This window comes from Amylibacter sp. IMCC11727 (assembly GCF_029854195.1).
GTDB lineage: Bacteria > Pseudomonadota > Alphaproteobacteria > Rhodobacterales > Rhodobacteraceae > Amylibacter.
Map to the genome: position 1 here is coordinate 1,543,719 of NZ_CP122960.1, position 57,671 is coordinate 1,601,389.

55 protein-coding genes, 1 tRNA gene and 2 pseudogenes (2 of these 58 cut by a window edge) are annotated in these 57,671 nt (G+C 53.7%); 25 read left to right on the forward strand and 33 right to left on the reverse strand.

Annotated elements, in window-relative coordinates; all coding sequences use genetic code 11:
- The 4 genes from QBD29_RS07830 to QBD29_RS07845 all read left to right on the forward strand — a co-directional run.
- A protein-coding gene (locus QBD29_RS07830; RefSeq protein ID WP_280100745.1) for a glutamine synthetase family protein crosses the window boundary here: on the forward strand, positions 1-974 show its 3' portion. Its footprint begins 316 nt before the window's first position; the window shows 974 of its 1,290 coding nt (coding positions 317-1,290); its start codon lies beyond the left edge, outside the window; it ends in the stop codon at positions 972-974.
- 10 nt (positions 975-984) lie between these two features.
- Positions 985-1,302, forward strand: a complete 318-nt coding sequence (locus QBD29_RS07835) for a 2Fe-2S iron-sulfur cluster-binding protein (RefSeq protein WP_280100746.1) — start codon at positions 985-987, stop codon at positions 1,300-1,302.
- Complete coding sequence (locus tag QBD29_RS07840; RefSeq protein WP_280100747.1) at positions 1,299-1,949, forward strand: GntR family transcriptional regulator; 651 nt, start codon at positions 1,299-1,301, stop codon at positions 1,947-1,949. Before QBD29_RS07835 ends, QBD29_RS07840 begins: the two co-directional genes overlap by 4 nt.
- A gap of 274 nt (positions 1,950-2,223) precedes the next feature.
- Entirely contained in the window at positions 2,224-2,838 is a 615-nt protein-coding gene (locus QBD29_RS07845; RefSeq protein WP_280100748.1) for a response regulator transcription factor, read from the forward strand.
- Positions 2,839-2,856: 18 nt separating this feature from the next.
- Here QBD29_RS07845 and QBD29_RS07850 read toward each other — a convergent pair whose 3' ends face one another.
- The 3 genes and pseudogenes from QBD29_RS07850 to QBD29_RS07860 all read right to left on the reverse strand — a co-directional run.
- The gene (locus QBD29_RS07850; RefSeq protein WP_280100749.1) at positions 2,857-5,562 is read right to left on the reverse strand and encodes a type I secretion protein; all 2,706 of its coding nucleotides are present in this window, start codon (positions 5,560-5,562) and stop codon (positions 2,857-2,859) included.
- Between the two features lie 35 nt (positions 5,563-5,597).
- Positions 5,598-6,998: a nucleotide sugar dehydrogenase gene (locus QBD29_RS07855; RefSeq protein WP_280100750.1), complete on the reverse strand. Its 1,401-nt coding sequence runs from the start codon at positions 6,996-6,998 to the stop codon at positions 5,598-5,600.
- A 227-nt stretch (positions 6,999-7,225) separates the two neighbouring features.
- Positions 7,226-7,609, reverse strand: a pseudogene (locus QBD29_RS07860) (cupin domain-containing protein); the annotation flags it as partial.
- A 115-nt stretch (positions 7,610-7,724) separates the two neighbouring features.
- Between QBD29_RS07860 and istA the strand changes: the two are divergent.
- The 3 genes and pseudogenes from istA to QBD29_RS07875 form a co-directional block, all read left to right on the forward strand.
- Entirely contained in the window at positions 7,725-9,224 is a 1,500-nt protein-coding gene (istA, locus tag QBD29_RS07865; RefSeq protein ID WP_280100939.1) for an IS21 family transposase, read from the forward strand.
- Positions 9,221-9,979 carry an IS21-like element helper ATPase IstB gene (gene istB, locus QBD29_RS07870; protein ID WP_280099366.1) on the forward strand — a complete coding sequence of 253 codons (759 nt, stop codon included), beginning with the start codon at positions 9,221-9,223 and terminating at the stop codon, positions 9,977-9,979. Before istA ends, istB begins: the two co-directional genes overlap by 4 nt.
- Positions 9,980-10,491: 512 nt before the next feature.
- Positions 10,492-10,659 (forward strand): annotated as a pseudogene (locus tag QBD29_RS07875) (DUF2924 domain-containing protein); the annotation flags it as partial.
- Positions 10,660-11,173: 514 nt separating this feature from the next.
- Here the strand turns inward: QBD29_RS07875 and QBD29_RS07880 are convergent.
- Positions 11,174-11,248: transfer RNA gene (locus QBD29_RS07880), tRNA-Gln, on the reverse strand.
- Between the two features lie 97 nt (positions 11,249-11,345).
- Between QBD29_RS07880 and QBD29_RS07885 the strand changes: the two genes are divergently transcribed.
- A complete protein-coding gene (locus QBD29_RS07885) occupies positions 11,346-12,521 on the forward strand; it encodes an NAD(P)/FAD-dependent oxidoreductase (RefSeq protein ID WP_280100751.1) in 1,176 nt (391 codons plus the stop codon).
- Here QBD29_RS07885 and QBD29_RS07890 read toward each other — a convergent pair whose 3' ends face one another.
- The 5 genes from QBD29_RS07890 to QBD29_RS07910 all read right to left on the reverse strand — a co-directional run bounded on the left by QBD29_RS07890 (position 12,522) and on the right by QBD29_RS07910 (position 18,556).
- On the reverse strand, positions 12,522-13,829 hold the full coding sequence (locus QBD29_RS07890) for a mechanosensitive ion channel family protein (protein ID WP_280100752.1): 1,308 nt from the start codon (positions 13,827-13,829) through the stop codon (positions 12,522-12,524).
- Between the two features lie 122 nt (positions 13,830-13,951).
- Positions 13,952-15,448: a phosphomannomutase/phosphoglucomutase gene (locus QBD29_RS07895; protein WP_280100753.1), complete on the reverse strand. Its 1,497-nt coding sequence runs from the start codon at positions 15,446-15,448 to the stop codon at positions 13,952-13,954.
- A 22-nt stretch (positions 15,449-15,470) separates the two neighbouring features.
- Entirely contained in the window at positions 15,471-16,304 is an 834-nt protein-coding gene (gene kdsA, locus QBD29_RS07900) for a 3-deoxy-8-phosphooctulonate synthase (RefSeq protein WP_280100754.1), read from the reverse strand.
- Between the two features lies 1 nt (position 16,305).
- Entirely contained in the window at positions 16,306-17,913 is a 1,608-nt protein-coding gene (locus tag QBD29_RS07905; RefSeq protein WP_280100755.1) for a capsule biosynthesis protein, read from the reverse strand.
- Positions 17,903-18,556, reverse strand: a complete 654-nt coding sequence (locus tag QBD29_RS07910; RefSeq protein WP_280100756.1) for an ATP-binding cassette domain-containing protein — start codon at positions 18,554-18,556, stop codon at positions 17,903-17,905. The genes QBD29_RS07905 and QBD29_RS07910 overlap by 11 nt, the downstream gene beginning before the upstream one ends.
- Positions 18,557-18,851: 295 nt before the next feature.
- On the opposite strand from QBD29_RS07910, the gene QBD29_RS07915 reads away from it, so the two are divergent.
- Genes QBD29_RS07915 through QBD29_RS07965 form a run of 11 tightly spaced genes read left to right on the forward strand, consistent with a single transcriptional unit; the run spans position 18,852 to position 26,847 of the window.
- On the forward strand, positions 18,852-19,331 hold the full coding sequence (locus QBD29_RS07915; protein ID WP_280100757.1) for a Na+/H+ antiporter subunit E: 480 nt from the start codon (positions 18,852-18,854) through the stop codon (positions 19,329-19,331).
- Positions 19,331-19,615 (forward strand): monovalent cation/H+ antiporter complex subunit F, encoded by a 285-nt coding sequence (locus QBD29_RS07920; RefSeq protein ID WP_280100758.1) that lies wholly within the window; start codon positions 19,331-19,333, stop codon positions 19,613-19,615. Before QBD29_RS07915 ends, QBD29_RS07920 begins: the two co-directional genes overlap by 1 nt.
- Positions 19,612-19,980, forward strand: coding sequence for a monovalent cation/H(+) antiporter subunit G (mnhG, locus tag QBD29_RS07925; RefSeq protein WP_280100759.1), 369 nt, complete (start codon positions 19,612-19,614; stop codon positions 19,978-19,980). The genes QBD29_RS07920 and mnhG overlap by 4 nt, the downstream gene beginning before the upstream one ends.
- Positions 19,977-20,534, forward strand: a complete 558-nt coding sequence (locus QBD29_RS07930) for a DUF4040 domain-containing protein (RefSeq protein ID WP_280100760.1) — start codon at positions 19,977-19,979, stop codon at positions 20,532-20,534. Before mnhG ends, QBD29_RS07930 begins: the two co-directional genes overlap by 4 nt.
- Positions 20,534-20,974 carry a Na(+)/H(+) antiporter subunit B gene (locus QBD29_RS07935; RefSeq protein WP_280100761.1) on the forward strand — a complete coding sequence of 147 codons (441 nt, stop codon included), beginning with the start codon at positions 20,534-20,536 and terminating at the stop codon, positions 20,972-20,974. The genes QBD29_RS07930 and QBD29_RS07935 overlap by 1 nt, the downstream gene beginning before the upstream one ends.
- Before the next feature lie 6 nt (positions 20,975-20,980).
- Complete coding sequence (locus QBD29_RS07940; protein WP_280100762.1) at positions 20,981-21,433, forward strand: cation:proton antiporter subunit C; 453 nt, start codon at positions 20,981-20,983, stop codon at positions 21,431-21,433.
- Complete coding sequence (locus QBD29_RS07945) at positions 21,433-22,998, forward strand: monovalent cation/H+ antiporter subunit D family protein (protein WP_280100763.1); 1,566 nt, start codon at positions 21,433-21,435, stop codon at positions 22,996-22,998. The genes QBD29_RS07940 and QBD29_RS07945 overlap by 1 nt, the downstream gene beginning before the upstream one ends.
- An 11-nt stretch (positions 22,999-23,009) precedes the next feature.
- Entirely contained in the window at positions 23,010-24,479 is a 1,470-nt protein-coding gene (locus QBD29_RS07950; protein WP_280100764.1) for a proton-conducting transporter membrane subunit, read from the forward strand.
- Positions 24,476-24,784, forward strand: coding sequence for a hypothetical protein (locus tag QBD29_RS07955; protein WP_280100765.1), 309 nt, complete (start codon positions 24,476-24,478; stop codon positions 24,782-24,784). The genes QBD29_RS07950 and QBD29_RS07955 overlap by 4 nt, the downstream gene beginning before the upstream one ends.
- A 1-nt stretch (position 24,785) precedes the next feature.
- Entirely contained in the window at positions 24,786-25,160 is a 375-nt protein-coding gene (locus tag QBD29_RS07960) for a hypothetical protein (RefSeq protein ID WP_280100766.1), read from the forward strand.
- Positions 25,153-26,847 (forward strand): Na(+)/H(+) antiporter subunit D, encoded by a 1,695-nt coding sequence (locus QBD29_RS07965; protein WP_280100767.1) that lies wholly within the window; start codon positions 25,153-25,155, stop codon positions 26,845-26,847. Before QBD29_RS07960 ends, QBD29_RS07965 begins: the two co-directional genes overlap by 8 nt.
- Here the strand turns inward: QBD29_RS07965 and QBD29_RS07970 are convergent.
- A complete protein-coding gene (locus QBD29_RS07970) occupies positions 26,840-27,616 on the reverse strand; it encodes a hypothetical protein (protein ID WP_280100768.1) in 777 nt (258 codons plus the stop codon). The genes QBD29_RS07965 and QBD29_RS07970 overlap by 8 nt on opposite strands.
- 257 nt (positions 27,617-27,873) lie before the next feature.
- Between QBD29_RS07970 and QBD29_RS07975 the strand changes: the two genes are divergently transcribed.
- Positions 27,874-29,085, forward strand: a complete 1,212-nt coding sequence (locus QBD29_RS07975; RefSeq protein ID WP_280100769.1) for a PLP-dependent aminotransferase family protein — start codon at positions 27,874-27,876, stop codon at positions 29,083-29,085.
- 96 nt (positions 29,086-29,181) lie between these two features.
- On the opposite strand, the gene QBD29_RS07980 is transcribed toward QBD29_RS07975, so the two are convergent.
- Together QBD29_RS07980 and QBD29_RS07985 are read right to left on the reverse strand one after the other, a co-directional pair.
- Positions 29,182-30,207, reverse strand: a complete 1,026-nt coding sequence (locus QBD29_RS07980; RefSeq protein WP_280100770.1) for a permease — start codon at positions 30,205-30,207, stop codon at positions 29,182-29,184.
- Entirely contained in the window at positions 30,200-30,538 is a 339-nt protein-coding gene (locus QBD29_RS07985) for a metalloregulator ArsR/SmtB family transcription factor (RefSeq protein WP_280100771.1), read from the reverse strand. Before QBD29_RS07985 ends, QBD29_RS07980 begins: the two co-directional genes overlap by 8 nt.
- A gap of 105 nt (positions 30,539-30,643) precedes the next feature.
- On the opposite strand from QBD29_RS07985, the gene QBD29_RS07990 reads away from it, so the two are divergent.
- The gene (locus QBD29_RS07990) at positions 30,644-31,231 is read left to right on the forward strand and encodes a uracil-DNA glycosylase family protein (protein WP_280100772.1); all 588 of its coding nucleotides are present in this window, start codon (positions 30,644-30,646) and stop codon (positions 31,229-31,231) included.
- Positions 31,228-32,010 (forward strand): SseB family protein, encoded by a 783-nt coding sequence (locus QBD29_RS07995; RefSeq protein WP_280100773.1) that lies wholly within the window; start codon positions 31,228-31,230, stop codon positions 32,008-32,010. Before QBD29_RS07990 ends, QBD29_RS07995 begins: the two co-directional genes overlap by 4 nt.
- Before the next feature lie 55 nt (positions 32,011-32,065).
- Here QBD29_RS07995 and QBD29_RS08000 read toward each other — a convergent pair whose 3' ends face one another.
- The 7 genes from QBD29_RS08000 to QBD29_RS08030 form a co-directional block, all read right to left on the reverse strand.
- Positions 32,066-32,995: a glyoxylate/hydroxypyruvate reductase A gene (locus tag QBD29_RS08000; protein WP_280100774.1), complete on the reverse strand. Its 930-nt coding sequence runs from the start codon at positions 32,993-32,995 to the stop codon at positions 32,066-32,068.
- Positions 32,996-33,004: 9 nt separating this feature from the next.
- A complete protein-coding gene (gene rodA, locus QBD29_RS08005) occupies positions 33,005-34,144 on the reverse strand; it encodes a rod shape-determining protein RodA (protein ID WP_280100775.1) in 1,140 nt (379 codons plus the stop codon).
- Entirely contained in the window at positions 34,141-36,039 is a 1,899-nt protein-coding gene (mrdA, locus tag QBD29_RS08010; RefSeq protein ID WP_280100776.1) for a penicillin-binding protein 2, read from the reverse strand. Before mrdA ends, rodA begins: the two co-directional genes overlap by 4 nt.
- Entirely contained in the window at positions 36,036-36,575 is a 540-nt protein-coding gene (locus QBD29_RS08015) for a hypothetical protein (protein ID WP_280100777.1), read from the reverse strand. The genes mrdA and QBD29_RS08015 overlap by 4 nt, the downstream gene beginning before the upstream one ends.
- Positions 36,575-37,462 carry a rod shape-determining protein MreC gene (gene mreC, locus QBD29_RS08020; protein ID WP_280100778.1) on the reverse strand — a complete coding sequence of 296 codons (888 nt, stop codon included), beginning with the start codon at positions 37,460-37,462 and terminating at the stop codon, positions 36,575-36,577. Before mreC ends, QBD29_RS08015 begins: the two co-directional genes overlap by 1 nt.
- Positions 37,463-37,501: 39 nt before the next feature.
- Positions 37,502-38,542 carry a rod shape-determining protein gene (locus tag QBD29_RS08025; protein WP_280100779.1) on the reverse strand — a complete coding sequence of 347 codons (1,041 nt, stop codon included), beginning with the start codon at positions 38,540-38,542 and terminating at the stop codon, positions 37,502-37,504.
- Between the two features lie 319 nt (positions 38,543-38,861).
- Positions 38,862-40,433, reverse strand: a complete 1,572-nt coding sequence (locus QBD29_RS08030) for a 2-isopropylmalate synthase (RefSeq protein WP_280100780.1) — start codon at positions 40,431-40,433, stop codon at positions 38,862-38,864.
- A gap of 363 nt (positions 40,434-40,796) precedes the next feature.
- Between QBD29_RS08030 and QBD29_RS08035 the strand changes: the two genes are divergently transcribed.
- Positions 40,797-41,495, forward strand: coding sequence for an SDR family NAD(P)-dependent oxidoreductase (locus tag QBD29_RS08035; RefSeq protein ID WP_280100781.1), 699 nt, complete (start codon positions 40,797-40,799; stop codon positions 41,493-41,495).
- A 13-nt stretch (positions 41,496-41,508) separates the two neighbouring features.
- Here QBD29_RS08035 and QBD29_RS08040 read toward each other — a convergent pair whose 3' ends face one another.
- The 6 genes from QBD29_RS08040 to QBD29_RS08065 form a co-directional block, all read right to left on the reverse strand.
- Positions 41,509-42,069 carry a BLUF domain-containing protein gene (locus QBD29_RS08040; protein WP_280100782.1) on the reverse strand — a complete coding sequence of 187 codons (561 nt, stop codon included), beginning with the start codon at positions 42,067-42,069 and terminating at the stop codon, positions 41,509-41,511.
- A gap of 80 nt (positions 42,070-42,149) precedes the next feature.
- Positions 42,150-42,827 (reverse strand): M48 family metalloprotease, encoded by a 678-nt coding sequence (locus QBD29_RS08045; protein WP_280100783.1) that lies wholly within the window; start codon positions 42,825-42,827, stop codon positions 42,150-42,152.
- 65 nt (positions 42,828-42,892) lie between these two features.
- Positions 42,893-44,056: a cytochrome P450 gene (locus tag QBD29_RS08050; protein ID WP_280100784.1), complete on the reverse strand. Its 1,164-nt coding sequence runs from the start codon at positions 44,054-44,056 to the stop codon at positions 42,893-42,895.
- 53 nt (positions 44,057-44,109) lie between these two features.
- Positions 44,110-44,655 (reverse strand): tetratricopeptide repeat protein, encoded by a 546-nt coding sequence (locus QBD29_RS08055; RefSeq protein WP_280100785.1) that lies wholly within the window; start codon positions 44,653-44,655, stop codon positions 44,110-44,112.
- 39 nt (positions 44,656-44,694) lie between these two features.
- Positions 44,695-45,801: an alpha-hydroxy acid oxidase gene (locus QBD29_RS08060; RefSeq protein WP_280100786.1), complete on the reverse strand. Its 1,107-nt coding sequence runs from the start codon at positions 45,799-45,801 to the stop codon at positions 44,695-44,697.
- A 223-nt stretch (positions 45,802-46,024) separates the two neighbouring features.
- Complete coding sequence (locus QBD29_RS08065) at positions 46,025-47,413, reverse strand: NCS1 family nucleobase:cation symporter-1 (RefSeq protein ID WP_280100787.1); 1,389 nt, start codon at positions 47,411-47,413, stop codon at positions 46,025-46,027.
- Between the two features lie 627 nt (positions 47,414-48,040).
- On the opposite strand from QBD29_RS08065, the gene QBD29_RS08070 reads away from it, so the two are divergent.
- Positions 48,041-49,303, forward strand: coding sequence for an ImmA/IrrE family metallo-endopeptidase (locus QBD29_RS08070; protein ID WP_280100788.1), 1,263 nt, complete (start codon positions 48,041-48,043; stop codon positions 49,301-49,303).
- A 10-nt stretch (positions 49,304-49,313) separates the two neighbouring features.
- Here QBD29_RS08070 and QBD29_RS08075 read toward each other — a convergent pair whose 3' ends face one another.
- Genes QBD29_RS08075 through QBD29_RS08095 form a run of 5 tightly spaced genes read right to left on the reverse strand, consistent with a single transcriptional unit; the run spans position 49,314 to position 53,338 of the window.
- Positions 49,314-50,498 carry a VWA domain-containing protein gene (locus QBD29_RS08075; protein WP_280100789.1) on the reverse strand — a complete coding sequence of 395 codons (1,185 nt, stop codon included), beginning with the start codon at positions 50,496-50,498 and terminating at the stop codon, positions 49,314-49,316.
- A gap of 1 nt (position 50,499) precedes the next feature.
- A complete protein-coding gene (locus QBD29_RS08080; protein WP_280100790.1) occupies positions 50,500-50,670 on the reverse strand; it encodes a hypothetical protein in 171 nt (56 codons plus the stop codon).
- Positions 50,671-50,673: 3 nt separating this feature from the next.
- On the reverse strand, positions 50,674-52,056 hold the full coding sequence (locus QBD29_RS08085; protein ID WP_280100791.1) for a DUF2927 domain-containing protein: 1,383 nt from the start codon (positions 52,054-52,056) through the stop codon (positions 50,674-50,676).
- Positions 52,053-52,493, reverse strand: a complete 441-nt coding sequence (locus QBD29_RS08090) for a GNAT family N-acetyltransferase (RefSeq protein WP_280100792.1) — start codon at positions 52,491-52,493, stop codon at positions 52,053-52,055. Before QBD29_RS08090 ends, QBD29_RS08085 begins: the two co-directional genes overlap by 4 nt.
- 5 nt (positions 52,494-52,498) lie before the next feature.
- Complete coding sequence (locus tag QBD29_RS08095) at positions 52,499-53,338, reverse strand: MoxR family ATPase (RefSeq protein WP_280100793.1); 840 nt, start codon at positions 53,336-53,338, stop codon at positions 52,499-52,501.
- Between the two features lie 266 nt (positions 53,339-53,604).
- Here QBD29_RS08095 and dksA point away from each other — a divergent pair, with 266 nt between their 5' ends.
- On the forward strand, positions 53,605-54,027 hold the full coding sequence (gene dksA / locus QBD29_RS08100) for an RNA polymerase-binding protein DksA (protein ID WP_280100794.1): 423 nt from the start codon (positions 53,605-53,607) through the stop codon (positions 54,025-54,027).
- A gap of 292 nt (positions 54,028-54,319) precedes the next feature.
- Here the strand turns inward: dksA and QBD29_RS08105 are convergent, their stop codons facing one another.
- The 3 genes in view from QBD29_RS08105 to glmU are tightly spaced (at most 1 nt apart) and all read right to left on the reverse strand, a layout consistent with a single transcriptional unit that may run on beyond the window.
- Positions 54,320-54,997, reverse strand: coding sequence for a DNA alkylation repair protein (locus QBD29_RS08105; RefSeq protein WP_280100795.1), 678 nt, complete (start codon positions 54,995-54,997; stop codon positions 54,320-54,322).
- Positions 54,994-56,817 (reverse strand): glutamine--fructose-6-phosphate transaminase (isomerizing), encoded by a 1,824-nt coding sequence (gene glmS / locus QBD29_RS08110; RefSeq protein ID WP_280100796.1) that lies wholly within the window; start codon positions 56,815-56,817, stop codon positions 54,994-54,996. The genes QBD29_RS08105 and glmS overlap by 4 nt, the downstream gene beginning before the upstream one ends.
- A gap of 1 nt (position 56,818) precedes the next feature.
- Positions 56,819-57,671, reverse strand: the 3' portion of a protein-coding gene (gene glmU / locus QBD29_RS08115) for a bifunctional UDP-N-acetylglucosamine diphosphorylase/glucosamine-1-phosphate N-acetyltransferase GlmU (protein WP_280100797.1). 506 nt of this gene lie beyond the right edge of the window; 853 of the gene's 1,359 nt are visible here — the last part of the coding sequence; its start codon lies off the right edge, out of view; the stop codon is at positions 56,819-56,821.

Genomic DNA, 57,671 nt, shown 5'->3' on the forward strand with positions numbered 1-57,671 from the left:
CTGCATGGGTTCAAGATGGCCTGACGCCCATGATTGGGATCGAACTTGAGGCATTTGCGTTTCAAAAAGATGCGAACGGCAATTTGGTACCTTACGATGCACCGGGCGCTATGGTGTACGGCACTGGCCCTGGCACTGATCCGCTTGGTTTCAATGATGCGATCTGGGAAGCCGCCGAAAAGCTCGGGTTCCGCTTGGACATGATTACGGCGGAATACGATGCGCCGCAGTTTGAATACACGCTGACGTTCGACAACGCGCTAAAGGCCGTGGACGACATAGTACTGTTCCGCCAAATGGCCCGTGAAATCGCATTGGGCTTTGGCATCATCCTGACGTTTTTGCCCAAACCAATTGCCGAAGCTGGCGGATCGGGCATGCACATCAATTTCTCCTTCCAAGACGCGGACGGCAACAACGCCTTGCCTAAAGACGGCAAAAGCGGCCCCGATCATCTAAGTGACTTGGCCAAAGCCTGTATCGCGGGTCTGGTGCATCACCACAAAGGTCTTGCAGGATTGCTGGCCCCCACCGCGAATTCTTACAAGCGCCTGCAACCTGCCAGCCTGTCGGGGTATTGGCAAAACTGGGGTGGCGACCACCGAAACGTGACCACGCGCGTGTCTGAAGAAGGTGGCGCCAAAACTCGTCTTGAACACCGCATGGCTGATGCATCTGCTAACCCCTACACAGCTGTTGCTGCCGTTTTACAAGCCGCACGGCTTGGCCTCACAAATGGGTACGACTTACCCGCGCACGAAACGGGTGACGGGTTTGAAGTGACTGACGCCACAACAGGCGTTGCAACCGATTTGAACGCTGCGATGGAAGACCTTGAAGCAGACACAGCCCTGCGCGCTGCGGTCGGTGAAACACTCGTAGACAATCAGATCTTCATGCGTCGGGCAGAGGTCGAAAAGACAGCTGATCTTGACGATGTCGCGTTGCGTGATTTTTACATTCACTACATCTAAAGGCAGCCCCATGAACGTAACTTGGACCCTCCCCGATGGCAGCACAAAAACCGCAATAGTTGCCGAAGGCACGAACCTGATGGAAGCGGCTGTTGCCAATAACATCCCAAACGTCGTCGGCGAATGCGGTGGCTGTTTGTCTTGTGCAACCTGCCACATCATAGTGGACCCAGACTGGGCCGTAAAAGCCGGTGAAGTCGGCGATTTTGAAGATGCCATGCTGGACACAACCGAGGCAGAACGCGGCGAAAACAGCCGCTTGTCTTGCCAGATCACAATGTCGCCCGACCTTGATGGGATAAAGCTCATCGTGCCTGTTCCTGAATGAATAACCCGCAAAAATCAGTGACGGAAACAATCTTGCATCAGATCGACACTGGGGCTCTGAACCCTGGTGATCTAATCGATGAAGACGCGCTGATTGAAACGCTTGGAATCTCGCGCACGCCACTGCGTGAAGCCCTCATCAAGCTAGAAGCACACGGGCTGATTCAACGCCAGCCCCGCAAAGGGGCCTATGTTTTTAGACCAACGATTGAGGAATTTCTTGGCATTCTTGAAGTTCACGCAGGACTTGAAGGGCAAGCAGCTGGGCTTGCGGCACGGCGCCTTTCTGCCGCAAGTGGCAACGCGATAGAAGCCGCAGTGGCAGCGTGTAAGGCCCACTCTGATGCAAAAGCTGACGGTGATCCCAACGGGTATTATCAGCTGAATCTAACGTTTCATGCTGCGATCGTTGACGCTGCGGGCAATCCGTTTCTAACCGATCTAGTCAAGTCGAATGCCCGTAAACTGATGGCCTATTACCGCGCGCGCTATCAGTACAAGGGCACCATAGCGACATCGGCACAAGAACACGCCGACATTGCACAGCTGATTCTTGACCGCCAAAGCGCCGAAGCTGAAGCCGCGATGCAAACCCATGTTCAATTTGGCCACGTCACCGCAATGGATTTGCTGACAGCGCTTAGCTAGAGACGTGAAAATAACTGAAAACAGTCTTTGACGCTTAACCGAAATAAGATTGTATATAAGACACGGTGTCATTGTTTGTGCCGTCTCAACCAAACACTTTGGTAATCGGACCCTCGATGCGGGTGCGAAAATAGAGTCACGGCCTGCTTTTAACTAATTAAAATTGAAACTTCTCTGATTTAGATTTTTAACCCAAAAACAAGCGTTTGGAAATTTTAGTGCAGCACACCTATTTTATGATATCCTGTCCCAAAATAGATAAATGAGGTTAACAGTGCGGATATTATTGGCAGATGATCATGAGCTTGTGCGCGAAACCATCGCCGCGTTTCTGGAGAATGAGGACGGGTTCACGGTTGTTCAATCCAAAGATTTGACAGAGGTGGAACGGGCGATTGGATCCCATGATGCGTTTGATCTTATTTTGCTGGATTACGAGATGCCTGGGATGAACGGTCTCGATGGCATGCATAAAATTATTGAACGCGTGAAACCAAAGCCAGTGGCGCTGATTTCTGGTTCAGCTAACAAAGTGATAGCGCAACACGCACTGGATCAAGGAGCTGCTGGTTTCTTGCCCAAGACTATGGCGGCGGCATCATTGGTGAACGCAGTGAAATTCATGACCATGGGGGAAAAATACGCGCCAGTGGATTTCATGACCAAGGAAGATGAAGTTCAGCGCCACCCATTGCAGGACGTGTTGTCAGAACGGGAAATGCAGGTTCTGGATGGCCTTACCCGCGGACTATCGAATAAGGAAATTGCGCGTGAAGTGGACTTGCAAGAAGTTACGATCAAATTGCACGTGAAAACACTGTGCCGCAAATTGGAAGCCAAAAACCGTACCCACGCGGCGATGATAGCGAAAGAGGCAGGTCTTTTCTAACCTGCCTCCGCCCGAGATTTACAATTGGAGACCGTCACAGACCTGAGTGTAAAAATCTGTGCCCAAGTCATTGTGATCAATCAAAGTGACCGACAGTGTTCCGATATCAATTGTCACACTGTGATCGGCGTTCTGGATCACATGATCGGCGATCCACTCGGCTTCCGTTTGGTCCTGTTCGATCAAAGACAGCTTTCTGAAGTCCAACCGATCGTTTTCGGTGCCATCTCTGGTGAAGTCATGGATCACATCAGCTCGGCCATCCCTGTCTGCGCTGTTGAACACAAACCAATCTGAATCGGCGCCGCCGTAAACTGCGTCATGGCCGCTGCCCATCAGGATCTTGTCACGGCCAGAACCTGCATAAATCAAATCATCGCCTTTGGATGCGTTGATGTAGTCACTGCCAGACCCGCCATAGATATGATCATCTCCAGACCCACCATAGAGTTTGTCTTTGTCACTGCCTCCGAACAAGAAGTCGTCACCAGTACCACCCTTGAGGATGTCGCGTGCAGCTTCGCCTGACAATTCGTCCGAACCTGAACCACCGTCAAGCGTATCAACTCCACTGCCGCCTGTCAGATCATCATTGCCACTTCCGCCAAATAGCTGATTGGTACCAGATGATGCGTTCAGGGTATCATTGCCAGTGCTGCCATAGAGCAGATCATCGCCAGCATCGCCGATCAATTCATCATCGCCAAGACCGCCATACAACAGGTCATTGCCAAGCCCCCCGTTCAGAAGGTCACTTTCGGAGCCACCGCGAAGGTCGTCAGCATCTGCACCACCAAAAAGACTGTCAGTGCCTGATCCACCGATCAACGCGTCAGAGCCTTCGCCGCCATACAATACATCGCGTTCCGATCCGCCTGCCAGTACATCATCACCGTGGCCGCCGTTCAGAGTATCAAAACCCGAACCACCGTTCAGACTGTCCTGACCCACACCGCCAAACAACTCGTCATGACCAGCGGACCCATGCAACTCATCGTTGCCTTGGCCACCGTAAAGCACATCATCATCAGCTCGCATAAGGGTGCCAAGATGATCGAAGCGATTACCGTCTTCGTCGTACCAATCGTTCACTACCGGCGTGTTTTGATCGGAGTTGCCGCCAAACAATCTGTCGTCGCCGGTGCCGCCGACAATTCGGTCATTGTCGCTTTGACCCGCTACTACGTCATCGCCCAAGCCACCGTAAATTTCATCTGAGCCTCCGCCCGTTTCAACGGTATCGTTGTAGGTGTTTTCGCCATCGGGTGTCACAGTCAACGTGGGTTGTCTGATGAGGACGGATGCAACCGTGTCCACATCGGCAAAGGGATCAATGGCCCGCGGATCCGCAGTTCCGTCATTTGACGAAGACCGTGGGCTGCTGGCCACCAATTCGAGATAAGTCACCCCTGTCTGAGGATCCGTGATCACGCGGTATATCCCACCGGACGAAGGTGTGGCATCATTCATGTCATGATCACCGCTGTTTCCAGCCACATAAAGATTGCCATCCGCATCATAAATGGCGGCACCAAAAGTGATCGCTGGCATACCGTCGTGCATCACACCGTCAATGAGCGTGCCGATGACCTGTGTGGTGGTGAACACGGGCTCACCGCCAGACTCCACACCAGAAATGTCGATAGTGTAAAGCAGACCTGGTTCACCTTCGGCAGAAGGGCGCGTAACGCCGGAAAAGCACTGGGTTGCAGGATCAAATGCAACATCCCAAAGTTGGTCAGTAATCATGTTCGCTGGGAACTTGAACGTCTTTGTGGCCACAACGTCATTGGCATCAACGTTGTCGACATCAATCATCGTTATGCGATCCATACTGGAATGGAAGGCCCAAAGGTTTCCGTCTGAATCAAAATCCCCAGTCCATGACCGGTATGGGGTTTCGCCAATGCGGTAACTGGCGCCTGTGGCGTCCAGCATCACAAGATCGGATTGCGAAATTGGGTTGCCGAGGCTGTCGACGCCGTCACGCACAGCAATACCGTAAATCATATTGTCTTGTGTGTTATAGCCGACAGCATTGACCGTCACGGTCGCATCAACGCCCGCTTGGGAATATGTTTCTGTGGCTGGGTCAAACACTTGCAAAGTGCCGTTCATAACCTGATAGATGTTGGCTTGGCCTTCTGCAAACGCGCTAACCTCGACTGTGGTCCCGCCAATTTCCATTTGCGAGGCATAGTAAAAAATCGGACCATCTGTGTTGATTTCAGGACCCGAAGGCTCTGGCGCATCGATGGAACGGAAGGTCAATTCTCCGAGGCCATCAATCCCTGCAAATGTCAGAGTTTCGGCGCTGAATGTGGCGCTGTTGGTGTCGAAACTGCCAATCACTTCGCCGTTCCAAAGAACCTCAACAGCGCCGCTGACGGTACCTGATCCATAGTTCGTCGCTAGATCAAACGAAATGGAGTATACTTCTCCTGCTTGGGTTTGAACCGACTGGCTCATACTGGTGTGACCGTTCGCTTCTTCAGTGACCGTCCAAGCGCCAGTTTCACCGTACTGTGCGAAACTGGTTGCAATGTCAGAGCCTGACAGCAAGTTGTCACTTACGAAGTCACCGTGAACAACATCCTCGCCGTTTTGAGTAGTGATTTGATCATCACCTGACAAGCCGATGACCAGATTATTGTCGTTGGTGCCGTCGATTTGCTCGGACACGTGTGTGCCGAGCAAGACGGTTTGTGCCTCATATTGGGACATGTTTTTTCCTTTAGGTTGGGGGGGGTAGGAATCAGTTACCAACCGATTCCGTTGTATTGCGTGTTTGAAATTGGGGTTTCGAGGATGCGCACCACATCAATCACTGGGGTGTTCCCTGCGTTTTGCACCATTTTTCGGTAGGTGTCGTTGTTGTGTGTGACGATCAGGGCGTCTGCTTCGGCCACAACATCGGAAACATCGCTGCGCATCATGTTTGGCAGATCATTGGCAAGGGCCTGCAATCCAGGGCTGCCGTGGCGCACATAGGCCAACTGACCCTCCAGCGGTGTGTGTGGCGTGATGGCTGGATCGTGAATGGACACTGAAACGCCTTCTTCATTCAGCGCGGCAATCACTTCCAAGATCGGGCTTTCGCGAAGATCGTCTGTGCCTGGTTTGAACGCGAGGCCCAGAATACCTACCTTTTTTGCACCTGTTTTGCGGGTCATTTCGAGGGCCCGTTCAATGTGCTTTTGGTTGGACACACCCAGACTTTGGATCATTGGCAAATCCACTCCTTGTTCTTTGGCAATATGGGCCACTGCGCGGACTTCTTTGGGCAGGCAAGATCCGCCAAACGCAAAGCCAGGTTTCAGATAGTAAGGGGATAGGTTTAGTTTGGTGTCCTGAACGAACACATCCATGACATCGTGGCTGTCAACACCCAAGGGTTTGCAAAGGCGACCCACTTCGTTGGCGAAACAAACCTTAGTTGCGTGCCAGACGTTATCCACATATTTGACCATCTCGGCGGTTTCGATGCTGGTGACAATCGGGGCCTCGTCCACGGCTTCGTAAACACGAGTCAGGATATTGGCACTGCGTTCATCGTTGGCACCGATGACTGTTTTAGGCGGGGCATAAAAATCATCAACGGCGACGCCTTCGCGCAAAAATTCTGGGTTGAAGCACACACCAAAATCAGCACCGGCCTTAAGACCAGAGACTTCTTCAATAATAGGTGCCATGAACCCCATGGTTACGCCTGGCGGAATGGAACACCGCATGACGACCACATGGAAATCAGATTTGCGTTTCAGGCCGGCACCGATCGCGCGGGCGGCGGCGTCGATGTAGCTGTGATCGCACCCTCCGTCCGCGGCTGTTGGGGTGCCGACCGAAACAAATGTGATGTCTGTGTCGACCACGGCCTGTTCGAGGTTGTCTGTGGCAAAGACCAGACCGTTTTCAACACCATCACCCAGCAGTCGTTCCAGGTCTTTTTCGTGGATCGGTGCTTTGCCAGAGGCGATGCTATCCACTTTTGAAGGATCAATATCGACCCCAATGACACGATGTCCAAGAGCCGAAAGGCAAGCCGTTGATACAGCCCCCACATAGCCAAGACCAACCACACTGATGGAGGGTTTTTCTTCGATAACGCGCAGCATGGCGGTGTTGGTTGAGTGCATGTAGTTTGGGTTAATGTCGAGCATGTCTTTGTTCCTTCACTGGTGACTGAAGGTGTTCTAACTATTTGATTTCAAATTATCTTTCCCTCCACCGTATAGCGCGAGTAAAGTTGGTATGGTGCGACTATCCTTTGGCATAGCTTTTGTTTGGGGGGCGAATCGGCCGCGTTTGTCCGCAAAAAAGCGGCGCCCGAAGACGCCGCTGAAGGTGGTGTGAGAGTGCTTGTTATTTGCGGGGCGTGCCCCTTGGTTTATGCCGCTTTGTCACGTGCGTAGATGTCTTCATAACGCACGATGTCATCCTCTCCGAGATAGGCACCGGTTTGCACTTCGATCAGGTGCAATTCCACTTTGCCTGGGTTTTCCAGCCGGTGAATTGCACCAAGCGGGATGTAGACTGACTGGTTTTCGGACACCAGTTTCACACTGTCATCCACTGTCACATTTGCCGAGCCTGCAACCACAATCCAATGTTCGGAGCGATGTACATGAGATTGCAGTGAAAGGGCCGCGCCTGGTTTCACGACAATGCGTTTAACCTGAAAGCGTTCGCCCAATGACAGGGTTTCGAAGTATCCCCAAGGGCGATGATCCTTGGGGAAACACTCGGCCTGTTTTGCCTGCTTTGCCTTGAGCCGTGTAAAGGGCGGCGCAATATTGGACCACGGTAGCGCCGCCAAAGTGGCGGTGCGGGCGGCGAAAAAGTCGTCCACTTTTTGCCTGAACTGTCTGAGCAGGGAGGGCTGGAGGATTTACACCGTGGAAGTCTATTTGCAGGTGCGCCGCGCGCATTTTGATGAGGGGCGCAGTCAGCGCTCGATTGCTCGGGATTTTGGTTTGGCGCGTGGCACAGTGAGGAAGATGTGCGCCTATCCTGTGCCGCCGGGCTATCAGCGCGTTCAGGATATTCGGCGCCCCAAGCTTGACGGTTTCACCGACAAGATCGATCAGTGGCTTCTTGAAGATCTGGATCGCCCGAAGAAGCAGCGCCATACGGTGAAGCGGATCCATGAGCGTCTTCGCGAAGAAGAAGGGTTCACGGGCGGGTATACGACGGTGAAGGACTACGTTCGCGCGCACCGCCGTGTCTCGCGTGAGATGTTCATTCCGCTGTCGCACCCGCCGGGTCATGGTCAAGCTGATTTTGGCGAAGCGGTTGCGGTGATCGGCGGGGTCGAGCAGAAGCTGCACTTCTTTGCCTTTGATCTGCCCCATAGCGATGCCTGCTACATCCGGGCCTATCCTGCGGCCACGTCGGAGGCTTGGATGGACGGACACGTTCATGCCTTTGCGTTCTTCGGCGCGGTGCCGCTGTCGGTGGTTTACGACAATGACAGCTGCCTGGTTGCGAAGATCGAGGCGGATGGCCGCCGTCGCCGGACACAGATGTTCACCGAGATGCTGTCGCATTACCTGTTTGACGACCGTTACGGCCGTCCGGGCAAGGGCAATGACAAGGGGAATGTGGAAGGCCTGGTTGGCTGGTCGCGGCGCAACATGATGGTGCCGCTGCCGGAGTTCCCTGACATCGAGAGCTTCAACGTGTGGCTGGAAGAGCAATGCCGCAAGCGGCAGTCGGCCATCCTGCATGGGCACACGGAGACCATTGACGAACGGCTGCAACGCGACCTTGCGGCAATGCGGTCCTTGCCATCCGCACCCTATGAGGCCTGTGCCAAGGCCACCGGTCGCGTGAGTTCACAATCCCTGGTGCGCTATAAGACGAATGACTACTCGGTGCCCAGCACCTACGGCTTCCGGGATGTGACGATCCGGGCCTTTGTGGATGTGGTTGAGATCGGCTGTGGCGGCGCGATCATCGCGCGCCATCCTCGTTGCTATGAACGCGAGCAAATGGTCTTCAACCCGGTGCATTATTTTGCCCTGTTGGAGCGCAAGCCCGGCGCGCTGGATCAAGCTGCGCCCCTGGCCAATTGGGAGATGCCAGAGGAACTGCAAACCCTGCGCCGCCTGATGGAAGCGCGCCAAGCCCGGCAGGGACGGCGGGAGTTTGTTCAGGTTCTGCGGCTCTTGGAAAGCTTTGAGCTTCCGGTTCTGTGCGCGGCGGTACGCGTGGCGTTGCAAAAGCGGGCCATAGCCTTTGATGCGATCAAACATCTTGCACTGTGTCAGGTCGAGCGCCGACCCGCCCGGCTTGATCTGTCGCTCTACCCCTATCTTCCGAGAGCGGAGGTCTCGACGACCAAGCCGTCCAGCTACATGGCGCTCCTGTCGGAGGGCGCGGTATGAACGATACCCCCGATATCCTGCTGGGCCATCACCTCAAGAAGCTCAAGCTGCCCACCATTTTGCGTGAGTATGAGAAGGTGGCTCGCCAATGCGCTGCCGAAGGGTTGGATCATATCCAGTTCTTGCTCCGCCTGATCGAACAGGAACTGATCGACCGCGAGCGGCGCATGGTGGAGCGCCGGATCAAAGCCGCAAAGTTCCCCGCGCCGAAGAACCTGGACAGCTTCGACTTCAAGGCAATCCCGGCTCTCAACAAGGTGCAGGTGCTGGACCTGGCCCGCTGCGGCTGGATCGAGCGCCGGGAGAATGTCATTGCTCTGGGACCCTCTGGTACGGGCAAAACCCATGTCGCCCTCGGTCTTGGACTGGCGGCCTGCCAAAAGGGATTGCCCGTGCGCTTCATCACCGCCGCCGCGCTCGTGCACGAACTGATCGAAGCACGCGACGAGAAACGCCTCCTGCGTCTGCAAAAACAGATGTTGGCCCCAAAGCTGCTGATCATCGACGAACTGGGCTTCGTGCCCCTCAGCAAAACCGGCGCGGAACTGCTCTTCGAGCTGATCTCGCAGCGCTATGAGCGATCCTCGACCCTGATCACCAGCAATCTGCCCTTTGAGGAATGGACCGAGACCTTCGGCTCAGAACGCCTCACCGGCGCGCTACTCGACAGACTGACCCACCATGTCTCCATCCTGGAGATGAATGGCGAAAGCTACCGCCTCGCACAGAGCCGGAAAACCACCAAAAAATCCTGAAAAGAAATTGCCCCTGACGGGGCAATGCGCTCGGGAACCCGCTTGCTTTGTGACGAGCCGCTGGTTCCCGGGCGCACGCCCAATCCCAGCCCTCTCACTACACCCCGAATGGCTCACTTTTACGCCGCCCTACTGGCCCAGTTTTGCTCCGCCCTTGACACGCAACGAGCACAGAACACATCGCCACCAAGCCAAAACCTGATTTTTTCTTTCTACATTGAGCCAACATCATCAATCCTCACACCGATTTGTTGGCTCAGATTTAAGTGATGTGTTTTGCATAATCAGGTTTGCAAAGGGTCAGTTAGCCTCGAAATTGATTAGAGGTCTTGTCCTTTCGTATAGGATGCATCCTAGCCAATCGTTTTTGTTTTTTGCTTTTGCCCCGAGTCTTGCAACTTAATGGGCAGGCAAGAGCAAATGCTTCATTGCGTCGCCAACTTGAACAGATAGCAGGTGGTAAAATTGTGGCTGAAACAACTCCTACGGTGGCCACTACGGGAGCTCATCAGGTCAGAGATTGGAACGGGCGAACCTAACAAGTGGAAGTTGTAAACGATGGCTTTGTTATGGACGGGAAGCCCCGGAAGTCTTTGTCCGCCATCGCTGAACACATCACAGGGACGAACTGGTCAGGCCCTAGGTTCTTCGGATTAACGAATACGGGGGCTGAGCGCTGATAATGAACAAGATCCGCTGCGCAAACGTGGCGTGGAAACCAAAATAATAATAGTGGATGCACCCAAAGGAATTGATGAAGCCCTCATCCAAAACACTGCCAAAGCAGACTCAAGGTATGGCTTGGTCAAACAAGGCCAAACGTTCAAACAGGTTGCTCGATCTCAGAATACCTCATCCAACCGCATTCAAAAGATGATCGGCCTAGCATGCCTTGCGCCTGACGTTCTGCGACAAGTGATGGAGGGCAAACATCCGCTTGGCTTCACATCTGATTGGGCGATGCGTTGCGCTATTCCGTCGGATTGGACAGAGCTACGCGCGCTCTTCGCGACTCTCTAAATATCGTCAAACACGTACCATGGACCGCCGAAATGGCGTTCTGAGAATTTGCAGTAATTAGGCAGGGAATAGGGGACACATTGCGGTTTCAGCAATAAAATTCTTCGCACAATCTTCTGATAACAAGCAGTTAACTTGCGTGTACTCAGCACCATCTCGATTTCTGAAAGTGTTTGGCTGGGACGGTAGGATTCGAACCTACAATCTGCGCTACCAAAAAGCGTTGCCCTGCCATTAGGCCACGTCCCAACTGACGGTGTATTTAGCGATCCATTTCTGATGCTGCAAGTCAAAAATAGCACAAAATTCGGTTGTCATTAAAGCCAACCAACCCTATGCCCGAATTATGAAGCATTGGGACGTTTGTATCATCGGGGCAGGGGCCGCTGGCTTGATGTGCGCCATCGAATCGGGCCGTCGCGGCCGCAGTGTTCTGCTGCTTGATCATTCGGCCAAGCCTGCCGAAAAAATCCGCATCTCGGGCGGTGGCCGCTGCAACTTTACAAACCTCGACATTCAGCCAGATCGATTTTTGTCGCAAAACCCCCATTTCGCTAAATCCGCACTAAAACGCTACACGCAGTATGATTTCATCGACATGGTGGCTCAACACGGCATCCCGTATCACGAAAAAACACTGGGCCAATTGTTTTGCGATACCTCCGCCAAAGACATTATCACCATGTTATTGACCGAGGCCCGTCAGGCGGGCGTTGAAATTCGCATGAACACGGGCGTTGATACCATCGAAAAATCCGACCGCTTCCAACTGTCTCTGCCAAACGGCTCGATCACTGCAGATGCGCTTGTGATTGCAACAGGGGGCAAATCCATTCCCAAAATGGGCGCAACTGGCTGGGGCTATCACATCGCCACACAATTTGGTCTGCCGTTGATAGAAACCCGCCCCGCGCTCGTGCCCCTTACATTCGCAGAACAAGACCTCGAAAAAACCAAACCCCTCTCAGGGATTAGTGTGACAGCATCTGTGCGCAACACAGATGCCAGCTTTGATGAAGGCCTCTTGTTCACCCATCGCGGTCTGTCTGGCCCCTCTATCCTGCAAATCTCGTCCTATTGGCGCGAAGGGCAGGGGATCGGGGTCAACCTCGCCACAGGTCAAGACACATTCGCCACGCTAAAATCCCAACGCCAAACCGCTGGGCGTGGCTCCATTGCCAAAGCATTGTCCCAAATTGTCCCCGCCCGCCTTGCGGATCAGATCGCACAGGATGTGGCTCTCAAGGGCAATCTGGCGGATCAATCAGACAAAGCCCTACAAACCCTGCACGACCGCGTCCATGACTGGCAGATCAAACCTGTCGGTTCCGAAGGCTACCGCACGGCAGAGGTCACACTCGGCGGCGTTGATACAAACGCGCTCGACGCGAAAACCATGATGGCAAAAACTGTGCCTGGCTTGTTTTTCATCGGCGAAGTGGTGGATGTCACAGGCTGGCTCGGCGGCTACAATTTTCAATGGGCCTGGTCATCAGGGTGGGCCGCTGGTCAAGCCGTTTGATTATTCCTCAGGTGCGGCCTCTGTCAGCAAATCCTCGTTGCTCAGCGCATTGCGCTCTTCTTCGATGATGTGATCCAGCGCCTCATCCGCTTTCACATCCTCCAAAACAACCGCTTCCTTCTTCGGCTTTTTCTTCTTTTTCACCGATTTCGTTTCGATCGCCCCCTGCGTGGCCAACCGATACGTGGGCTCTGGCATCTCTACCCCAGCCTGTTCCAGCGCCAATTTCACCGCTTCAATTGCTTGCCCCTTGGCCAGTGCCAATGACGTGTCACGCTGGTTCACCCAGCCCGCGCAACGCAGGGTAATGGTGCTATCTCCTAACCCCTGAACCCATGCGTTGGCTGCTGGCGTGTCAATCACAAATGGGAGGTCATTAAGCGCGTTCAAGGCCACTTCGCGCGCTGACGTTAGGTCAGTATCTCCTGCCACTCCAAAATCAATCAGAAACCGCCGCTCCGCATTGCGCGTGTAATTCACGATACGGCTTTTGAACACGGTCGAATTAGGAATGCGTATGTGGTTGCCATCAAAAGACAAAAGGATCGTCGCGCGGCTTGTCAGGCGGATAACCATGCCTTCATCCCCGTTGATTTCAATGCTGTCATTGGGGCGAAATGGCTGACGAATGGACAGCATGATAGAGGCGATAAAATTCTCCACCGTGTCGCGCACCGCAAAACCAATGGCCAAACCGATAATCCCCGCAGCCCCCAGAATGGTCGATAGCAGCGCCGTCGCGTTCAGGATATCCAGCGCGACAACCAAACCCGCGATGATAAAGCCAAGGCGCAAGATCTGGCGGTAAATGTCCGCAATAAACATGTTGGGTGCGATACGATCCCAAGGCTGTTTGAACCGTGTTATTAAGAACCCAAACGCCGCAACCAATGCAAAAGCAGCAAAGGCCACCAACAACAGCGGCAAATAGGCGATCATACGTGCCATTCGGTCCACAAACCGATCCATCAACGGATCGAGCCGCTCCACCAAATCCGTGCTTTCCGTGACTTGGTTTTCCACCGCAACAACACCTTCGACGCGGCCAACCAACCCTTCTAATTCGGGGATAGAAGCCGCATTCAATGTGGTCCCGCGCAGCACAACGATGCCATTGCTCACGGTTACAGTGACATCTTTGTAATCTTCCAGCTCTTCCAAAATCTCACGAATACGCACCGCAATCGCCGCATCATTTTCGGCGCTATCTTCCACAGATATTTTGCTGGTGGGCTGGTCCGTTTCGGTTTGCGCCGCCATAGGTAGGGCGAAAACGCACAGCAAACTCAGGATCAAAAAGAAACGCATCGTGGCCTCAAAAAATCAAATTACGCGCCAAACTCGCCCGAATGCGGGGGCAGAGTCAAACGCGCATCTGTTTCTTCAGAGCCAAAATATCCTGGGGGCAAGGGGCGAAGCCCCAAATGCCATCAGATCGTCTGGTCGTAGTCGCCCACAGCGTCCTCGGTGCGAATAACCGCATCCACATCGGCAAAGATCGCCCGCATTTCCGCATCGCTTTCAGGGCTCTCACACACGACAACCAAATTCGGTGTGTTCGATGATGCACGCACCAATCCCCAGCCTCCGTTATCGAGCATCACACGCGCCCCGTTCACGGTCACAACATCTGTGATTTTGCGTCCGCCGAGGCTGCCGCCGTCTTTGCCAAGCTGAACCAGTTTTTCAACCAGCCGTTCCAGCACATCATATTTTTCCAAGTCAGAACAATAAGGTGACATGGTCGGTGTGGCATAGGTCACGGGCAGTGCTTTGCGCAAATCTGCCATCGACATGTCGGGATTACGATCAAGCAGTTTACACATCTCAACCGCAACGCGCATGCCGCAATCATATCCACGGCCTACAGGCTCGGCCAAGAAATAGTGGCCGGACTTTTCAAACCCTGCCAGCGCACCCAATTCATGAACGCGGCGTTTCATATGCGAATGCCCCGTCTTCCAGTAATCTGCCTTTGCACCCAATCGCTTTAGCTCTGGGTCACTTGCAAACAGGCCTGTGGATTTCACATCCGCCACAAAGGTTGAATTTGGGTACAGCTTTGACAAATCTCGCGCCATGATGACACCGACTTTATCTGCGAAAATCTCTTCGCCTTCATTGTCGACAACGCCGCACCGATCCCCATCCCCATCAAACCCCAGCGCCAAATCCGCGCCGCTGTTTTTTACAGATGCAGACATATCATGCAGCATTTCCATGGCTTCAGGGTTCGGATTGTAATTCGGGAAGGTGTAATCCAACTGGTTATGGCTTGGCACGACCTCAACACCAATCCGCTCCAAAATTTCGGGAGCAAAGGCGCTCGCGGTGCCATTCCCTGTGGCGCACACAACGCGCAGTTTGCGCGACATTTTGAAATCACCACATAAATCGTCGATATAGGCCTCACGCACACCTTCAACGAACTCATAGCCTCCGCCTGAACGGGCCACTTGTTCTCCGTTCAAGACGATATCGCGCAACCGTCCCATTTCATCTGGGCCATGGGTCAATGGGCGCTGAAAGCCCATCTTTACACCTGTCCACCCATTTGGATTGTGGCTGGCTGTCACCATAGCCACAGCAGGGGCATCCAGATGAAACTGCGAAAAATACGCCATAGGCGATAGGGCAGGGCCGATGTCTTTCACATGAATACCTGCCTGCATCAGGCCTAGCATCAACGCGTTCTTCACCGTCAGCGAATATTCGCGGTAATCGTTGCCAACGGCAATCACAGGCTCAATGCCTGCCTCGTGCATCTGCGTGCCAAGCCCCATGCCAAGCGCTGTAATGCCCGGCAGGTTGATATCATCGGGATATTTCCAACGGGCATCATACTCACGAAACCCCGTTGGTGTAATCATTGCATCGCGCAGAAATTCCCACGTGTTCTGTGACACGCTTGCGGCTGGTTTCGTCATTATTTTACTCCGGTCTACAACTTTACAAAACGATGGGGTTGGCCTTGGCCAACTGATCAATTTTCATCAGTGTTTCAATCAGCTCTGCCATGTTTTCCAAACGGATCATGTTGGGTCCATCACAGGGGGCATTGTCTGGGTCTTGGTGGGTTTCCGTAAACACTGCACCCACGCCCACGGCCACCGCCGCGCGGGCCAAAACGGGCGCATATTCGCGCTGTCCACCAGAGGCGCTTCCCAAACCACCTGGTTGTGCCACAGCATGGGTCGCATCCATCACAACGGGATATCCCGTCTTCGCCATTTCAGGCAGGGATTGCATATCCACAACCAAACGGTTGTACCCAAAACTCGCGCCACGCTCTGTCAGCAAAATGCGTTTGTTGCCTGTGCTTTCGATCTTCGCGACAACATTTGGCATGTCCCATGGGGCCAAAAACTGCCCTTTTTTAACGTTAATCGCAGCACCGGTTTTCCCTGCGGCCAACAACAAAGACGTTTGCCGACACAAAAATGCAGGAATCTGCATCACATCCACTGCATCTGCCACGGGGTCACATTGTTCTTTTTCGTGAATGTCCGTCAAAACGGGCACACCAATGGTGTCGCGCACACCTTGCAGAACCTTCAACCCCGCATCCAAACCCAAGGCAGGTTTCGCATTCAACGATGTGCGGTTGGCTTTATCAAAGGATCCTTTGAAAATGTAACCCGCACCAACTGCGGCGCAGGCCTCTTTCAAGGTCCCCGCAATCATCTGCGCGTGATCCGCACTTTCCAACTGGCATGGCCCAGCGATAAGCGTCAGCGGCTGATCATTGCCAACAGTGATGTTTCCGATGTCGAAGTTATGCATGTTATGTCGTTACCTGTTCTCGAAGGATGCTCACTCTCAAAGACAGCATAAGGTAGATGCCTGCAAAAATCACAATTGCAAGAAGCGTGTTCTCAAAAGATCGCGGATAGGTCGCTTTATCTGGGGTCACTGGGCTCACACCCATGGAAATATACCGCGTCTGACGTTGCGCTTCGACCCGTGCGCTTTCGAGGTTTTGCAACGCCGTGGCAACCAATTGCTGGCGCACCAACAATTTGCCTTCTGCTTTGCGCAGATCGGCGTTGATTTGAATGATCGATTCACCCGTGCTTGTGGCTTGCGAAATCTTCGCCCGTTGTTCTTGGATTTTGCCTTTCAACAGCTCAATATCGCTCTCCAGAACACTCACTTTGGTGCGGTTGGGGCGCGTGTTGTTCAATAAACGGCTCAGTTCAAGCTCTTTTTCAGTGATCTGCGTCTCAAGCGAGCTGATCTGCGCCGAAATAATCGCGTTTTCGCCTTCCGCACTCAGCGTTTCACTTTTGGTTTGCAGCTCGGCCACCTCGTCAAACGCTTCTTCCATCTTCACTTCAGCGGAATCGTAAATCTCTTGCGCGCCTTTCATTTGGTCATTGCGCAAACGTTCTGTCAGCTGATCCACCCGTTCTTCAGCATAGGCGATCAACGTGGCCGACAACTTTTGCGATGATTCAGGCGAAGGCGTAATTACCTCCATCTTGATCACACCTTCTGTGGGATCAAACCCGATAATTACCCGTTTTTTATAGATTTTATAGGCTTCTTCATTCGTGGCTTCTGGATCCAAGCGTTGCAAGACATCCACATTTTCATCTTGGAACAGATCGCGAAAGCCCGGACCCTCATCCAACCGCAACATCGCATCTCGCGATGTCAGATAACCCTGTACGGTGATGCTGTCTGTAACCGTTTCCAAAGGCGAGCCTGAGAACAAACCAGCCGCCCCGGCAGCACCAGGCGCATCTGCGCTTTGGATCACAAACTCGGAATAGGTCGCGTACATCGGTGTCGCAACCTTGTAAAAATAATAACCAGCTATCAGGCTAGGCAGCATGACGTAACAGGCCAGCTTAACCATCAAAATGGCAAGGCGACGCCGCCGCCGCTTTACCAAACCCCGTTGGATTTTGCGCACTTCACGTTCGCGGCTGTCGTCGTCAATCACTTGGGGTTTGTGATCGGACACTGGATTTTTGCGTACCGTTGCGGGCAGGGCCGCATTCGCACTCGGTTCCTGCCCTTCAGCAGGGACGGGGGCCAGCACACTGCCGATTTCCTGTTTGGCAAACGGGTCAATGCCCTGACGGCGTAACAAACGCACCGCATCTAAATCAGATGTTGGCGACAGATTGTGTCGCTGCGCCATGCGCCGTGCAATGCGCAATTGCCGCCCTGTCAGGTTTTCTTGCTTGATCAGCTCGATTTCTTCACGCGGTGTCAGTTGTGGCTGCTCAGGGGCCGTTTGTTGCGCCTTTGCCTTTGGTTCACCTTCAGCTGCGGCACGGCGCGGTTGTGGCTGTGCCTGCTGCGTTGCGTCTGGTTGCGCCGCATCACCAGCGGCTTGGCCGCCGCCACGTAAAATCCGAAGGGTCTTATTGCTATTGGGCATAATTATAAACCTGCTTCGCCTCTTCTAATGTGTCGTACATGGTCAAGCGTCCATTGCGCAGCACCGCTGCGGAATGGCAAAACTTTTCCAGAATGTCGGTTTGGTGGGAAACAATCACCACCGTTGAACTTTTCAGCCGCTCGCGCAAAACCGAACCTGCTTTGCGATTGAACTCTGCATCTGTGGATTGCGGCATACCTTCGTCGATCAGGTAAATATCAAACTCCAGCGCCAACAGCATCGCCAACATAAACCGCGCCTTCATCCCACGCGAATAAGTGGCGATGGGCATCTCAAAGTACTCGTCCAGCCCACAGATATAACGACAGAAACTTTCCACGTAGTCAGGATCAAGCCCATAAAGCCGCGCAATATAACGCGAATTTTCAACCGCATTCAGCTTCGGGAGCACCCCACCCATATAGCCAAGCGGGAAAGATATCCGCGCTGTGCGTACAATTTCGCCCTCATCAGGCTTTTCCAAACCTGACATCATATTGATCAACGTTGTCTTACCAGTGCCGTTTGGCGCAAGGATACCAACCGATCCACCAACGTTAATACGAAACGACGCCTGATCCAAAATGACCTTGCGCTGGGTGCCCGTCCAAAAGGACTTACTCACGTTTCTAAACTCAATCATCGGGGATGCCTCTGATATCCTCAAATTGCGGCGCTTTTTGCGCTTCTGCTGGCACGGGTCTGCTCATGTGCCTCTTTCCCGCTAATATGCGCCTCAGTTGGTCGGAATTGCAATAAAATATGGTTAACGAATTCGATATATCACCCCTAGCGTTGCAAAAACGGCATGGCTTTGCCGAAATTTGCGATGGGCAGAGTTCAAAATCCGCGTGCAAAAGCATGAAATTGCGGTTTTCCTAACCATTCCCCGTTGCTATAGTCTTCGCGAACGAAGACTCTAACACTGGGGCCGCCCCTTGCGCACGATCCTGTCAGCACTGACCCTTTTTGCGCTTTGGCTCTTAATGTCGGGCATATACAAACCTTTGGTGGTTTGGCTCGGGCTTGCCAGTGCAATCATCGCAGTCTTGGTGGTACGCCGCATGGACATCGTGGATGGTCACCGCCTGTCGATACCTCTCAAGCCATTGAAATTCATCACCTACTTAGGCTGGTTGATGAAAGAAATCGCCGTATCCAACATCGCCGTGACGAAATTGATCCTCTCACAGAAAATGGGCCTGCGGCAGCACTTATTTCGCGTTCCAAATACGCAACGATCCGAACTGGCTGCCACCGTGTATGCCAATTCCATCACTCTAACGCCTGGCACAATCACCGTCGAAATCGACAGCGAAGCATTCTGGGTTCACGCCGCATCCTTTGATGACGCTACCCATGATGCGCTTGCGGATATGGATGCACGTGTTTCAGCAATCGAAACGGGGCGCAGATAATGTTTTTAACCGCTGCTATCGCCCTTTTTGTGTCCATGGCTTTGTTGCTTGTGCGTCTCTACGCAGGGCCAATCGTGTATGACCGCGTGTTGGCTGCCAATTTGTTTGGCACGCTCACAGTGCTGTTCATCGCGGTACTAGGGTTTCTCACAGGCCGCCCTGATTTCCTTGATATCGCGCTGCTCTATGCGCTGATCAACTTTGTCGGAACCATCGCAATCCTGAAATTCTTCCGCTACCGCGCCCTTGGGGACATTCCGCAGATCGAACGGGGGCGCAAATGACCCTGTTTATCGAAATTCTGTCTTGGGCCTGTATTCTGGGCGGAAGTTTTTTCATGCTGGTGTCAGCCATTGGCATCTTGCGGTTCCCTGATTTCTGGGCGCGGGTCCATGCGGCCTCTGTTGGGGAAAGCGGTGGCATGATCCTTTTGGTGTTCGGAATGTGCCTGCAATCGGGCCTCACGCTAATCACCGTGAAACTCATCGCCATTGGCATCTTTTTGTTCATCACGGGCCCAACCGCCACCCACGCCATTGCCAACGCGGCACTGGTCACGGGCTGGCGCCCTGAAACAGGCGAAGGGCTCACACCCGAAGACGGCGTTCCTTACGCGGATGCAGACACTTCCATAGGGCAGGGCGAATGACTGAAACCCTGATCAATGTCATTCTCTTCACGATGCTCGTGACAACCGCTTTTGCGATCCTGCGCATGCGCCGCTTGTTCGCCGTTGTTATGCTCTCTGGCGTCTTTTCTCTGCTAACGGCGATGCTATTCGTCACGCTTGATGCTGTTGATGTGGCCTTTACCGAAGCCGCCGTAGGCGCAGGCATTTCTACCGTCCTGATGCTCGGCACAATCGCGCTCACATCGCGCGGAACCAAGGCACCCACGCGCTCAAACACGTTGCCGCTGCTACTGGTTTTGCTCACGGGTTCTGTCCTCGTTTACGGCACGCTTGATATGCCGACGTTTGGCGATCCAAATGCCCCTGCGCAAACCCACCTTGCGCCGCATTACCTGAACGAAAGCATTACAGAAATCGACGTTCCGAATGTGGTCACTAGCATTCTGGCCAGCTATCGTGGCTTTGACACTCTTGGCGAAACCGCAGTGGTCTTTGCTGCTGGCATCGGGGTTCTTTTGATCCTGTCGGGCCTGCGCCGTCGTCGCCAAGACGAAGAGGAGGAGGAAAGCTAATGCAACACCACCTCATCCTGCGCGTTGTAACCAAATTGCTGGTCGGGACCATTATCCTCTTTGCATTCTATGTGCAATTCCACGGGGATTTTTCTCCAGGTGGCGGGTTCCAAGCTGGCGTCATCATGGCTGTGGCCTTTATCCTTTATGGGCTCGTTTTCGGCCTTGAAAAAGTGCAAGAAGTCTTTCCCCCATGGCTCGTTCACAAACTGGTGGCGCTCGGTGTGTTGGTCTATGCAGGAACAGGGGTTTGGAACATGGTCTTGGGCTATGAATTCCTGCACTATGGCTCCTTTGATCCTCACCACATGTCCCACGGCCAGCACACAGGCATCATCTGGGTCGAAGCCGGGGTCGGCATCACCGTAACAGGGGTGATGATTGCCATTTATTATGCCTTTGCGGGCCGTCCGCCGCGTCTTGGCGATGATGATTGGTAGGACGCGATGAATACAGAACTCTTCACACTCGAATTTGTGCTTGGCCACGTCAATTATTGGCTGTTCATCGTCCTGATGATGACAGGCTTTTATATCGTCGTGTCCCGCGGCAACTACGTTAAGAAAATCGTCGGCCTCAATATCTTTCAAGTGGCCGTTTTCATGCTCTACATCTCAATCGGCAAGGTCTCGGGTGGCACTGCGCCAATCTTCCCGACCAACAGCCAAGGCAAGATCAAAGTGGATCCAGAAATCGTCTACTCCAATCCATTGCCACATGTGCTGATCCTCACCGCGATTGTCGTGGGCGTGGCCACCACATCGCTCGGCCTTGCGCTGATTGTGCGCATCCGCGAAGAATACGACACCATCGAAGAAGACGATATCTTGGACATCGAAGCGGCCATGGCCACTGCCGAAAACGAAGAGCACGGCTCCGCAATGGGAGGCCGCGCATAATGGCCAGCGCAGCAGAGGTTCACCACACAGCGCTTACGCTCAAGGATCACTTGCCCATCCTGCAAGTGCTCATCCCCTTTTGCACGGCCCCCTTGATCGTGTTTTTTGGTGCAAGATCATTGGCTTGGCCCATGGCCTTCATCGCATCTGTGCTGTCACTTGTGATCGCAACGATGTTGCTGATCCAAGTCTCTGATGGCAGCCAAATCAGCTATCATTTGGGCGGGTGGGCGCCACCTGTCGGTATCGAATACCGTGTGGATGCAGCCAACGCCTTTGTTCTGTTTCTGATCGCGGCCACCGCCACAGTGGTGCTTCCGTTTGCGCTCAAATCCGTGGCGCATGAAATTCCACGCAAAAATCACACGCTGTTTTACGCCTGTTTCATGCTCTGCGTCACCGGCCTGATGGGCGTGGTGATTACGGGTGACGCATTCAACGTGTTCGTCTTCCTCGAAATCTCATCCCTGTCCACCTACGTTCTGGTGTCCCAAGGCTCGCACCGCGACAAACGCGCGCTGACGGCGGCCTATGATTACCTGATCATGGGCACCATCGGCGCCACGTTCTTTGTGATTGGTATCGGGCTGTTGTACATGACCACAGGCACGCTCAACATGGCCGATATGGCGGATCGATTGGTCGGGCAGGGTGGCAATCGCACGGTCCAAGCGGCCTTTGCCTTCATCGTTGTTGGAATGGGTCTAAAGGTGGCGATGTACCCGCTGCACCTTTGGTTGCCTGCGGCGTATAATTACGCCCCGTCTGCTGTCACTACATTCCTCGCGGCTACGGCAACGAAAGCAGCGATTTACGTGATCCTGCGCTTCATGTTCACTGTGTTCCAGCCTGATTTCGTGTTCGACACCCAGATCCTTATCTGGATCATCGGCCCGCTTGCACTCCTTGCGATGTTCGCCGCCAGCCTGATTGCGGTGTTTCAGACGAACTTTAAACGGATGCTGGCTTATTCTTCTATCGCCCAAATCGGCTATATGATGCTCGGCGTTGCCATGTTCTCCACGACTGGCCTCACCGCCACGATGGTGCATCTGTTCAACCACGGCATCACCAAGGCGGTTCTTTTTATGGGCGTTGGTGCATTGGTACTGCGTGCTGGCACAACCTTTTACGACCGCATCGCGGGCATGGGCCGCGTGATGCCGCTTACAGGCGCTGCAATCGTCGTAGGTGGGTTGTCCCTCATCGGTGTTCCAGGAACCGCTGGCTTCATCTCCAAATGGGTCCTTGTCCAAGCTGCCTTTGAACAAAATCTCTGGTGGCTTGCCTTGATTATCGTTGCCTCATCACTCCTCGCCGTTCTTTACGTTTGGCGCGTCGTCGAAGCACTCTATCTGCAAGCGCCGCATCCAGATGCTACCCATGCAGAAGCCCCGATGCTTATGGTCGTGCCCATGTGGATTGCCGCGCTTGCTTGCCTTTATTTCGGCTTTGACACAGACTTCATCCTTGCTGCGGCGCGCACCGCCGCCGAAGGCCTCATGTCTGGCTCCGCTGGCATGTCCGAAATCTCATCCGCAGCCGCCGCTGCGACAGATCATTAAGGGCAGGGCGCATGGAACTATCAACCCTCATATTTGCCTCGCTGATCCTGCCAACGCTGGCCATGTTCACAAACCTGATCTTTGCGAAACAGGCCAATCTGCGCGACACGATCACCTTTGCTGCTGCCCTTGCAACATTCGCCGCCGTTGTCGCCATCGCCTTGCAGGTGGGGAACGCAACAACACCGCAAATCGCCCTGTTCGAAGTGTTCCCGAATGTTCCGGTGGCCTTCAACGTGGAACCCCTTGGCTTGTTGTTTGCACTCGTCGCTAGCGGCCTCTGGATCGTGACCCACATCTACGCTATCGGCTACATGCGCGGAAACAATGAAAAACATCACGCGCGTTTCTTCGGTTGTTTCGCAGGCGCAATCGCTGCCGCCCTCGGCATCGCGTGGTCGTCAAACATGTTCACGCTGTTCCTCTACTACGAAATTCTAACGATCAGCACCTATCCATTGGTGGTTCACAAAGGCACACCAGAGGCCATCCGCGGCGCGCGCACCTACCTCGGCATCTTGCTCGGCACGTCTATCGCCCTGCAACTCACCGCCGTGATCTGGACCTACGCCGTGGCCAATACGCTCGATTTCCAACTGGGCGGTATCCTGCGCGACAGCACACTCGCTCCCGCACTCGTCCCGGTCTTGCTCGCCCTTTACGCTTTTGGCATCGGCAAGGCTGCCCTCATGCCGTTCCACCGCTGGCTCCCTGCCGCGATGGTTGCCCCCACACCCGTCTCCGCTCTCCTTCACGCCGTAGCGGTCGTTAAAGCGGGCGTCTTTACGATGCTCAAAGTGGGCATCTATATCTTCGGCATCGACTTTCTGTCTGAAACAGGCGCATCCGAATGGCTCATGTGGCTCGCCGCGTACACCATAATCGCGTCGTCCGTCATTGCAATGCAGCAAGACAACCTCAAGAAACGCCTCGCCTATTCCACAGTGTCCCAGCTCAGCTACATCACTCTGGGCATGGCCCTTGCCACACAAATGGGTGCGCTCGGCGGTGGCCTCCACATTGCTATGCACGCCATGGGCAAAATCACACTCTTTATGTGCGCAGGGGCAATTTATGTGGCCACCCACAAAACCGAAATCAGCCAAATGACGGGCTTAGGGCGCACCATGCCCATCACCTTCGCCGCCTTCGGCATCGGCGCGCTCAGCATCATCGGGCTGCCACCGCTCGGTGGGTCATGGTCGAAATGGTATCTGATGGTTGGGGCCGCAGACGCGCAACAACAAATCATGATCGCCGTTTTGATGCTGTCGTCCTTGCTCAACGTGGCTTATCTGCTGCCCGTCATCGGCCGTGGCTTTTATCGCGATGATGACGCCAATCCTTATACGGGCATGCGAGAAGCGCCCCTGTTTTGTTGGCTCCCCCCAGCACTCACCGCTTTTGGTTGCCTCGTCCTGTTCTTCACGGCAGGCCACATTATCGACTTCCTGATGCCCATCACCGGAGGTGGATCATGACCAACCTGCCAAACCCGACTGAAACCCAAGAAACCTACGCAAGACGGCTCGAAAAAGACGGTGAGCGGGAATACACAATCCGCAAAGCGCTGCGCGACCATTTCGACCTTGCCATCGAAGACGTGATTGCCATTTGTGGCGATCTGCCCACGGCACGGAACCGCGAAATCCGCAACCTGCGCACGCGCTTTCCCGATCTAAACGAAAATCGCTTCGCGTGGAAAATCTCTAAAACCCTCACCATTCCCAAAGAAGACGCGCTCACATGGTCCCAAACCATCCTCGCGGCCGAAGGGCAGGGCTGACATGGCACAAACCAAACACGACAGCGACGAATTCGAAATCGTCGAAACGGACCCCGCGAAACTCCCCGCCTTGGGCCGCGCCATGCTGTTTCTCGATAAGAAAAAGAACGTGGACCGCATCGTTTACGGCCTCTACGCCGTCTGCGCACTGCTGGTCATCGCCGACATCGCCTACAAAAAGAAAACCTATTTCTCAATTGAGTACTTCTTCGGCTTTTACGGTTGGTACGGCTTCATCATGTGCGCTCTTTTGGTGGTCTGTGCCAAAGCAATGCGCCGCGTCCTCATGCGCGATGAAACCTACTACGCCCCATACGACGTAGAATCCGAAGACTACCCCGAAGACCAACTGGACAGGAGCAGCATCCATGATTGATGTGGTCCCCCCGTTCATCGTCTACATCCTCGGCGCATTCGTCGTGGCCAACACGCCTGCTGGCGTGTTGCGTTCGGCTGTTCTCTGCTTGATCCCGCTGATCGGCGGTGCGTTGGTCTGGAACCTCGACATCGGCGTCTATGGCCAGATCAACGCCTATGGCCTCGATCTTGTCCTGCTGCGTGTCGATAAACTCTCTATCATCTTCGCGCTGATCTTCTCACTCGCGGGTTTCCTCGCCATGCTCTACGCGTGGCACATCAAGGACACGATCCAACAAGTCGCAGCCCTGTTATACTCAGGCTCCGCCATCGGCGCCGTCTTCGCAGGCGACCTCATCACGCTGTTTGTGTTCTGGGAAGGCACAGCCATCGCCAGCGTTTTCCTGATCTGGGCACGGCGTTCAGAAGGGGCCTATCACACGGGCATGCGCTACCTGATTATGCAGATCGCCTCTGGCGTGATCCTGATTGCAGGCACGGCGCTGCATTACCGCGACACAGGTTCCATCGCGTTCGATCAAATGACCCTCGGCTCGCTTGGTACATGGCTGATTTTCCTCGCCTTCGGCATCAAATGCGCCTTTCCACTGCTGCATAACTGGCTCCAAGACGCATACCCAGCCGCCACCGTCACAGGCACCGTGGTCCTCTCGGCCTTCACCACCAAACTCGCCGTCTACGCCCTCGCGCGCACTTTCCCAGGTACGGAACTCCTGATCTACATCGGCGCGGTGATGACTCTCTTCCCGATCTTCTACGCGGTTATCGAAAACGACCTGCGCCGCGTCCTAGCCTATTCCCTCAACAACCAACTCGGTTTCATGGTCGTCGGCGTCGGCATCGGCACCGAACTCGCGCTCAACGGCACCGCCGCCCACGCCTTCGCACATATCCTTTACAAAGCGCTCCTCTTCATGTCTGTCGGCGCAGTCCTGTTCCGCACAGGCACCGCCAAAGGCTCCGACCTCGGAGGCCTTTACAAAACCATGCCGCTCACCATGATTTTCTGCGTCATTGGCGCGGCTTCGATCTCGGCCTTCCCGCTCTTCTCGGGCTTCGTCTCCAAATCCCTGATCCTGTCCGCCGCAGGCAAGGAACACTACTGGGTCATCTGGGCCATTCTGCTGTTCGCCTCCGCAGGGGTGTTCCACCACTCTGGCATCAAGATCCCGTATTTCGTCTTTTTTGCGCATGACAGCGGCAAGCGCCCGAAAGAGGCCCCGTGGAACATGCTCCTCGCCATGTTCATCACATCCGCGCTGTGTATCGGCATCGGCTCATACCCCGCACCGCTCTACGCGCTGCTGCCGTACGACATCAAATACGAACCCTACACCACCAGCCACGTGATCACCCAGTTGCAACTGCTGTTCTTCTCGGCCCTTGCGTTCACAGTCCTCATGCGCACAGGCATCTACCCGCCAGAACTGCGCTCCGTGAACCTAGACAGCGACTGGACCTACCGCCGCGCCGCGCCTGCGTTTTTGCGCTGGCTCACATGGGCGGTATCCTCGCTCTGGACTGGCGCAAAGGCTCTCGGCCTCAAAGAGTTCTGGCGCATCACCGAAGGCCTCTACAAAACCCACGGCCCCGAAGGCCGCATGGCCCGCGTCTGGCCGACGGGGAGTATGGTGCTGTGGCTGGCGGTGATACTAGCTGCAGCGTTGTTGGTGAATTTTATTTGAGTAATGGCAGTGGACACCAACCAAACCCGCCGCACAATATTCCTTTGAAAGGAGCTGTGTTCATTTCAAAAATTACCGAAGAGGAGGTGTCGTTTTGAAGAAATAGTAACTGATCGCTGTTTTGAGTGGTTAACAAGAGCCCAGAAGATAGTCGTCGAACTAATTTGTATTCAGAAGGCTCGATGTCATCGGCGCCCTTTTGGATTAAAACATCAGGTAAGTTGGAACGGTCCCCAAATCGGATTTTGTGAGCATCGTTATATCCCATAGAAGCGAAAGTTACGATTGTTATGATTAGTAGCCATACGGTCATGAACGTAACCCGGTCCGAATGGGCCAAAGCCGGAAAAATTATGATATTAGCAAAAATCAAAAGGCTGCTTAGCGCCAGTGACATAAACCCTATTTGAGCTGGCAACCCAAACAATAGATATATCGTGGCAGAAAAAAATACTGTGTATTTTATGAGCGTGAATGGGACGTCAGCTAGAATTTTTTTAGGCCTACTCATATCGCTGGGTTGCGCACTTTCTTGCGATGAACCAACCCAAAAACCCAATAGCAATAATGGAATTGCTGGAAGTATCTTTAATGCACTGGCTTCAATAATGTCTGATAGCGTCAAAATTTGGCGCAGTTCGATGTTGAGCGAAAAAAAGTATGCACTTTCATAACAAAGTGCGAAGACAAAACCGAGAACGGGTAAGAGGGGTAGCTCTTTAACAATTTCTTCGGCGGTTGTATCGTTTTTGGTTTGTTCGGTGTTCAATTGGCTTCCATCTTCAAATTATAGTGATTCACAAAAGGTCACCTTACTTACTTTTGCGAGATCTGCAAAACTGTCCAAAAAATACTAATAAATGATAGCTGATTTAATCAAATCTGTTGCTGCCAAATTGTAGGATTTGATGACGAATTAGCCTTAATCTTCACAAATTCCTTCAACAACGTCAGCACCATTGACATAAATAAAACGTCAGCCATTCTGCCCTAACGCACACCACCACGCGTCTGGGAGGACACACAATGAACTGGCAAGACATCTTCGCAACCCGCATGGGCCGCATGAAGGCCTCCGAAATCCGCGAGCTTCTCAAGCTCCTCGACCAACCAGACATCATCTCCTTCGCAGGCGGCATCCCCGATCCCGCGCTTTTCCCACAGGCCGAATTCAAAGCCGCGCTCAACGACATATTCGCAAGCGGGCAGGGCACCGACGCCCTGCAATACTCCGTGTCTGAGGGCTACAAACCCTTGCGCGACTGGATCGCCACCCAAATGGCCGCCCTTGGTATCCCGTGCGGCGCGGACAACATCCTCATCACCTCAGGCTCTCAACAGGCGCTCGATTACTTGGGCAAACTCATGCTCTCCAAAAACGACACCGCCCTCGTAAACTGGCCCACTTACCTCGGCGCACTTGGCGCATTCAACGCCTACGAGCCGCAGTTTGACCAGATCAGCGCCAACTCCAACCGCTCCGCCACCGACTACGTCCAAACCGCCGCCTCTCACGGCGGCCAAGCCAAGTTTGCCTATATGTCCGTCGATTTCGCCAACCCCACGGGTGAAACCATGGACCGCCGCGCGCGCCTCTCCATGCTCGACCTTGCCAATGAGTTGGACATCGCCATCGTCGAGGACGCCGCCTACCAATCCCTGCGCTATGATGGTGAGGCAATCCCCCCAATCCTCGCCCTCGAAATCGAACGCACAGGCAGCATTGAAGACTGCCGCACCATCTATTGCGGCAGCTTCTCCAAAACCCTCGCCCCAGGCTTGCGCGTCGGCTGGGTCTGCGCCGCGAAATCTGTGATCCAACCGCTTGTCCTGATGAAACAGGCCGCCGATCTGCATTCCTCCACCATCAACCAAATCGCAATCCATAAGGTGGCGAGTACAGGATTCGACGCCCAAATCGAAAAAATCCGCGCCACCTACAGCCAACGCCGCGACCACATGCTTAACGCGTTAACAACCCACATGCCCAAAGGCGTTACATGGACCAAACCCGAAGGTGGCATGTTCATCTGGGTGACACTGCCGCCGCACCTCGATGGCGCAAAGCTGCTCGCACAATCTCTTAAAACCCAAAAAGTCGCCTTCGTCCCCGGCCGCGCCTTCTTCGCAGACGGCTCGAGCGGCAACACCCTGCGCCTCAGCTTTTCTTGCGCGGATGAAGACACAATTAACACAGGCATCAACCGCCTTGGCCAGTTGTTGCAGTCTGTCGTCTAAGCTCAATCGTTAACAAAACTCTAACCCTGACGCGTCTTATACGACGCGCCAGGGTTTACCCTTTGTTCATTCTCTCCGAGAAAAAGAGCAGGGCGCTTACGCCCAAGCCGCCCAGCTTAGCCCAGCCACCAACGCCCCGATAAACCCAAGGCTTAGATAGGCCAGAAACACCCTCGGTTTCACCAGCGCCCAGACCGCAATTGCCGCAGGGATACAGCTCACAGAGCCCGCCAGCATAAACGACATCGCCGCTCCTTGGCTCATCCCTTGCTCAACCAGACCAGCCACCAGCGGCGCCGCAGCATAGCCGTTCAGATACGCAGGTCCACCGACCAACGCCCCCAGAACAATCGGGCCGAGCCCTTCTCCCCCCAGCACACTTGCGATCCATTCCGCAGGGGCAAATCGAACCATCAGCGATTCAACAACATAGGCTAAGGTAAGCCATTTAAACAAGAAAAACGCATTTTGCCACGCGGTGCTCAGAAATGTCTGCACCCGTTCACTCTCGCTCCAGAATGCCCAAACAGGTTTGCCCGTGAACGGGTTCGTGCCACACCCACAGCCCCCCGCATTGGCATCCTCGCGCAGCGGGTTCGCAAACAACGCGGTCCGCCCCAGCGCCATAACGCTAAACCCGCCAAGCAATCCAAACCCCACCGTTGCAATGGTTTTTGCCACCGCGAAATCCACACCGAGAGCGCTTGACGTAATGATAAACATCGGCGGGTCCATAATGGGGGACGCCAGCCAAAACGCCATTACGGCGGCCAATGGAACCCCCATCGCCAACAATGCGGCCACAAAGGGGATCACTTCACAACTGCAAAACGGTGCGAGCCCCCCAACCATCGACGCCAAAATCACCATGCGCACAGGCGAGCCTTTAAACGCCTCTGCCACAATCCCTTCGGCCCCTGTCGCCTTAAGATAAGCGACCATAAACACCGCAAAGCCAATAAATATCCCTGTGGACCCCAGCGCCTTACCTGTGGCCGTTACCACACCCACTAGCTCCGCAGGCACCAGCGCCGCCACGCCCAACAGCATCGCGCCAATCATCAACCAAACACGGTCGATCTTCCAACCGCGCCCTTCAACATCTACCGTATGATCAACCATGAGAATGCTCCGTATCAGGCGCGTCAGCGCAACAGTTTTTCAAGATAAAATTCGACAGGGCCGTGGTCATGTCATAAGCAACGGACGAACAAATAATGCTGCGCCCTTCCTTTTTCTGTTCCACCAGCCCCGCATGGACCAAAAACCGCAGGTGATGGTTCAACGTGGAGCCAGGCACACCTGTGCGTTTGCCCAACTCCCCCATCGACAGCCCCTTCGTGCCCGCCCGCACCAGCGTTTGCAGCACGCTCAAGCGTTGCTCTGATCCAAGCGCAGCAAAGGCTTGCGCGGCGTCTTCCAGACTAATGTCCATGTTCGAATCCTGTTTCATGCTTCAATATTTCTAGAATTATCGAAATGAGTCAATCTATATTTCCAGAAATATGGAAATAACCTCACCTTTCCCCAAATTCCATTCCCTGATAAACGGCGTCTCATGTCTCGTTTTGCAGATCATATCGCCAATATTCGGGCTTGTCGGCTGTGCGCAGATCGCTTTGCGCAAACCCACACCGCGCATGAACCGCGCCCCGTTGCATGGCTCTCTCAAACTGCCAAACTCATGATCATCGGCCAAGCCCCCGGCGCGCGCGTCCACGACTCTGGTCGCCCCTTCACTGATCCGTCAGGGGACCGCTTGCGCGATTGGTTGGGGGTGGATGAACACACATTCTACGACCAATCCAAACTTGCCATTTTTCCCATGGCCTTTTGTTTTCCGGGATACAACGCCAAAGGTTCCGATCTACCACCACCAAAAATCTGCGCCCAAACATGGCGTGAGACCACACTGCAAATGATGCCGCAGGTTGAACTCACGCTACTGATCGGCGGTTATGCCCAAACATGGCACCTTAAAACCAAAAACGTCACCCAGACCGTGCAGAACTGGCGCGACTACGGCCCAAATGTCATTCCACTGCCACATCCCAGCTGGCGCAACACGGGTTGGATCAAGAAAAACCCATGGTTTGAAACCGATCTTCTGCCCCACCTTAAATCCAGAATAGAAGCCCTGATATGACCCCTCTCGACACTGCCCAAGCCGCCATGGACGCCGCGCCCGAAGACACCACAAAACGCATGGCGTTTTACGAACGTGTGGCTGACAGCGAGTTGTTTCTCGTGCTTGAAACGGAACCCACTGACGACAAAATCCAACCCGCATTGTTCCCCGTCGAAGATGAACACTACGCCCTGGTCTTTGACAGCGAAAGCCGCATGACCGAATTCACCCAGAACCCCACGCCGTTTCTGTCTATGGCAGGCCGCCAAATCACTGCCATGCTTGCGGGTCAAAATATCGGCCTTGGCCTCAATCTTGCCGTCGCCCCATCCTCCATGCTGCTCCCCGCCAGCGCAGTGACGTGGCTCCACGAAACCCTCGGCACCGCTCCCGAAGCAGCCGAGGCAACCCCCAGCGCGATTTACCCCCCAGGCCAGCTTCCAGAAACGCTTATCACCGCGCTAGATACTAAACTCGCCACCATGACGGGTCTTGCCAAATTCGCCTATCTCGCTGAAATCGAATACGAAAACCGCCCACGCACGCATGTGATGGCCTTCATTGATGCCATCCCAGATGCCGAACCTGCCATCGCCGCCGCCATGTCCGAAGCCCTCACATTCTCAGGGATTGAAGCAGGCAGCCTCGATGTGATTTTCCTCTCTGCCACCCATCAACTCAGCGCCGCACTCGCCAAAAATGGCCTGCGCTTTGATCTGCCACAACCAGCGGAACCCACCACGCAAACGATAACGGCTCCAGGATCAAACCCCGACAAACCACCCATCCTACGCTAAAAATCGATGACCCACTCAGAGCCTTTTTCTTGGCCTAAATATCCAAGTCCCGCGCTCAATATTTTAGTGCAGGATCCACCAGATACAAAACCGGCTCGCCGCGCACAACTCGCGCAATATTCGCCGCCGCCACCGCGCTTGATGTGGGAACACGGGTTTCAGACGCGATATGCGGCGTCACCAAAACACTCGGTTCTGCCCAATAGGGATGGCCACGGGGCAAGGGCTCCTCGCGAAACACGTCCAGAGTCGCCCCTGACAGCTTCCCAGACCGCAATCCAGCCAACAGGGCGTCATCGTCGATCAACTCTCCACGGCCGGGATTGATGATCGCCGCACCGTCTTTCATGGCCGCCACTGCATCTGCACCAATGATCCCATCCGTCGCGGGTGTCGCGGGCATCAAGGTCACCACAATGTCCGCTTGCCCCAATACGTGGTGCAACCCATCATCTCCCGCAAAACAGTCTATTGGGGCGTCTGTTTTCAACGTGCGGCTCCACCCCAGCACGTTAAACCCGTAATCCCGCGCCGCAACGGCACAGGTCATGCCCAATTCTCCAATGCCCAGAAACGCAACCGTGCGCTGCGATGGCAGGGGCGGGGCCACATCCGTTAACCATTCTTCTGCCTGAACAAACGCATCCGTGTGCAAGTGATGGCGCAGGATATGCCCCATTACATAATCAATCATCCCTTGCGTCATGCCAGGGTCCACCATCCGTGCTAGCGGCTGGGTCAACGTCTTGTTGCGCAACAGTTTATCGGGCCCCGCCCAAAGGCTCTGGATCAGTTTCAAATTGGAATAAACGCTCAGATCATCATCATCGCGCAAGGGCGCATAGATCAGATAATCCACGGTTTCTGGTGCATCTGTTTCCTGCACCAAATTAACCTCAATCCCCAACTTTGCGAACTCCGCCTCCAGCACAGGTTGATATTGCGGCCACAGCGCATCGCGGGCCGAAAACAAAACGTTAATCATCTGGGAATCCTATCGTGGGCGGTGAACATGGGCACTTTGTACCAGCCCAAACGCGATCAGCAACACCATCATCGCCGATCCCCCATAACTCACCAGCGGTAAGGGAACCCCGACAACAGGGGCCAACCCCATAACCATTGACATATTGACCGCAAAATAGAAAAAGAACGTGGTTCCAACCCCAATGGTCACCAACGATCCATACCTATCTCGATTGGCCAGTGCGGACACGTAACAGAACAACAGGATCAGTCCATAAAGCCCCAGCAGAACAATCCCGCCGACAAACCCAAACTCCTCACCCAATGTGGTAAAAATGAAATCCGTGTGTTTTTCAGGCAAAAAGTTCAACCGCTGCTGCGTGCCTTGCATAAACCCACGCCCCGTCATCCCGCCAGACCCCAGCGCAATTTTTGACTGCGTGATGTGATAGCCTGATCCCAGCGGATCGCTTGACGGATCAATAAAGGTTTCAATCCGCTTATATTGATAGTCTTTGAGCAGCTGATATTCCGTCCCTTTGGACGTAAACACCCCCGTCACCAACAGCGTCACCGACAGAATAGCAGCCAGAAAATACCCCCAATGGACCCCCGCGATAAACATCATGATCGCGCCGCCCATAATGATTAGCAACGCGGTCCCCAAATCAGGCTGTCCCAACACTAAAAATGCAGGCAATAGGATCACGGCAATGGGAATAAGCACCCAAAGCGGATGGGAAATGCGCCGTTCTTCCAGCCAATCATAATAAAACGCCAACGCCATCACGACGCCGATTTTCATCAATTCTGACGGTTGCAGGGTCATAAAACCCAGATCAATCCACCGCTGCGCCCCCCCGCGCGTTTCCCCGATATAGGGCACCGCCAACAACAGCGCGATCCCAACGATATAGGCGACAATACTGATTTCGCGCCAAAAACTGATGGGCACAAAAGCCATGAACACCATGACACCCGCCCCCAGACAGAACCGAATGATCTGTGGCTCGGCCCAGCGTTCGATATCCCCGCCAGATACGGAATACAGCATCAAGAAACCGGTGCTGGCCACCGCCGTCAGCAACAACGCCAAAGGCCAGTTGAAATACAGCACTTTGGACAACCCTGTTGGCACAGAATGGGATGACACGTTCATATAGCTCATGCTTTGTCATCCTTGATCGGACGCCCCGCGCGAACATCCGTGGGCAACGCGCGATAGCCGTTGTCTTCCCCCAGCTCCAGCGCCTTTTGCATGATATCACGCGCAATCGGCGCGGCTGCCTTGGACCCGCCACCGCCGTGTTCTACAACCACTGAAATGGCAAACCGTGGATTGTCCGCAGGGGCATAGGCCACAAACAACGCATGATCGCGCCGTTCCCACGGCAAATCCTCATTGCGGATCACGCCGCGTGCGCGCTCTTCTTTGGTGATAAACCGCACCTGTGACGTGCCGGTTTTCCCCGCCATCTTCCAATCTTTTCGTTTGATCGCAGATCCCGCCGCTGTGCCGCCACGCTCATTCACCACGGCAAACATGGCCTTTTGCACGGCTTCAATGTGGTCGGGATCAATATCCAATGGCTCACGCCCCTTTACGGGCTGTGGGCGGTTATCAATGGCATTCACCAATCGGGGCGAAATTTGTGTCCCTGTCCCCAACCGCGCGGCCATCACCGCCAGTTGCATGGGCGAAGACAGCACAAATCCCTGTCCAATCGACGCATTCAACGTATCCCCGATCACCCACTCCGCATCTTTGCGGGCTTTTTTCCATGCCTTTGTGGGGGCCGATCCCTCGCGCACCGCGGGCAGCTCCAGATCGTGCTTCACACCCAGACCCAGCTGCTTTGCCATGGCCGAGATGTTTTCAATCCCCACCTTCTGCGCCACTTCGTAATAATACACATCACAGGATTGCTTCAGGCTGTCATGCAGCCCCATACGCCCGTGACCACCGCGCCGCCAGCAATGGAACCGCCGATTATAAAGCTCAATATATCCATTACAGCGTACTTTTTCGTTGGGGGTCATAAAGCCCCCCTTCAACGCGGCCAGCGCCGTTACCATCTTGAACGTCGATCCGGGGGGATACGTCCCCGTGATCGCCTTGTTCAGCATGGGTTTGTATTTGTTTTCATTCAGCTCTTTAAAGTCGGCTACAGAAATCCCGCGCACGAATTTGTTGGGGTCGAAACTGGGCGCAGAGGCAATGGTCAACAAATCCCCGTTGCGCACATCCATAACCACAGCAGACGCGCTGTCATCTCCCAACCGTTCCAACGCATATTTCTGCAATCGGTGATCAATGGTCAGCTGAACATTGACGCCAGCTTTGCTTTCTTCACGGCCCAAAACGCGCATCACACGACCGATTGAATTGACTTCAATCCGTTTCACACCTGCCTTGCCGCGCAGGGGTTTCTCAATCTGCTTTTCAATACCGTTCTTACCGATCTGAAACCGCGGGATCAGCAGCAACGGATCATCATCATCTGTTCGGCTCAGATCATAGTCGGAAACGGGGCCAACAAACCCCATTATGTGCGCAAAATCATCAGCTTGCGGATAGATCCTATAGTGCCCTAACTCGGGCGAAATTCCTGGCAGCGCGGGTGCATTGGCACTCACGGCGGCGATGTGTTCCCAATCCAAATCCTGCGCCACAGTTACAGGAACAAATCCGCGCCGCTTGCGCATTTCTTCTAACGCCAGCGCGATATCTTCGTCCGTGATTGGGACAATCGTGGCCAAACGGCGCAATACGGCTTCGGGGTCATCGGCCTGTTCGCGTACCATTTCGATCTTATAGTTCGGTTCGTTATACGCCAGCGGCTTGCCCAATCGATCAAACACCAATCCGCGCACAGGTGGGATCAGGCGAATGTTCACACGGTTTTCTTCGGCAAGCAGGCGAAACGATTGGTTCTGCTCCACCGAAATACGCCGCATCTGCCAGCCAAGCGTGCCGATCACGCCCGCCTGCATCCCTGCCAACACAATGGCACGGCGCGTCAGCATTTGGCGCAAGCGTCCTGGTTTTTGTGGGCGTCTCATAACCGTTTACCCCAAGCATCCGTTACACCCGGTCTGGGCTTTGTGATTCCCATCGCGTATTTCATCACGCCCACTGTAACAGGGTAGGCGATCACTGTGAAAAGGATAAGCAGCACCTGTTCCACCAATCGGGGCGCACTGGATAATGTCAGCAGCAACAACACGTGTTGAACCAACGTCACCGCAACGAAAATTGTGGCCATCCACAACCATTCCAATCCGAAAATATACTCGCGAAAGGCTTGGATATTGCCGCGCACAACCTCGGACCCCATCACAATCAAAAGAGTGGCCAAACCAAGGGGCGCTTGGGTCAGAATATCGCGCATGAAAAACACCGCAAATATGGACCAGATCGGCACATATTCGGGCCGACGAACGATCAAAGCCATTGTAATACAATAGAAAATATCAGGGACGGGCAGGGAGCCCGCGCTCAGATCGAAAGGGATGATCGCCCATAAAATGAACACCATCCCAACCAGCACAAAGCTTAGCCGATACATCCACAAACGCAGGGGCGATGTGTCTTCCATCACTCACTCACTTGCACTTGTCCAGGCAAGGTCGGCCCCACCAATCTCCCTGGTTCGGAAATCGGTGCAGCGGGCAAATGGCGAATGATGCGCAGGAATTCCAATCGGCGATAATCTGCCGCCAATTTCACCCGCAACCGCCCATCATTGGTGATAACAACCGCACCCACCAACAAATCGGTTGGAAACACGCCGCCATCCCCCGTGGTAAACACACGATCCCCTGCACGAACCTGATCCACACCGTCCAAAAACTCCAACGGTGGAAACGCCGTATTGTCCCCTGCCAAAATGGCTTTGCGCCCCGATGGCGTCACCTCTACGGGAATGCGGCTCGAACTATCTGTAACAAATAAAACCCGCGAACTGTCTTTGCCCACACCCGAAATGCGCCCCACAAGACCCAGCCCATCCATGGCCGCCCATCCATCAACCACGCCATCATGGCGACCAATGTTGATCAGGGCCGATTGCCGAAACGGGCTGCCGCTGTCTGTCATCACCACACCCGTGGTATAGGTCAGCTTGGGGTTCAGCTGCACATTGTTCAAATCCAACAACTTTGCGTTTTTCTGTTCCAATTGCCGCGCTGCTTCTTGAAACTGTTTCATTCGCTGCAATTCACGGCGAAGCTCTTGGTTTTGCTGATAAATCCGCGAATAGCTTTGTGCATCGGCAATCATATTGGATACATGCGCAACAGGGGCCAGCACCCATTCCAAATTGGGCACAACCTTGTCAATAACGGCCATACGAAACCGCTCTGCTCGGGGGTTATCAATGCGCCAGATCAGGAACATCGCGAACAGAAACACCAACAGCACAGACACCAAAACACGCCGCACAACGCGGCGGAAATGGACCTCACTGTCGTTCTGTACGGCCATTGAATGCTTTCATCGGTTCACAGCTTGGCGCGAAAGGCGTTAGCTATCGAAATCAATAACATGAAGCAGCTGTTTTTCATACTCCAGCGACTTACCCGTGCCGAGCGCCACACAATTCAGGCTCTCATCCGCCACCGAAATGGCCAGACCCGTCTGCTCGCGCAGCGCCAAATCCAATTCGCCCAACAACGCACCGCCACCCGTTAGCATCACACCGCGATCCACAATATCCGCGGCCAAATCGGGCGGTGTGGATTCAAGCGCGGTCATCACCGCTTCGCAAATCTGTTGTACAGGCTCGGCCAACGCATCGGCCACTTGCGCCTGTGTAATCTCTGTTTCTTTGGGCACACCATTCAACAGGTCGCGCCCCCGAATTTCCAATGCTGTCCCACGTCCATCTTCTGGCATACGCGCTGTGCCGATAGATGTCTTGATCCGCTCCGCCGTGCTTTCCCCCACCAAAAGGTTCTGCTGACGACGTAAATAAGAAATAATCGCTTCGTCCATACGGTCGCCGCCCACACGCACGGACCGCGCATACACAATATCACCCAGCGACATCACAGCCACCTCGGTGGTTCCGCCGCCAATATCCACAACCATGCTGCCCGTTGGATCGGTAATCGGCATACCCGCCCCAATAGCCGCTGCAATCGGTTCTGCAATCAGGCCAGCCTTGCGCGCACCCGCAGACAAAACAGATTGGCGAATGGCGCGCTTTTCAACAGGGGTCGCCCCGTGTGGAACACAGACAATCACACGGGGTTTTGTCAGCGTGGAACGTTTGTGAACTTTGCGGATGAAATGTTTGATCATCTCTTCGGCAACATCAAAATCCGCGATAACCCCATCGCGCATTGGGCGGATCGCCTCGATTGATCCAGGTGTTCGCCCCAGCATCAATTTCGCATCTTCACCAAACGCCAGCGCCTTTTTCACGCCGTCCTTGATGGTATAGGCCACAACAGACGGCTCGTTCAAAACGATGCCCTTGCCTTTGACGTAAACAAGCGTGTTCGCCGTTCCCAAATCAATGGCCATGTCAGCCGAAAAAATACCAGATAAACTTCCAAACATGTGCGGCCGCCTTTGCTTGCACGAAATGACCGCACCCATCTGCGGTTAGAGGCTCGCTTATAGCGGCTCCACCGCGTTCTGGTAAAGATACTGCATACACAAAATAGGCATTTTCCCGCTATTCATACGTTGTATATGTGTGGTTATGCTGGACAAAATTATACATATCGAACATATGCAAAAACCACCGAAAATTTTTCAACGGTCAAACGCAGAATCATCTCTGGTAGAATTGCTGTGATTTTTCAACAGAAAATCCCACTAAAAAAACGGGCCGCAAACGCCGCCCGTTTTAATATTTCTGTCCGTTGATTGTGGCTTAGGATACGTCTTTATAAGACACCTCTGCCACATCGCCACCGGCCTTTTCACGGCGCACCAACAGCTTGTTCAGCGCGTTCACATAGGCTTTGCAACTGGCCACAACCGTATCCGTATCCGCCGAAGACCCAACGGCGATTTTGCCATTTTCTTCCATGCGAACGGACACCGTTGCCTGCGCGTCTGTGCCTTCTGTTACGGCGGCCACATTGTACAACTGCAATCGTGCATCATGTTTGAACAACGCCTTTACCGCGTTAAACGTGGCATCCACAGGGCCATCGCCTGTGGCCGTCACGCTTTGATCCACACCATCAATGGTCAGGGTCAAATCCGCTTCTTGTGGCCCATGTGTTCCACACACCACCCGCAAAGACCGCACCTTAATACGATCATGCTCGGCATTCGTTGTTTCATCAGACATCAACGCGATCAGATCGTCGTCAAACACTTCCTTCTTACGATCTGCCAGCGCCTTGAACCGCACAAACACGTCTTTCAATTGATTGTCAGCCAACTCATAGCCGAGGTCTTTCAACTTAGCGCGCAACGCTGCACGGCCTGAATGTTTGCCCAGAACCAAATTGGTTTCTGCCAAACCCACATCTTCGGGGCGCATAATTTCAAATGTTTCGGCGTTCTTCAGCATCCCATCTTGGTGAATGCCGCTTTCATGCGCAAAGGCATTTTTACCCACAATGGCCTTATTGAACTGCACTGCAAATCCAGAAACAGACGCAACACGGCGGCTGATGTTCATGATCTTTGTGCTGTCGATCTTCGTTTGATAGGGCATGATGTCATTGCGCACTTTCAGCGCCATCACCACTTCTTCCAGCGCCGTATTCCCCGCACGTTCCCCCAAACCGTTGATCGTGCATTCAACCTGCCGCGCACCCGCTTCAACGGCGGCCAGCGAATTTGCCGTTGCCATGCCCAAATCGTTGTGGCAGTGCGTCGCGAACACAATCTCATCCGCACCTGGTACATTTTCGATAAGCATACGGATCAATTCCGCACTTTCACGTGGCGCCGTGTACCCAACAGTATCAGGAATGTTGATTGTCGTTGCCCCGGCCTTGATCGCGGTTTCCACCACGCGGCACAGGTAATCGTCTTCGGTGCGGGTCGCATCCATGGGCGACCACTGCACATTGTCACACAGGTTCCGCGCATGGCTCACCGTGTCATGAATCCGCACGACCATCTCGTCTTGCGTCAGATTGGGAATCGCGCGGTGCAAGGGGCTTGTGCCAATAAACGTGTGAATGCGCGGGCGGCGTGCGTGTTTTACAGCCTCCCAACAGCGGTCAATATCACGAAAATCAGCCCGCGCCAGACCACAGATCACAGAGTTTTGGGATTGCCGCGCGATTTCACTCACCGCGTTGAAATCCCCCTCAGATGCAATGGGAAAGCCCGCTTCGATGATGTCCACGCCCATCTCGTCGAGCATTTGGGCAATTTCCAACTTTTCGGTGTGGCTCATGGTGGCACCGGGCGATTGCTCGCCATCGCGCAATGTGGTGTCAAAAATCAAGACGTGGTCTTGTTTGGCTGTATCGGTCATGGTTCTGGTCTCTTTTTGGGACTTAGCTGTGTTCGATTTGCAATTAAGGCAAAATCTTTCAAAAGGGGTTAGGTGTCAGCGCGGATTGGTCTCACCCCTGAGCGCACGCGCCGGACCCCGACACGCTCAGAGGCGGCTAAGTAGGAGGAGCAGCGCAGCAGCAATCGCGGCCTGTGGGGCCATCGGATTGGGGATATGTGCGCTGTGTCTCATACCGCCTTTATACGCGGTTTTTTCCCCTTGAAAAGACCCCGTGTGCTTCACGCCAAAATCCTGTCCCAATTGCCCCTAATGTAATGGCCTTCTGTGCAAAGAAATTTCATTCCCTCTTGTGTCGCCGCACCAGCCCCTTACGATGTAGGGATGACAACCCAATCGGCCCTTGGCCCTTCTTCACGCGTATTGATTATCGGTGCATCTGGCGGCATTGGCCAAGCCTGCGCCATTGCGGCTGGCAATATCTGTGGCATGATGAATGTGACCATGCTGTCACGGGCCGCTGACGATTTTGACATCACGGATGAAACCTCGGTGGCAGAACACCTTGGTCAGCTTGATGGCCCCTTTGATGCCATCCTGATCGCCACAGGCGGGCTCGAAGTAGATGGCTTTGCCCCAGAAAAATCTTTGCGCAGCATTCAATCCGCCGCGTTTGAGGCTCAATTCGCGCTCAATGCCATTGGCCCAGCGCTTGTGTTCAAACATGTGTCGCGCCTTTTGCCCAAAGATCGACCCGCGCTGATTGCGGCGCTGTCGGCGCGGGTTGGCTCCATTGGGGACAATCAACTGGGCGGCTGGATCAGTTATCGCGCCGCAAAGGCTGCGCTAAACCAAATCATTCGCACCGCATCTATCGAACTTACCCGTTCGCATCCGTTGTCCACTTGTGTCGCCATTCATCCGGGCACGGTGCGCACGCCCCTTACCGAAAAATATGTGGGCAACAATCCCGCTGTTGCCCCGGCTACGGCGGGACAAAACATTCTGGATGTGCTGTCAAACCTTCGCCCATCTGACACGGGCCAATTCTTTGATTGGCAGGGGGTGCCCGTCGAATGGTAAGTAGAGCCTTTCGCTAACCTCCAGCGGCACGCTGCGCTTTGGTGTTTTGGAAAAACACACGCCCAGTTTTCACAGGTTTGGGTTTATCTGGCACAGTAAAGAACCCACGCGGTGGCCGCTTTCGGCTGAAATTGCGCAGTTTCGCGGAATATTCATCCACTTTCACCGCACGGCGTTTGCGCGATGCAACAATGCTCAGCACCCGTTCGGCTTGCAACACGTCCAAAGAAAAGAAATCCGTCATCATGCCCGCTGTCATCACCCGCTTAAATTCAGGATCGTCCGTGTTTGTTGCCCCAAACGGCCAATGCTGAAACTTACGCTCCGTGTCTCGCATCACCGCCCGGATTTTCACCGTATCATGCAAACGGCTGTCGGTGATCCGCGCCATGGTGGCATCCACTTTATCCTCAGGCCCTTCCAGCACTTGAAAAATCCGCTTTTGGTTTGAAAACATAAAACTTGTAATGCCATCCGCTAAATTGCGCTGCACACATCGTTTTTGCAGACTGAGCAATGTGATCGGGCCAAATCGGCTTATGGCGCGGCTTTCATAGAATACTCTGTTTAACATATCATGCCTTCCTGACCCCTCTAAACCGACCCTAGAGCGTCAGGGTAAACGGGGTGTAAACATTCCAAGGCAATATTGTGTTAATTCCAGCGCGCTTCTAAGGCCTCGATCGCCGCAATTCGATCTTCGGTCTTGGGATGGCTCATCAACCACGCCAGCGGTTGACCAGAGGCCCCAACCAAGGCTTCCAACTTTTCAAACAGCGTTTTTTGGGGGGCGACGCCCACACCGATCTTGGTCAACAGCGCCGCCGCATAGGCATCCGCTTCATATTCGTCTTGTCGCGACAACCGCGCCGCCAACATGCTCGCCAATATCCCCGCCAGCCACGGCCCAACCCCTGGAATAATGCGCCCAAGGATCATGCCAAGCGCCACGCGCACCGCATTCTGCCCCGAAAAATCAATCATCCGTCTGCGCGAATGCCCCAGCGCCACATGCCCCAATTCATGGGCAATCACGCTGGCCATTTCTTCCACCGAAACCTCACCCGCTGTGTATTTTTTGAAAAAACCGCGTGTGATGAAAATCCGCCCATCAGGGGCTGCCAATCCATTCACAGGTTCAATTTCATAAATATGAACCTTCACCTGATCCAGATCGAGCGCCTCTGCCATTCGATCACACATGCCCCGCAACTTGGGATCCGCCAATTCTGTTGACTTCGCATCCAACTCTGCACGGGTGCGCCAGACCGAAAACCGATAGTAAACCACGCCATAAAGCAGCGCGAGCAATATAGGAGCAACCTTCAACATAAATCACATATGGGGCAGGGCAGGCAGTTGGGCAACGGCTCCCTGTTTCTTTTGTCGAAAAATACTCAAACGTCCCAGGCTACGCACAGGCTCAACGGCCCTCGAAACGCCCACCCCTCGAAAACAGGCTCTTCCACAACACGCATTCCTCGCAATCGCGCAAATAACATCGGCAGGGCCACCTCGGCAATCAACACACGGCTCGCCGCCGCACCCGCACAAAAATGCGGCCCCGCACCAAAGGCGATGGCGCGGCCTGTGTCCCGCATCACGTCAAAGCGATCGGGCGCATCAAATTCCGCCTCATCTCGATTTGCGGACCCGAACATAAAAAATACCCGTTCATCAGGCTCAAACGTCACACCCTTATACGCGAATGCCTGATCCACGCGCCGCGGCGACATGCCAATAGGTGAAATCCACCGCGCATATTCCTCAAACACCGCCCGCCACGTGGTAGCCCCTCGCTCTACTGCACCCAATTGATCTGGATGGGACACCATCGCCCAGACAGCCCCCGCAATTGCATCACGTGGTTCGTTTTGCCCCCCCGAAATCGCCAGCTTCACATTTGCCCTGACACTCTCCTCTGGCAGTCCCGCTTGCATTTGCACTGACAACAGGCTCTTATCAGGGGCCGCACGCAGTGCATCTAGCCGCGCATCAATATGGCGATCAATACTGGCGGTACAGTCTTTGCAATGGGCCTCAATGGCCGCATCCCCCGCGTAATTCGCAATCCCGTCAATCATCCCCTGGCTAACGCGATCCATCTCTTCGGGCGACATATTAGTTAACCCTGTTATCACCTGCAACGCTGCCCCAGATAGGGGCATAGCGTATTCAGCCACCAAATCCGCCTCACCACGATCCGCAATGCCATTCAACAAACGCGCCGCCGCTGTCTCAAACGCGCCCTTCCAGTGATCCATCACCGTGCGCGGGGATAGCGCAGGAAACACCGCCCGCCGTTCCGCCATATGCGCATCCCCATCCTTGCGCATCATGTTTTGGCCCATTAGCACATCCATCAATCCACCGGGCTGACGGCTGGAAAACACCTCAATATTCTTTTCACACACAAAAATATCCGCACGCTGCGTGAACAGCGTCGCGCCCAATTGTGGCACAAAGTGAATACCACCATCTGCCCGCATCTTCGCCAAATCGGGGTAGGGGTCCGCCTTAAACGCTTGTGCGTCAATTTCGTAAAAAGGGGCGTTTGACATGGGGCCTCATAAGGTCGTTAACACATTAAGAACCTGCTGAGTGCCGAAATCAACTACAAATCATCGCCCTCAGGCAACTGCTCCAACAACGCCCGCTCATTCGACCATGGGTTCAAATCCACGGCCCGCTGCAAATAGATCCGCGCCAGCGCAGGTCGCGCAGTGCGAAAATAAATCAGCCCCAGCCCAGACAACGCCCCAAAGTGTTGTGGCTCCAACTCCAGCGTTTTCTTCAACAACGCCTCGGACCGCGCATTTTGACCGCGCAGGTAGTAGGCAAAGGCCAGCTGGTTGTACCCTTCCGCATAGGTCGAACAATACCCCACCAACTCCGTCAGCACATCCACCGCCGTGATCAAATCCCCAATCCGAATGGCCCCCATGCCACCATTGAGCATCTCTTGCGCCGTGTCATTGGGGGCCGCGCGGTAATAGGCCCACATGGCATCCACCGCCGCTTGACCCTTCGCCATCGTATCCGAGGTACGCATGGTCTCGATCAATGCCGCACGTTCCGCAGATCGGTCAGGCATCACAGGACACAGCGCAAGGGCAGGGGAGGTCAGCAGGCAAAAGGCAGGGATCAAAACGCGTTTCATGCCCTAGAATGGAGCGCGTCCGATTAATCTGTCAAGAAATCACGCTTTATAAAGCTGCCGCACATCCGTAATCCCCGTCTGCGCCATCCCGATCGACAGCTCATCCGTGAACACATCCCACAACTGCGCGAGGCCTGCTTCACCACCCGCCGCAATGGCAAACTGCAAGGACCGCCCAAAGAACGCGAAATCCGCGCCACTATACAGCGCCTTCAACACATCCTCGCCAGACCGCAATCCACTGTCAAAGAACAACGGAAAATCATCCCCCACCGCCGCCCGTATCTCAGGCAGCACCGCAATCGGCGCAGGCGCACTCTCCAACTGCCGCGCCCCGTGGCTCGACACTTGGATCGCATCCACCCCCTCGGCCTTCAGCCGCACCGCATCCTCCACATCCAGAACGCCCTTCACCACCAGATTGCCAGGCCACATATCCCGCAACTGTTTCAGCGTGTCCCAAGTGGCCTTTGCACGGCTTTCGGTGCGATCAAACTCATACCCATCCATCAGGAAATTCGCCATCTGCGGCTTGCCTGCGAACAGTGAGGTCAGCGACCAACGCGGATGCAGGGCGAAATCCACAAACTGCTTTGGCCCGATCTTAAACGGCATCTTAAACCCATGCCGCAACTCCCGCGGCCGCCGCCCCACCTCGGGCACGTCCACCGTGACGACCAAAGTCTCATACCCACAGGCTTTCGCCCGCTCCACCAGCTTAAACGTTCCCGTGCCATCCCCGCTGAAATAAAGCTGAAACCAAGCGTTCCCCTCAGACACCTCAAGGATCTCCTCCATCGGCGTTGACGCCACGGTAGACACCCCATGCGGAACCGAATGCTTCGCCGCCAATCGCGCCAACATCAAATCCGCCCCTGGCCCAGACAAATTACACATCCCCATCGGCGCAATGCCAAACGGCATAGCAGTGGTTTTCCCAAAGAGGCTCACCGACGTATCCCGCACCGAAACATCCCGCAGGATTTTCGGCTGCAACGTCACCGCATCGAGCGCAGCCCGAGCCCGATCCGCTCCAACCTCAGACCCCGCCGCCCCATCGATGTAATCAAACACCATCCAAGGCAAACGGCGCTTGGCCAATCGACGCGCGTCAGCGGCGGAATGGATGTGGGATGCAGATGTCATGGCGTGATGCCGCTCCAAAATCGTAAAGAGGTGATCCTCTATAGGCAGCAACTCACACCAGACCCACGGCCATAATGCAAGGTTAACGATATGCGAAAGGAGGTTTTAGGTCGTATGGATCGGGGCAATTGCGGGCCCATTGCAGGCTGCTGACCACCCCATTCAAACAAAAACGTGCAGCCAAACAGGGTCTGGCTGCACGCAATTTCAAGTGATTACTGGATTAGGACGTTTTGCAACGCACGTGGTAAATAACACCACCGAGCAATGCGCCGATGATCCACGCGTAACCGCCCAGTTGACCCAAGAACGGCACCCAAACAGTCGCAACCGAAAAGACAGCCGCAATCACAAAGGCAATCACCGCGTTATCATGCCAGCCGTTGCCATAGTGATATGCACCACCATCCATGTTATAAAGGTCATCCACATTCAACTGCTGCTTTTTCACGATGTAATAGTCAACGATCAGGATACCGAACAGCGGGGCCAATGTGGCGCCCAGTGTGTTCACAAACCCGCTGATGCCAATCTGGCTAATCACCGCTGTCCACAAACCACCAATCACCAGTGCAAAAGCAGAGGTAATCAAACCCGCGTTGCGAAAGCTCATCTTGGTAGGGGCCAAGTTGGCAATGCCGTTGACCGCAGGGATAAAGTTCGCAACCAAGTTGATACCGATTGTCGCCGCAAGGAACGTCAGCGCCGCAATAATGCTCAGCACAACGCTATCCGCTTTTTCCACGATCTCGGTTGGGTTGATGATGGCTTCGCCGTAAACAACTGCCGCACCTGCTGTGGTCAACAACGCCAAAGCAGAAAACAGGATCATGTTCAGCGGCAGACCTGTCAGGTTGCCTTTCGTCATGGCTGCTTTGTCTTTGGCATAGCGTGAAAAGTCGCTGAAGTTGATCATAACCGCAGAGAAATACGCAACCATTGTCCCAAAGATGGCAATAAACCCTGTGAACTCAGTGCCCCAGGTTCCTTCTGGATTGGCGAAAATCGTACGGGCTGATGACAGCAATTGACCGTCTGATTTGATCCAAAGCACCACAACCAAAGCGATCATAACCGCATAAACAAAGGGCCCAGCAAAGTTCAAAAACCGCTCAACCCAGCCCATGCCGCGCCAGAAGATGAAGATGTGAATGGCCCAAACGATCAGGAACGACAGCCAACCCACAGGTGTAATACCGAGGATCTCAGTGCCCCCTGAGGACCCTGTCAGCGCATTGATCAACAGCGTCAGCGCCGTGGAGGCAAAGTAAACCTGCACACCATACCAGAAAATCGCCACAACAGCGCGCAGAACCGCTGGCAATTTTGATCCGGCCGTCCCCATGCTGGCCCGTGCAAAAACAGGGTAGGGGATGCCATATTTTTCACCCGCAGCCCCGGAAAGGTTCACCATATACATCACGAAAAGTCCAGACAGGACCAAAGCGGCAAAGGCGGTCCAACCGCTCACGCCGAATGAAATAAACAGCGATGCCACCAACGAGTAGCCAAAGAGAGATTGGACATCGTTTGCCCAAACATTAAAGATTCCGAACCAGCCCCACGACTTTTCGTCGCTTGTCACTGGTCTCAGTGCATTTTGATCATCCATTTTCGTGTCCCCGATAGATGAACCTATTAAACTGCAATCTCGACCCAGTGTCTAAAGGAGCAGCCCAATAGATTTGTTGCTAAGTATTCTAACAATAGCACAATAATATTCCCAATAGGAATAAAAATTTCTTATAATGATATTTATGTCGCTCTTTGAGACGGTAAAACACACCAAAACCCGCCTGAGTTGTGTGATGCGCGTTGGAACAGACTGCCCATCCCCAACGGCGCATTCCCAAACGGACCTGTGGTGGCTTTGCCAAAGAGATCACCAGAAATGTTGCAACCCGTTCCCACCTCGGACTCCGCTACCCTCTAAATGTATTCAAACACCATCTGAGGCAGACAACAACGTGCAGCGGCGGCAGAATGAATATGTTTCGCCGATGTCTTAACTAACACGGCTCCGCCAAAGTTCGAACGGCTGTAGCCCTTATATTCCCAATCAAACGACAGTCCCAAAGACGGATTGAAAAGTTAACGGGAAGCGATAGCGGGTCTTGGGATAAATTGGTTTCTTTTGCGATGTTGTTGGGTAATTCAGCTTGTTTGATCACTTTTTGTTCTGGCAAATTCTCCTGATAGGTGAAATATTAGTCAACAATGACGCATTGATTGAGAGAAGATGAACACAACTGAAAAATGCAATCGGTTAGAGGATGAGTTTTTTGCGTATTTAATCGGCCAAAAAACAGCTGGTTTGCTAGTTTTCGATTTTTACCCCTCTGACAAATGTCAAATCTTCAAAAAGAAGAAATACTACTGCAGCGAAAGGCAGGGTGACATTGAATTTGATGTCGTAATTGAGATTCGCCGCGAAGTCTCCTCGAAGCCACACCTGACGGTAGTTTTTGAGTGCAAAAATCAAAGTGCCAATATCCAAGAACGTGATGTTACGGATTTTTCAGATAAGCTTCATCGGGTTTTTGGTAACGGAGTAAAAGGTGTTTTGGTTGTTTCTGGCAAACTTCAATCTGGCGCACGAAACATCGTCGACAAAAGAAAGATTGGGATCATAAAATTTGAAGAACAGGGGTTCGAAGTTGTAGCAGATCGAAGGGGTAGAACTTTCGCGGAAGGAAGTATTTTAGAACAGCAAATCTTTGAAACTGGAAATGAAGACAAAGCACTTAAGTTTGCGGCTTATGTCAATGGCAAGTGTGTCAGCTCGCCCGCGAAGTTATTGTTAGAACTTGATCCCTCTTATTCACCGGAAACTGAAAGCAAACTCGCAAAATCAGTGCCATCTATTTCCAACCACGACATTACTTCCCGCGCAAAGACGCTTCTAAATAAGATTGGATACTCTGCTGGACCGGTAAACCTAAGTGATGCTTGTGAATACTTAGGGGTTAATTTGGTGTACACTGCGCGAACTGTCGTGGATCCTAGGGGAAACAAGGTGCTTGGGTCAGCTAACTTTGACCGCAATGAAATCCATATCAATGATAGTGAGACAGAATTTAGAGAAAGGTTCACGCTTGGCCACGAGATAGGGCATTTTTATTTAGGACATGGTGAATTTCTTCGTTCTGAAGCCACTATCCAAAAGGACCTTTTCGTTCAATTCAGCCAGAAGGCCACGAATTTACAAAGGCTGGAAACCCAAGCAAACAAATTCTCTTCGGCGCTTCTTCTTCCCGAAGACGAGTTCGCCTTGCAGTTAGCCGTTCGAAGAAATCAACTTGGCATTCAAGATCGGGGTCATGGTTACCTGTTTGTTGACGATCAACCTTGTAACTACTCACCCTACAACCAACTCCTTACAGACATTTCCGAATACTTCAAAATATCCAAGCAAGTCATTGAGATAAGATTAAAAAGTCACGGACTATTGAACGATCAACGATACAATGCTCAGAGACTTGCCTCCATTATAAGTGCTTAAAGCAAATCCCTCAACGCCCCAACTCCTTCATCGCCGCCTCAATCCCCTTGATCGTCATCGGGAACATCCGCTGTTGGAATATCTCCTGCATCATCACAGTGGAATGCGTATACTGCCAATATTGTTCCTTCACAGGATTGATCCAAACCGATCCGGGCCACTGTTCCTGCGCGCGCTCTAACCAGACCTGACCCGGCTCCTCGTTCCAGTGCTCGTTCGCACCGCCTTTATACACAATCTCATAAGGGCTCATCGCCGCGTCCCCCACAAAAATACATTTGTAATCAGAGCCATAGGTCCGCAGCACATCCCACGTCGGCGTCTGCTCCATCCAGCGCCGTTTGTTGTCTTTCCATACGCCCTCGTACAAGCAGTTGTGAAAGTAAAAATACTCCAGATGTTTGAACTCGGTCTTGGCCGCTGAAAACAGCTCCTCAATCATCTTGATATACGGGTCCATGGACCCGCCCACGTCCAAGAACAACAGCACCTTCACCGCATTGCGCCGCTCTGGCCGTGTCACCACATCCAGATAGCCATTCTCGGCCGTCTGGCGAATGGTGCCGTTCAAATCCAGCTCGTCATCCGCGCCAGATCGCGCCCATTTGCGCAGCCGTTTCAGCGCCACCTTGATGTTGCGCGTGCCCAGTTCCACATTGTCATCAAGGTTCTTGAAATCCCGCTTGTCCCAAACCTTGGTCGCCTTCTGATGGCGGCTCTTATCCTGCCCAATGCGCACACCCTCAGGATTGTATCCATAGGCTCCAAACGGCGATGTCCCCGCCGTGCCAATCCACTTATTGCCGCCCTGATGCCGCTTTTCCTGCTCCTTCAAACGCTCTTTCAGCGTTTCCATCAGCTTTTCAAACCCGCCAAGGCTTTCAATCTCGGCCATTTCTTCTTCGGACAGGTGCTTTTCCGCCAGTTTGGTCAGCCAGTCCTCAGGAACATCCACCGCGTTCAGAATGTCGCCCACGTCAAGGTTTTCCATGCCCTTGAACACGTCCGCAAACACCAGATCGAACTTATCCAGATTGCGCTCATCCTTTACCATCGTGGCTCGCGCCAGATAGTAGAACGCCTCTACGTCATAGATCACCATGCCCGTTTTCACCGCTTCCAGAAACGACAAATACTCGCGCAAACTCACAGGTATTTTCGCGGCTCTCAGCGCTTCAAAGAAACGTAAAAACATCTCAGACCCAACCCTGCCAATCAGCAATAACGGTTAACACCAGCACAATCAGGAAAAACGCCAGCCCGTGGATAAATCCGTATTGCACCAGATCAAGGGTCTTGCCGCCCATCTTGCGCGCGCGCCACCACCCGATCAACGCACCGATAAAAAACGCAGGAACTGCAAACATGGATTAACCCTCACCTTCGGGAAGTTTTGGAATAAGACCAGCGATAATTTTTAGCCGATCCTTGATTTCTTTGGTTTCATACACACCGTATTGACCCCACCCAATGGCCTCTTGGCGCAGGGCTTTGGCTTCGGATGCGCGACCACCGTGTTCGTAAATTTCCGCCTTCATGGCCAATAGGCTGAACAGCAACCGCCCATTTTGCGCGGTTTTTGCGGCCACAATAGAGGGCTCGATATACTGCAAGGCTTGCGTCAAATCCCCTGCGGACACAGACAGGGATGCCATCTGCAACGCCGCCTGCGCTGTGTGAATATCAAACGGCCCAAACGCCTGCACGAAATTGGCATAAGCACGGGCATAATCCCCTGCCGCAGTGCGCGGATCATGGGCTGCGTTGACACGGGCCCGCGCGTAAAAACTGAACCCCAAGCGGTGATCGGTGATGCCCGCTTGGCGGGCCACATTCACCGCGCGGGTCGCGGCGGCCACACGGCCAGACGGCGACCCCCGTGACCCAAGAGCGGTTTCAATGGCCTTCGTCCACGCATCAGGGGTTTCCTGCAGCTGGCGCGGTGTTAAACTAACCCCTTTCGGGTTCATACGGCGCAACAGTGCGGGCAAAACCGCCGCCACCTCATGTTTCGCCATACCAGACCGCAGTTCTGGGGCGTAAAACAAGCGCAGCATCAGCATGTCATAAGACGTCAGCACAATGTGGAAATTGTCGTCATTGTAAACGCTGTCAGGCACACGATACAGATCGTTCAGTGGTCCAAGCGCCTGTGCCAATTCCTCGTGTAAACAGTCCCGCGCGTCTTGGGGAGACACATCGCTTGGCATGAAAATCGCCGCCCGTTTGCGTTCTGTCAGCGATGTCCAATCCGAACGGCGGCTAAACCGACTTTTGCGAAATTCGTCCCAACTGCCCATGCGCGGCACAACAATACAGGCCGCATTCGGGGCCACACGGTGCAATTTACGCTGTGGGATCAGTTCGATGACAATATTGGCGGATGTCGGTGATGCCACGCGATTGATTGGCACTGTGCCCTCATTGCGCAATCGCGTCAGCAAACGATCCAAATCGCGGCTCACCACCTGGCGCTTGGCATTCACCAACGCCACGGTGACATTGCCTTCAAACCGCGAAAAACGGGCCAGCGTTTGCCCGCTTTCCAGCGCAAAAGCGTAATCAATGAACTCTTCAAAAATATCCGCATTGGACCGTGCCACACCACGCGGCGCAGAGTCTGCTGCAAACAGCCTCATCGCTGGCAATTCCACATCAGGCGCCGTACGCTTTGACACAGGGGCCTGTGTGCTGGAACACCCAGCCAACAGAAGGGCCACGACCCCTGCGGCGAAACTCTTAAATCCGATCATATTTGATACTTCACAAACGGGCTCAACGTCGCCACCCCGTCATAGAGCTTGCGCGCCACCGCATTGTCCTCGGCCGTCAGCCACCAAACCTGTTCGCAGTTGTTGTCCTTAGCATGGGCCACAACCGCATTAATCATGGCCTTGCCTGCACCCGTGCCACGCACATCTGGCCGAACGTATAAATCATTCAGATAAATACGATTTTTAGGTCCCCAGAAAAACCGATGATACAGAAAATTCACAATCCCAACGCCCCCGTGCTCAGGCGTTTCGGCCACCATAGCGAACATCTGCTCGTCAGGATCATGGATGCGCCGCCATGTTTCTGCATACACATCCTCATCCCGCGCCGTTTCGTAAAACGCCAAGTAATCCCGCCACAGATCACGCCAAACGGCTTCATCTTCGGCGGTCACATATCGAACCGTTGTCGCCATGGGATTTATCTATTCCCACGGGCCATAAAGGCCAGCCGTTCGAACAAATGCACATCCTGTTCGTTCTTCAACAACGCCCCATGCAACTTGGGCAGGGCATCTTTGCCGTCCCGTTTCATGTCCGCTGGATCCAAATCCTCAACCAGCAGCAACTTCAGCCAATCCAACACTTCAGACGTGCTTGGTTTTTTCTTCAAACCAGGGGTCTCACGGATTTCATAAAACTGGGTAAGCGCCTCAGCCACCAACTCAGGCTTAATGCCTGGAAAATGCACATCCACAATCTGTTTCATGGTGTCTGAGTCCGGGAAACGGATGTAATGGAAAAAACACCGCCGCAAAAACGCATCGGGCAGCTCTTTTTCGTTGTTAGATGTGATGATCACAATAGGGCGCTGCTTGGCTTTGATGGTTTCACCTGTCTCATAGACGTGGAATTCCATCTTATCCAACTCTTGCAACAGATCATTGGGGAATTCGATGTCCGCCTTGTCAATCTCGTCGATCAACAGAACCAACCGCTCATCTGCTTCAAACGCCTGCCACAGCTTACCCTTTTTGATGTAGTTTTTTACATCATGCACGCGCTCTTCGCCCAGCTGACTGTCGCGCAAACGTGAAACCGCATCATATTCGTACAAACCCTGCTGTGCTTTGGTGGTGGATTTGATGTTCCATTCCAAAATCGGCAGGTCCAGCGCCTTGGCCACTTGCAACGCCAGCTCTGTTTTACCTGTCCCAGGCTCGCCCTTCACCAAAAGGGGGCGTTGCAACGCAATCGCCGCGTTTACTGCCACCGTCAGATCATCGGTGGAAACATACTGTTTAGTGCCTTCAAACTTCATTTTATTCCGCGCCCTTGCTAATTTAGGCGCAATCTACTCATCGCGTTACAATGCTGCAAGTCGTGTATCAACTGGGGGTGACATTACCCTACGACTCGGATACATCAGGCGCAAATCAAAGCGATTAGTTCTAACGTACGCGGTGTTCCACAGACGCAACTCTGACCAAAAGTGGTGATTTTGCAAACGTCGCATTCCGTTAAGGCTCATCGCTTCATTGGGTGAAATGCGTAATGTCACAGACAGCGAATTCTAGGGAGAAGCAGGTGAAAGCCGAAGTCATTCTTGATGCCGATTACCGTCCGGCCGAAGACGAACCATTTATGAATGATCGTCAAACTGAATATTTCCGTCGCAAGCTTTTGGCGTGGAAAGCGGACTTGATGTCCGACAGCAAAGACACCATCGAAGGTATGCAAGAAGGCGCGCGCAACATCCCTGATGTGGCCGACCGCGCCTCCGAAGAAACCGATCGTGCTCTCGAACTGCGCACACGGGATCGGGCCCGCAAATTGGTTGCCAAAATCGAAAGCGCATTGCGCCGCATCGAAGATGGCTCTTATGGCTATTGTGATGACACAGGCGAACCAATTTCACTCAAACGTTTGGACGCCCGCCCAATCGCGACCCTTTCGCTTGAGGCACAAGAACGTCACGAACGCAAAGAGCGCGTCCACCGCGACGACTAATCGGGTTTCAGAAAGTCGTAAAAATCGTGCGGCGAACATCATGTTCGAGCGAAGCGAGAGGCAATGATTTCGTCTCAACATGGCTCTGAAAACCGACAGGCCGACAATGGCCCGTTTCAAATTCATAAGCCGACACAGAAATGTGTCGGCTTTTTATTTGTCTCTGACGTAAAATGCGGGCAGGGGTGTTGCGTCAAACCTTAACGCCAGAAATAAACACACAACCCATACCCACGGGACCCCAGTTTCTGGGTGGTTTGCTTTTTTCTGAAATCGCGATTTTCGCCAAACCTTAACGCATCGTTCGCACGGCATCTTTGCGTGCAAATGGCTTCATCTGATCGCCAAATTCATCCACAAATGCGCGCACCCGATCAGGATCATGTTTGGACAGGCTGCGCAGCCACCAGCTGATGGATTTTTGAATAAACCATTCAGGATCAGTGACATAGCTTGCGGCCCAGCCCAAAATACGGTCCCGCGCCACTAGTTCTTCGTCCTTTGGATTGTTCGATTTCGTATAGGGCAGGGTGATCACCAACGCCGCACGGCGCACCCAAAGGCTCTCATGGGTGGTCCATGCCTCCACCTCATCCAGCCGTTTTTCGTTCAAATACAACCGTCTAGCCCCCGCGCCACAGGCATGGTCCGCGACCGCCCAAGCATCAAACGTGGGCACCCATCGACAGATTTCGGCCCAGACAGCTTCATCAGGATTGATCCGCGCTTGGGTCAGTAATTTCGCCGCAACGACCTTGGCCTCAAACACATCAGAATCCCACAAAAACGCTGCAATCTCAACGCGTTGTGGAATATCCGTTTCTTTGCGCCAGGCCTTATACAGCGTATCTAACTGAGGATTGGAAACGCCGACATACGGGCGTTCAACCTTGTGATAGGCGGCCATTTCACCCGCTTTCACAGGATCGCCCAAGGCCATCACCTGATCAAGCGCATCTTGCGGGGTCATTCCACCGTCACCGACTTGGCCAAGTTACGCGGCTGATCCACATCCGTGCCTTTGTAAACCGCTGTATGATAAGCTAAAAGTTGCGCTGGCACTGCATAAACAATCGGGGCCAAGAACGTGTGAACCGACGGCATCACAATGGTCTGCCACGTGCCATCACCTGCTTCTTTTGCGCCTTTTGCATCGGTCACAAGGATAATTTTCCCGCCCCGCGCCATAACTTCCTGCATATTTGATACGGTCTTATCAAATAATTCATCACTTGGTGCCATAACCACCACCGGCATGTTTTCATCCACCAGTGCAATCGGCCCGTGCTTTAATTCGCCAGACGCATAGCCTTCGGCATGGATGTAACTGATTTCTTTCAGTTTTAACGCACCTTCCAGCGCCAACGGGAACATGGAACCACGTCCCAAAAACAGCGCATCGCGCGAATGAACCAATTCGGAACAGGTGGCTTTGATCGCATCTTCTTGGGCCAATGCCATGTTCAAAACACCGGGCAATCCGTTTAGCGCGGCAACCAATTCCGCTTCGCCCGCTGCATCAAGCGTTCCACGTTCACGGGCCGCTTTTACCGCCAATGCGGCCAGAACGGTCAACTGACAGGTAAACGCTTTGGTTGATGCCACGCCAATTTCCACACCCGCCAAAATCGGCAGGGACACATCCGCTTCCCGTGAGATAGAGCTTTCAGGCACATTCACAATCGCCACGGTTTTATCAACGTTTTCAAAGCAATAGCGCAAAGCGGCCAAGGTATCTGCTGTCTCACCTGACTGGCTCACAAAAAACGCAAACGAATTTTGCGTCAGGGGCGGCTCGCGATAACGGAACTCAGACGCAATATCCAATTCCACAGGCAAACGCGCGATTTGCTCAAACCAATATTTCGCCACATGACAGGCCAAATACGCCGTGCCACAGGCCACCATTGTCAGCTTGTCGATCTTGGAAAAATCCAAATCGACCTCTGGCAGCAGAATTTCTTTATCATTGGCGTGTACATATTGTTTCACAGCTTCGGCCAAAACCGTTGGCTGTTCGGCAATTTCTTTGGCCATGTAGTGTTTGAACATGCCTTTATCCGCAGAAATCGCGCCATGCGAAATCTCGCGCATCTCACGGTTCGCGAGCGAACCCATGCCGTCCGTAATCTCAAGCGAGGTTCGCGTGATGACCGCGAAATCACCTTCCTCAAGATAGGTCACTTTGTTTGTCATCGGTGCAAGCGCAAGCGCATCAGACCCGACAAACATCTCACCTTCCCCATGCCCAATCGCCAAAGGGGAGCCCTTGCGCGCCGCCACCAAGAGGTCTTCATGGCCATCAAACAAGAAACACAGCGCATAGGCTCCATCAAGTCGTGCAACCGTTTGCCGCGCGGCTTCGATTGGTTCAATCCCTTGTTTTAAAAAGCTTTCGCACAGCTTTACAACGGTTTCCGTGTCCGTTTCCGTTTCAAAAGTGCCCCCTTTTGCAGCCAATTCTTCGCGCAGCTCGCGGTAATTTTCGATGATCCCGTTATGCACAACTGCCACGTCACCTGCTCGGTGCGGGTGCGCATTTTGTACATTCGGCGCCCCATGCGTTGCCCACCGCGTATGCCCGATACCTGCTTTGCCACGGATGGGTTCATGCACCAGCTTATCTGACAGGTTCACCAGCTTGCCCACCGCACGGCGGCGTTCCAACTTGCCCTCATGCACCGTGGCAATACCCGCACTGTCATAGCCGCGATATTCCAACCGTTTCAGCCCATCCACAAGAATCGGCGCTGCTTCGTGATTGCCAAGAATGCCTACAATACCGCACATATTATTTATCCTTATTTTTGGCGGCCTTGGCCGCTTTTAGCCGGTTCATCAGGCGCAAAGCCAATCCCGGTTTGTTTGCTTGTTTTGCCCGCGAAATTGCCATCGCTTCATCTGGCACATCTTCAGTGATAACCGAACCTGACCCTGTCATCGCATCATCGCCAACGCGCACGGGGGCCACCAGTGCGGTATTTGATCCAATAAACGCTCTCTTGCCAATGACCGTTTTGTGTTTGAACACCCCGTCATAGTTGCAAGTGATTGTTCCCGCACCAATATTCGCCGCATCACCCACATCCGCATCACCCACATAAGACAGGTGATTAACCTTGGCCCCTTCGCCAATCGTGGCCGATTTGATTTCCACAAAATTGCCAACCCGCGCGCCATTGCCGATTTCAGCACCTGGGCGCAGACGGGCATAAGGGCCAACCACGGCCTCTTGGCTCACATGACAGCCTTCCAAATGGGAAAACGCGCGGATCAACGCACCGCTTTCCACTGTGACCGCAGGGCCAAACACAACATTCGCCTCGATCACCGCATCCCGCCCCACATGCGTGTCATAGGCAAAGAACACGGTGCCAGGGGCGTGCATCGTGACGCCGTTTTCCAACACCTCGGCACGCACACGCGCTTGAAACGCTGCATCCGCCGCCGCCAAATCACTGCGGGAATTCACGCCCATGGTTTCCGCTTCGGAACAGGTGATCGCAGCACAACCATCGCCCTTATCACGTGCCAGCTCAACGATGTCGGTCAGGTAATATTCCCTGCTCGCGTTGTCATTGCCAACCGCGTCGATCAGGGCGAACAACTCGGCCCGATCTGCGCAGATTACCCCTGAATTACAA

Coding starts and splice junctions, on each gene's coding strand:
- QBD29_RS07835 (WP_280100746.1), top strand. CDS start 985: ATGAACGTAACTTGGACCCTCCCCGATGGCAGCACAAAAACCGCAATA.
- QBD29_RS07840 (WP_280100747.1), top strand. CDS start 1,299: ATGAATAACCCGCAAAAATCAGTGACGGAAACAATCTTGCATCAGATC.
- QBD29_RS07850 (WP_280100749.1), bottom strand. CDS start 5,562: ATGTCCCAATATGAGGCACAAACCGTCTTGCTCGGCACACACGTGTCC.
- QBD29_RS07855 (WP_280100750.1), bottom strand. CDS start 6,998: ATGCTCGACATTAACCCAAACTACATGCACTCAACCAACACCGCCATG.
- istB (WP_280099366.1), top strand. CDS start 9,221: ATGAACGATACCCCCGATATCCTGCTGGGCCATCACCTCAAGAAGCTC.
- QBD29_RS07885 (WP_280100751.1), top strand. CDS start 11,346: ATGAAGCATTGGGACGTTTGTATCATCGGGGCAGGGGCCGCTGGCTTG.
- QBD29_RS07890 (WP_280100752.1), bottom strand. CDS start 13,829: ATGCGTTTCTTTTTGATCCTGAGTTTGCTGTGCGTTTTCGCCCTACCT.
- QBD29_RS07895 (WP_280100753.1), bottom strand. CDS start 15,448: ATGACGAAACCAGCCGCAAGCGTGTCACAGAACACGTGGGAATTTCTG.
- kdsA (WP_280100754.1), bottom strand. CDS start 16,304: ATGCATAACTTCGACATCGGAAACATCACTGTTGGCAATGATCAGCCG.
- QBD29_RS07905 (WP_280100755.1), bottom strand. CDS start 17,913: ATGCCCAATAGCAATAAGACCCTTCGGATTTTACGTGGCGGCGGCCAA.
- QBD29_RS07910 (WP_280100756.1), bottom strand. CDS start 18,556: ATGATTGAGTTTAGAAACGTGAGTAAGTCCTTTTGGACGGGCACCCAG.
- QBD29_RS07920 (WP_280100758.1), top strand. CDS start 19,331: ATGTTTTTAACCGCTGCTATCGCCCTTTTTGTGTCCATGGCTTTGTTG.
- mnhG (WP_280100759.1), top strand. CDS start 19,612: ATGACCCTGTTTATCGAAATTCTGTCTTGGGCCTGTATTCTGGGCGGA.
- QBD29_RS07930 (WP_280100760.1), top strand. CDS start 19,977: ATGACTGAAACCCTGATCAATGTCATTCTCTTCACGATGCTCGTGACA.
- QBD29_RS07935 (WP_280100761.1), top strand. CDS start 20,534: ATGCAACACCACCTCATCCTGCGCGTTGTAACCAAATTGCTGGTCGGG.
- QBD29_RS07940 (WP_280100762.1), top strand. CDS start 20,981: ATGAATACAGAACTCTTCACACTCGAATTTGTGCTTGGCCACGTCAAT.
- QBD29_RS07945 (WP_280100763.1), top strand. CDS start 21,433: ATGGCCAGCGCAGCAGAGGTTCACCACACAGCGCTTACGCTCAAGGAT.
- QBD29_RS07950 (WP_280100764.1), top strand. CDS start 23,010: ATGGAACTATCAACCCTCATATTTGCCTCGCTGATCCTGCCAACGCTG.
- QBD29_RS07955 (WP_280100765.1), top strand. CDS start 24,476: ATGACCAACCTGCCAAACCCGACTGAAACCCAAGAAACCTACGCAAGA.
- QBD29_RS07960 (WP_280100766.1), top strand. CDS start 24,786: ATGGCACAAACCAAACACGACAGCGACGAATTCGAAATCGTCGAAACG.
- QBD29_RS07965 (WP_280100767.1), top strand. CDS start 25,153: ATGATTGATGTGGTCCCCCCGTTCATCGTCTACATCCTCGGCGCATTC.
- QBD29_RS07975 (WP_280100769.1), top strand. CDS start 27,874: ATGAACTGGCAAGACATCTTCGCAACCCGCATGGGCCGCATGAAGGCC.
- QBD29_RS07980 (WP_280100770.1), bottom strand. CDS start 30,207: ATGGTTGATCATACGGTAGATGTTGAAGGGCGCGGTTGGAAGATCGAC.
- QBD29_RS07985 (WP_280100771.1), bottom strand. CDS start 30,538: ATGAAACAGGATTCGAACATGGACATTAGTCTGGAAGACGCCGCGCAA.
- QBD29_RS07990 (WP_280100772.1), top strand. CDS start 30,644: ATGTCTCGTTTTGCAGATCATATCGCCAATATTCGGGCTTGTCGGCTG.
- QBD29_RS07995 (WP_280100773.1), top strand. CDS start 31,228: ATGACCCCTCTCGACACTGCCCAAGCCGCCATGGACGCCGCGCCCGAA.
- QBD29_RS08000 (WP_280100774.1), bottom strand. CDS start 32,995: ATGATTAACGTTTTGTTTTCGGCCCGCGATGCGCTGTGGCCGCAATAT.
- rodA (WP_280100775.1), bottom strand. CDS start 34,144: ATGAGCTATATGAACGTGTCATCCCATTCTGTGCCAACAGGGTTGTCC.
- mrdA (WP_280100776.1), bottom strand. CDS start 36,039: ATGAGACGCCCACAAAAACCAGGACGCTTGCGCCAAATGCTGACGCGC.
- QBD29_RS08015 (WP_280100777.1), bottom strand. CDS start 36,575: ATGGAAGACACATCGCCCCTGCGTTTGTGGATGTATCGGCTAAGCTTT.
- mreC (WP_280100778.1), bottom strand. CDS start 37,462: ATGGCCGTACAGAACGACAGTGAGGTCCATTTCCGCCGCGTTGTGCGG.
- QBD29_RS08025 (WP_280100779.1), bottom strand. CDS start 38,542: ATGTTTGGAAGTTTATCTGGTATTTTTTCGGCTGACATGGCCATTGAT.
- QBD29_RS08030 (WP_280100780.1), bottom strand. CDS start 40,433: ATGACCGATACAGCCAAACAAGACCACGTCTTGATTTTTGACACCACA.
- QBD29_RS08035 (WP_280100781.1), top strand. CDS start 40,797: ATGACAACCCAATCGGCCCTTGGCCCTTCTTCACGCGTATTGATTATC.
- QBD29_RS08040 (WP_280100782.1), bottom strand. CDS start 42,069: ATGTTAAACAGAGTATTCTATGAAAGCCGCGCCATAAGCCGATTTGGC.
- QBD29_RS08045 (WP_280100783.1), bottom strand. CDS start 42,827: ATGTTGAAGGTTGCTCCTATATTGCTCGCGCTGCTTTATGGCGTGGTT.
- QBD29_RS08050 (WP_280100784.1), bottom strand. CDS start 44,056: ATGTCAAACGCCCCTTTTTACGAAATTGACGCACAAGCGTTTAAGGCG.
- QBD29_RS08055 (WP_280100785.1), bottom strand. CDS start 44,655: ATGAAACGCGTTTTGATCCCTGCCTTTTGCCTGCTGACCTCCCCTGCC.
- QBD29_RS08060 (WP_280100786.1), bottom strand. CDS start 45,801: ATGACATCTGCATCCCACATCCATTCCGCCGCTGACGCGCGTCGATTG.
- QBD29_RS08065 (WP_280100787.1), bottom strand. CDS start 47,413: ATGGATGATCAAAATGCACTGAGACCAGTGACAAGCGACGAAAAGTCG.
- QBD29_RS08070 (WP_280100788.1), top strand. CDS start 48,041: ATGAACACAACTGAAAAATGCAATCGGTTAGAGGATGAGTTTTTTGCG.
- QBD29_RS08075 (WP_280100789.1), bottom strand. CDS start 50,498: ATGTTTTTACGTTTCTTTGAAGCGCTGAGAGCCGCGAAAATACCTGTG.
- QBD29_RS08080 (WP_280100790.1), bottom strand. CDS start 50,670: ATGTTTGCAGTTCCTGCGTTTTTTATCGGTGCGTTGATCGGGTGGTGG.
- QBD29_RS08085 (WP_280100791.1), bottom strand. CDS start 52,056: ATGATCGGATTTAAGAGTTTCGCCGCAGGGGTCGTGGCCCTTCTGTTG.
- QBD29_RS08090 (WP_280100792.1), bottom strand. CDS start 52,493: ATGGCGACAACGGTTCGATATGTGACCGCCGAAGATGAAGCCGTTTGG.
- QBD29_RS08095 (WP_280100793.1), bottom strand. CDS start 53,338: ATGAAGTTTGAAGGCACTAAACAGTATGTTTCCACCGATGATCTGACG.
- QBD29_RS08105 (WP_280100795.1), bottom strand. CDS start 54,997: ATGACCCCGCAAGATGCGCTTGATCAGGTGATGGCCTTGGGCGATCCT.
- glmS (WP_280100796.1), bottom strand. CDS start 56,817: ATGTGCGGTATTGTAGGCATTCTTGGCAATCACGAAGCAGCGCCGATT.